This window comes from Bifidobacterium italicum, from assembly GCF_002286915.1.
GTDB lineage: Bacteria > Actinomycetota > Actinomycetes > Actinomycetales > Bifidobacteriaceae > Bifidobacterium > Bifidobacterium italicum.
Map to the genome: position 1 here is coordinate 1 of NZ_MVOG01000017.1, position 57671 is coordinate 57671.

Sequence of the window (57671 nt, forward strand, 5' to 3'; positions counted from 1 at the left end):
CGCGTTGACGCTGTTCGGCCTCGTCATGGTGTTCTCGAGCTCGTCGGTCTCGATGGTCGCCGCCGGCGCATCGCCATGGGCGCAGCTCGTCAGCCAGATGGTCTTCGCGCTCATCGGCTTCGTGTTCATGGCCATAGGCTGGTTCCTGCCGTTGCGCGCCTACGAGCTGCCCAGAATCGTGTACGGGCTGTACGGGGTCTGCATGGTGATGCAGCTGCTCACGTTCTCGCCGCTCGGCGTCGAGGTGTACGGCAACCGCGGTTGGATCAAGCTTGGACCCATCCAGCTGCAGCCGGCCGAATCGCTCAAGCTCATGCTGTGCATCGTGCTGCCGCTCGCGCTGCAGCATGTGCAGGCCGCGCACCGCAGGGGCGGCGCCCGGCCGAACCTGAAGGACTACCGGCTGCCGCTCGCGCTGTTCGTCGCCGCCGTCGGCCTCGTCATCTGCGGCAAGGACCTCGGCACCTGCATGATCCTCGTGTTCATCGGCCTCGTCGCGTTCGCGACGAGCGACTTCCCGAAGAAATGGCTCGCCGGCGGCGGCCTCGCCGCGGTCGTGTTCATCACGGTGTTCGTCGTGACGAGCGGCAACCGCATGAGCCGCATCCTCGCGACCTACCGCGGCTGCGAGGACGGCGCGCAGACCGTGTGCTACCAGTCGACGCACGCGCGCTACGCGATCGCATCCGGCGGCATGTTCGGCGTCGGCATCGGCAACTCGCGCGAGAAATGGAACTACCTGCCGGCCGCGCACAACGATTTCATCTACGCGATCATCTGCGAGGAGCTCGGCTTCGTCGGCGGTCTGCTCGTGCTGTTGCTGTTCGTCGTCATCGGCTGGTGCATGCTCGTCGTGGCCGTGAAGACGCCGAACAGGTTCGCGTCGTCGCTCATCATGTGCATGACGATCTGGATCGTCGGCCAGGCGCTCGTCAACATCGCCGTCGTGCTCGGCCTGCTGCCGGTCATGGGACTGCCGATGCCCTTCGTCTCGGCCGGCGGCACATCGCTGATCATGTGCCTCGCGGCGGCCGGAGTGTGCATGAGCGCGATGCGCAGCCAACCGCAGATCCACGCCGAACGCGCGAAGGCCTGAGCTCGGGCGCGTCGACTACAGTGAAGGCATGAACGAAGGCAAGGACGAAGGCAAGATGAGCAGCACGAAGAGCGCGGCGACGCCGCATCGCATCATCCTCGCCGGCGGAGGCACCGCCGGCCATGTCAACCCGTTGCTGGCGGTCGCGGACGCGATCCGCCGCAGGGAGCCCGACGCGGACATCATCGCGCTCGGCACCGCCGTCGGGCTCGAGGCCGACCTCGTGCCGGCCGCCGGCTACCGCCTCGAGACGATCGAGAAGGTGCCGTTCCCGCGCCGCCCCGGCGTGTACATGGTCAAGTTCCCGGCGAAATGGCGCCGCGAGACGGCGAAGGTCAGGCAGCTCATCGGCGCGCAGGGCACGCAGGTCGTCGTCGGCTTCGGCGGCTATGCGTCGGCGCCGGCGTACGCGGCCGCGCACAAGCTCGGCGTCCCCGTCGTCATCCACGAGCAGAACGCGCGCGCCGGCATGGCGAACAAGCTCGGTGCGCGCTGGGCGCGGTTCATCGGCACCGCCTACGACGGCGCGGGCCTAGCGCCGGCCAGGGGCGGCGCCGTCGAACGCGTCGGGCTGCCGCTGCGGCCGGCGATCGCCGCACTCGCCGAACGACTGCAGCAGGACCGCGCCGGCGCCCGCGAGCGCAACGCGCGCGAACTCGGCCTCGACCCGGAGCGTCCGGTCATCGTCGTCACCGGCGGATCGCTCGGCGCCGCAAGCCTCAACCGCGCCGTCTCCGGCACCGCCGGCACGCTCGTGCGCCACGCGCAGATCGTCCATCTGACCGGCAAGGGCAAGATCGACGAGGTGCGCGACCGCGTCGTGCAGTCGGCCGGCGCGCGGGTGCTCACCGGACTCGGCGACGACGCGCAGCCGGGACGCGACTACCACGTCGCGCAGTACCTCGAACGGATCGACAAGGCCTTCGCCTGCGCCGACCTCGTCATCTGCCGCTCCGGCGCGGGCACCGTGAGCGAACTGACGGCGCTCGGACTGCCCGCCGTCTACGTGCCGCTGCCTATCGGCAACGGCGAGCAGCGTTTCAACGCGCAGCCGGTCGTCGAGGCAGGCGGCGGCCTGCTCGTCGACGACCATGACTTCACGACGACCTGGGTCGAGGAGCACATCCCGGCGTTGCTCTCCGATCCGGCGACGCTGCGCGACTACGGCGAGCGCGCATGGCGCTACGGCATACGCGACGCCGCCGACCGCATGGCGCGCCACGTCCTCGACATCGCCGACGCGCAGGGCGGCGCCGCATAACGGCGGCCGCGCGACGGACGCGCCATCGGCCCGGCACGGCATCATCAGCACAATGACAACAGGAGCGTGTTTCCCAGTGAACGAACAGACACCGCAGCCAATCGACCTCGACCCGACGATCGCGCGCTTCGCATCGGCGGAGCGGACGGCAGACCTCGGACGGACGCATTTCATCGGCATCGGCGGCGCCGGCATGAGCGTCCTCGCCGAGATGCTGCACCAGCAGGGCGTCGACGTCGACGGCTCGGACATGCAGCCGGGCGCGAAGACCGAACGTCTCGTCTCGCTCGGAATCCCGGTGAGCATCGGACAGCATGAGGGAAACGTGCGCGACGCGCAGGTCGTCGTCTACTCGAGCGCGATCAAGGCGGACAACCCGGAGATCGTCGCCGCCGCAGCGCAGGGTTCGCGGATCGTGCACCGCAGCGACATCCTCGCGCTGCTCATGCACGGACGGCGCGCCGTCACCGTCGCCGGCGCGCACGGCAAGACGACGACGAGCTCGATGCTCGCCCACATCCTGACGCACGGCGGCACCGGCGCGCTCTCCGACCCGAGTTACGCGATCGGCGGATCGATCCAGGGCCCCGACGGCGCGATGATCGACGGCGGCCACGCCGGCGCCGGCGACGTGCTCGTCGCCGAGGCCGACGAATCCGACGGCAGCTTCGCGAAGTACGCACCGCAGATCGCGATCGTCACGAACGCCGAACCCGACCACCTCGACCACTACGGGGACGCCGAGGCCTACCGCGCCGCCTTCGTCGACCACCTCGGACACGCGCGCGGCGCGATCGTCGTATGCGCCGACGACGCGAGCGCGCTCGCCGTGCTGCGCCAGCTCGACGCGGCGACGGCGGCGCATGCGATCGCCTACGGTACGACGTCGCGCGAGGACGTCGGCGAACTCAACGGCGCACGCTACGTGCACATCGCCGCCGAAACGGAGCACGCCGGCGACGGCGCCGAGAGCTTCACGCTCGACATGCCCGCGAGCGTCGCCGAAGGACGGATGGACGCCTCCGGGGACGACGAGGGCGTCGTGCATGTGCCGGTGACGCTCGCCGTGCCCGGGCTGCACAACGCGAGGAACGCGACGGCCGCGATCGTCGCCGCGACATTGCTCGGCATGGATCCGCATCAGGCCGCCGAGGCCGTCCCGACCTTCCTCGGCGCCGCGCGCAGGTTCCAGATCCGCGCGCAGGTGAACGGCGTGACCGTCGTCGACGACTACGCGCACCATCCGACCGAGATCGCCGCGCTGCTCGACGCGGCGCGCCGTCGCTACCCGGACGCGACGATCCATGTGCTCTTCCAGCCGCATCTGTTCTCGCGCACGAAGTTCTTCGCGAAGGAGTTCGCCGACGCGCTCGGATCGGCGGACGACGTCATCGTCACCGGCGTGTTCCCGGCGCGCGAACGGCAGCAGGACTTCCCGGACGTGGGCGCTGCGACGATCGCCGACATGGCCGGCGCGGACGCGCCGATCGACGTCGAGGAGCGCATGGAGACGGCGGCGCAGATGATCGCGATGCGCGCGAAGCCCGGCGACGTGGTCTTCACGGTCGGCGCCGGCGACATCACGAAGATGGTGCCGGTCATCGCGCATGTGCTCGAGGCGCACGCCGGCAAGGACGACTGATGGCCGGGCGCAGCGTCAGATCATCGTCGGGCGGCTCGCATGACGGCTCCCGCGACGGCAAGGACGACGGCACGCGACGGATGACGTCCGGCGCGGCCGGCGCCGAAGCTCCTGCGCCGCGCGGAGGTCGTGGACGGACCGTCTCGTCGGGGGCGAACGGCGCGCATGACGGCGCGACGCCTGATGGCGTACGCGACGGTGCCCATGGCGGCCGGCGCGCACGGACGGTCTCGTCGCACCGCGACGGGATGACCGATGCAGCGCAAGGCGCGCGTGTCCGCAGGGCGGCGTCCGATCCGGCGTCGACGCGCGGCGGCGATGCGACACGGTCCAAGGAGCCGAAATCGGCGGCGGCCGCGGGACGACGGCGCGCCAAAGCGGCGTCGTCGCCGATGACGGGGGAGCATCGCTTCCCGCTCGAGACGTCGTCGCGGCCGCGTGTCGCCTCGAACACGGGCGCGCGGCATGACGGCGCGCGCACCGTGTCGTCGGGGAGGTCGCCGGCGCCGTCATCGGTGTCGTCGGGGAAGGACGCGGTCGCGCCGCGCGCGGTCGCGAAGACGCCGGCGAATCGGGAAGGCGGCGGCCGGTCGTTCGCCGCGCGGATGCGCGGCCTGCTGCCGAAACGCGGCAGGAAGGACGCGCAGGTGCGCCGCACGCGCATCGTCGACGAGCCGGTCAGCAGAAGCGAGCCGGGATCCTTCGTCGACGCCAACAATATGCGCAGCGAGGACATCGTCGCGAAGACGCTCAGTCAGACCGCCGGCACCGTCGGCGTCGCGACGCGCCCGAAGGTCGTCGATTTCACGAAACGGCAGAAGGAGCGCCGTCGCGCGAACGTGAGGCAGACGGTGACGCGCGTCGCGGCCGCCGTCGGCGCGATCGCCGTCGTCGCGGCCATCGTCTGGCTGCTGTTCTTCTCGCCGGTGCTGCGGCTTGATCCGGGCAGGATCGCCGTGTCCGGCGCGAACCAGTGGGTGAGCGACCGGCAGATCATGACGATCGCGCGCGGGCAGGCCGGCAAGTCGCTGCTGCTCGTCTCGGACGGGGTCGTCGAGGAACAGCTGTCGCAGATCCCCGGCGTCTCGTCGGCGCGGGCGACGAAGCGGTTCCCGAACGGGCTCGACGTGCACGTCGAGGCGCAGCGTCCCGCGGCGATGCTGCGCGTCAAAGGCGGCGACACGCTCACGGCCGTCGACAACAAGGCGCGCGTGCTCAACGCCGTCGACGCGAAGTCGGCGAAGGGCATCCCCGTCATCGACGTGACCTCGGTCGATGGCGCCGTCAGCAGCCGTGCGCTGCGGTCGGCCGTCGTCATCCTTGATGCGTTCCCCGAAGGGTGGCGCAAGGACGTCACCGCCGTGAGCGCGCCGACGCAGGACTCGATCACGACGACCTTCGCGAACGGCATCACCGTCGTCTGGGGCGACGATACCGACCTCAAGCTCAAGATGGCGATCGCCGACAAAATCATGAACGACCCGAAGGTGATCGGCGACAAGAAGCAGATCAACGTCTCCGCGCCGAAGAGGCCGATCATCAAGTGACCGGACGGCCCTTCCGGCGCCGGCCCCGCGCACCGCGCACGCCGCGGTGCGCGAGGCCGCGCGGTATCGGGCAGCGGGTACGCGCATCACAGCGGATGTGTACGGTCGACGGGGCGGGCTCGCGAGCGCGGACGAACTGCGCCGACGGCGTCGTCAGGCTTGCCGATTCGGGGAGGCCGTGTTATATTGAGAAGTCCGGTTTGATGAGACCGCGAGGTTTCATCGCCGGAGCTTGATAATTCAAGAGGGGCCGATTTGGTTTCGACGGTGATCTGTTCGCTTCGGAGAAGCGTGCCGAGAATGCAGAGTCCGCTCGTGATGTGCTCTGCGATTTAAATTAAGTGCTAAATCTAACCGCACTGAGTTCGCTCTCGCTGCCTGATTTTCAACGTAATCAGATCTAATCCAGCGAGCGTGGCTCCGTCCGCTCTCCCGGGTCTTCGGGGAGAGGTCGGGCGTCGTTAGAGGACTTGCCTACGTCACTGAACCGCAGGGTGACGTAGGGACTTTGACTGTGGCTAGGCCCGCCATCAGTCGTCTGCGACAATGATGGGGGCCGAAAAAACACCCCAGTGGTCAGCAGACTACGCACGTAGAAGTACGAGGGTACGGTCACCGGACCGGGGTTCAATTCCCCGCGGCTCCACCAGCATCTAGCGCCGTCCAGTCATGGGCGGCGCTTTTTCGTTGCGATTCCAACGATTCCAGCCCATTTTATGCGCTGCCACGCCCGCCGCCTCAAATGCGTATTCGGGCGTTTCACGGACGTTTTTCGGCGTTTTCATAGGACGATCCATAGGACGACGACGCGCGGGGACCGAACATCGTCCGGCGATGGTCGCGCATCGCGGATCGTCATCGCGGATCGTCATCGCGGATCGTCATCGCGCATGGGGCGCGATAGACGCCATGCGGACGGCGTGGGGGAGCGGTCTCAGCATGTGACCCTGTTCGCGTGAGCGTTCGATCGTTGGAATCGCAACGGTTTTAAGACCGGTCGGCCTATGTCTGCGGCGGCCGGATGTTGGTACGAAACGTGTAGGTAATGCATGGAACTGACAATGTGCTGTGAACGACGCCCCCGAAGAGAGTAGGGGCGTAGCCCACAGAGAGAAGGTTCACAGTGAACGCAAAGAAGATCATCGCCGCCGCGGCCGCGGCGGCGGCGCTCGCATCGGTCAGCGCATGCGGGGGCGTGAAGGAAGGGGTGGCGGACGCCGCCGACGAGAACACGGTGCTGGTGGGCACCACCGACAAGGTGACGTCGCTCGATCCCGCCGGTTCGTACGACAACGGCTCCTACGCGGTGCAGATCCAGGTGTTCCCGTTCCTGTACGCGCAGGACTACAACACGTCGGAGCTGTCCCCGGACATCGCCACGGACGACGGCACCTGGAGCGACGACGGCAAGCAGTTCACCGTCAAGATCAAGGAAGGCCTCAAGTTCGCGAACGGCCACACGCTCGACTCGAAGGACGTGAAGTTCTCCTACGACCGCATCAACACGATCAACGATCCGAACGGACCGAGCTCGCTGCTCGCCAACATCGACTCCATCGAGACGCCGGATGAGACTACCGTCGTCTTCAACTCGAGGGTGCCCTTCGACGTCACGCTCAAGCAGGTCATGAGCTCCCCGGCGGGCCCGATCGTCGACGATGAGGTGTTCGACGCGGACAAGGTCACCGACGCGGACACGATCGTCAACGGCAAGGCCTTCGCCGGCCCGTACCAGATCGACTCGTTCAAGCTCAACGAGGCCGTCAGCTATTCGAAGAACGCGAACTACCAGGGTCTGACGCCGGTGAAGAACTCCGGCGTGCAGGTGAAGTACTTCGCCGACGCCTCGAACCTCAAGATGGCCGTCGAGCAGGGACAGGTCGATGTCGCGTACCGTTCGCTGTCGCCGACCGACATCGAGGACCTCGGCAAGAACAGCAAGGTGAAGGTCGTCAAGGGCCCGGGCGGCGAAGTGCGCATGCTCGCCTTCAACTTCAAGCTGCAGCCCTACGGCGAATCGCAGAAGGACGCCGACGCCGCCAAGGCGAAGGCCGTGCGTCAGGCGGTCGCGAGCCTCATCGACCGCGACGAGCTCTCCGAGAAGGTGTACAAGGGCACGTACACGCCGCTGTACTCGTTCATCCCGGACGGACTCGCAGGCCATGAGGACACGCTCAAGGCCTACACGAAGGACGGCAAGCCGGATGCGGCCAAGGCCAAGAAGACGCTCGAGGACGCCGGCGTGAGCACTCCGGTCGACCTCAAGCTCCAGTACAACGGCGACCACTACGGTTCGAGCTCCGCCGACGAATACGCGGCGATCAAGAGCCAGCTCGAATCCGACGGCCTGTTCAAGGTGGACCTGCAGCAGACCGAATGGACGCAGTACAACAAGGAACGCGTCGTCACCGACGATTCCGACGGCAGCTACCCGGTCTACCAGCTCGGCTGGTTCCCGGACTACTCGGATCCGGACAACTACCTGTCCCCGTTCTTCCGCGACGGCAACTTCGTGAACAACGGCTACGCCAACAAGGCGGTCAACGACGCCATCGTGGCGCAGGCCGGCGAAAAGGACGAGGCCAAGCGCGAGCAGATGCTCAAGGACATCCAGAAGACCGAGACGGACGACCTCTCGACGCTGCCGATGCTGCAGGGCAACCAGGTGGCCGTCACCGGCGACAACATCTCCGGCGTCGTGCTCGACCCGTCGTTCCGCTTCCGCTACGCCTCGGTCGTGAAGAGCTGAGGCAACGCGCCGCCGTCAAGCTGATGCGTCCTTGCAAGGACGCATCAGCTTGACCGTTTGCGTTCCCGCACGGCCCGGGCCGTGCATTCCCGTAATTCATATGTCCCAAGGAGATCCGGTGTCCCAGGCAACAGCATCGCCGGCCGATCGCGCACCATCGAAGCCGACCGCCAACGCGCACAAGAACAGGCTTTCCGCAGGATTCTTCCGTTTCATTCTCGGACGCTTCCTGCTCATCATCCCCACCGTATTCATTCTCGTCACGATCGTCTTCTTCGTCATGCGCGCGACCGGCGACCCGATCTCGGCCGCCATGGGCGGACGTCTCACGCCCGAGGAACTGCAGCGCCGCATCCACGAGGCCGGCTACGACCGTCCCCTGCTCGTGCAGTACTTCGATTACCTCGGAGGCCTGCTGCACGGCGACCTCGGCCGCACGCTCACCGACAACCAGCCGGCCGTCTCGGTGCTGACACGCTACGGCGCCGCCACGCTCGAGCTCGCGCTGCTCTCGCTCGTCGTCGCGCTGCTCGTCGGCATCGGCTTCGGCCGCATCGCCGCCCGGCACCGCGACCGCGCACAGGACGCAGGCATCCGCCTGTTCGCGATCCTGTGCTATGCGACGCCGGTGTTCTTCCTCGGCCTCGTGCTCAAGCTCGTGTTCTCCGTCGGCCTCGGCATCCTGCCGAGCTCGGGCCGTTCGTCGCTGCAGTCGGAGATGCAGTTCTCCCGACTCGTCTCGCCCACCGGCCTGTACATCGTCGACGCGCTGCAGCTCGGCGACATGAAGGTGCTCGGCGACGTCCTTCGGCATGCGGTGCTGCCGGCGCTCGCGCTTGGCCTGCTGACCGCGGGCGTCTTCATCCGCCTTGTGCGCACGAACGTCATCTCCACCTTCAACGCCGGCTACATCGATGCGGCCCGCTCCCGCGGAGTCAGCGAGAAGCGGCTGATGTCCAAGCACGCGTGGCGTCCGGCGCTCATCCCGATCATCACGGTCATGGGCATGCAGATCGCGCTGCTGCTCGCCGGCGCCGTGCTCACCGAGACGACCTTCGAATGGAAGGGATTGGGCTTCATGCTCTCCAACTATCTCAAGGCGCGCGATTTCGTCGCGGTGCAGGGCATCGTCATCCTGATCGCGATCATCGTCTCCGTCGTCAATTTCATCGTCGATGTGATCAGCGCATTGATCGATCCGCGAGTGAGGTACTGAACATGAGCGAAAGCACGGAACTGAAAGTCGGCGTGCCGGGGGACACGCGCCTGGAGAAACTCAACGTCGAACCCCCGAAATCCTGGTTATCGAGACTGCCGGTCGTGCGCGACCTGAAGATCGCCGTCGGCTGGCAGAAGGGCATGCTCGTCACCGGCCTCGTCCTGACAGCCTTCTTCCTGATCGTGGCCGTGTTCGCTCCGTGGATCGCACCGTACGGATACGCGCAGATCAAGGGTGCCGATGGCGTCGCCTTCCCGACGCAGGCGCCCCCGTCGAAGGCACATATCTGGGGCACGACGGTCGGCGGTTTCGATGTGTTCAGCCGTACCGTCTGGGGTGCGCGCACCGCGGTCATCGCCATCGTCGTGGCGGTGCTGCTGTCGATCTTCGCCGGCGTGTTCCTGGGCCTCGTCTCGGGTTATTTCGGCGGCTGGGTTGATCGCGTGTTCGTCGTCATCGCCGACGCCGTCTATTCGTTCCCGTCGCTGCTGCTGGCCATCCTGATGGCGATCATGATCTCCGGCGGCCAGTCGAGCCTGTGGGGAGGCATCCTCGCGTCCGGCATATCGATCACCGTCGTCTACATCCCGCAGTACTTCCGCACGATCCGCGCCGAGGTCATCCGCATCAAGGATTGTGCCTACGTCGAATCGGCGAAGGTCGTCGGCGCCTCCACCTGGCGCATCATGGGCAGGCATCTGCTCAGGAACTCGACACGCACGCTGCCGGTCATCCTCACGCTGAACTCGTCGGAGGCGATCCTCACGCTCGCCGGCCTGGGCTTCCTCGGGTTCGGCATCGAACCGACCGCCGCGGCCGAATGGGGCTACGACCTCAACCGTTCGGTGGCCGACGTCACGTCCGGCATCTGGTGGACGGCCGTGTTCCCGGGCCTGGCGATCGTGCTCATCGTGCTCGGCATCACGCTCATCGGCGAATCGCTCAACGATCTGGCCGATCCGCGCCTGCGCGCACGCAAGTCAGCGGGCGAGGTGATCGGCTCGATCGAGGACACGTCGGTGGATTCCCCGAACCCGGACGAATCGCTCGCCGCCGTGGCCGAGGAGCAGGCGTTGGAGGCCGCCGAGACCGATCCGACCGAACGCGGCGGCGACACGCGCACTGTCGCCGACGAATACATGGTGACGCAGGACCCGGAGATCGCCGTGGTCGTACGGGACGTGCCCGATGAATCCGAGGGAGTGATCAAACGATGAGCGAACATGGCGGACGGAACGCACAGTCCACGCAATCAACGCAGTCCACGCAATCAACGCAGGCAGGGGACGCTCTCGTCGACGTCAAGGACCTGAGCGTGTCGTTCATGACGGACGCGGGTCCCATCAAGGCGATCGACGGCGTAGACTTCGTCATCCCGCGCAAAACCGTCGTCGGCGTCGTCGGCGAGTCGGGATCGGGAAAATCGGTGACGGCGCGCTCGATCATCCGGCTGCTGCCCGAGACGGCGACGACCGGCGGCGCGATCTATCTGCGCGCGGATGACGACGGCGACGGCGTCGACGTGCTCACGATGAGCGTCCGCGACCTGCAGCGGATGCGCGGCGATGCCGCGGCGATGGTGTTCCAGGAGCCCAACTCGGTGCTCAACCCGGTCTACACGATCGGATGGCAGATCGAGGAGGGCCTGCGCGCCCACGGTCTCACCGACAAGAAGCAGTTGCGCGCGAAGTCGATCGAGATCCTCGACAAGGTCGGCATCCCGGACGCCGCGACGCGCGTCGACTACTATCCGCACCAGTTCTCCGGCGGACAGAAGCAGCGCATCGTCATCGCGATGGCGCTCGTGCTCAACCCGGGCCTCATCCTCGCCGACGAGCCGACGACGGCGCTCGACGTGACGGTGCAGGCCGAGATCCTCGACCTGCTGCGTCTGGCGCGGGACGAGTTCGGTGCGTCGGTGCTCATCATCACGCACAACATGGGCGTCGTCGCCGACATCGCCGATCAGGTCGTCGTCATGTACCGCGGTCACGTCGTCGAACAGGGCAGCGTCGACCAGATCTTCTACGACCCGCAGGCGGACTACACGAAACGCCTGCTCGCGGCGGTGCCGCGCATCGGGCAGCGGCTCGTCGTGCGCGACGCGGCCGGCGACGTCATCGAGCGCAAGGTCGATTGGCGCGCCGAGCCGGTCGTCGTGAAGGCCGAGCACATGGACATCACCTATCCGGGCCGGTTCATGCAGCCCGATTTCAAGGCCGTGGATGATGTGAGCTTCGAGATCCACCGCAGCGAGGTGCTCGGCCTCGTGGGCGAGTCCGGTTCCGGCAAATCGACGACCGGCCGCGCCATCGCGGGCCTGCAACGCATCTCCGGAGGTTCGCTCGACGTGCTCGGCATGGAGATGAAAGGGTTCAAGGAGCGCCGGTTCAAGCCGTTGCGCGAGCAGATCGGCTTCGTCTTCCAGGATCCGGGCAGTTCCTTCGACCCGTTGATGACGATTCTCGAGAACGTGGCCGAGCCGCTCATCGTGCATGGGCGCTACCGGACCGCGGCCCAGGCGAGGCAGTACGTCGGCGAGCTGCTCGAGATGGTGCAGCTGCCGCGCACCTACATGAACCGATTCCCGCACGAGCTCTCCGGCGGCCAGCGCCAGCGTGCGTCGCTTGCGCGTGCGCTGGCGCTCAAGCCGAGTCTGCTCATCGCCGACGAGCCCACTTCCGCGCTCGACGTGTCGGTGCAGGCGAAGGTGCTTGAGCTGTTCAAGACGCTGCAAGCGGAGATCGGCTTCGCATGCCTGTTCATCACCCATGACCTCGCCGTCGTCGACATGCTCGCCGACCGCATCATGGTCATGCACAAGGGACGCATCGTCGAACACGGTGACTCCTCGCAGATCATGCGACACCCGTCCGACCCGTACACGAAGAAGCTGCTGGCGTCGCTTCCGGTGCCCGATCCGCGTGAACAGGCCGCGCACCGCGAGGAGCTGCACGAACTGCTCGCCAAGGAGGCGTGAGCCGCGTCGCGCGGCATGGACGGCGGACCCGAGGGGACCCGTCCATGCCGCGCGACGCGGCCTCCTTCACTTCGCGTTGATGCGCTGCCGGTTCGCCATCGCCAGTTCGCCCAGATAGCGGTAGATCGGTGCGACGTCGAACTTGCGCGGGAACTCGAGCGTGATTTCGTCGAGTGTTTCCGCGCCGGTCTTGCGCTGATAGACGTCCTTGAGATATGTGATGTTGATTTCGCTGTCGTCGGCGATCGCACCGGCGGTCTCCACCTCGACGTCGACGATCGCGTCGAGATGGATCGTCCGGTACCGCGCCTTCGCGCCGGTCGCACCCTGCTTGTCGATGAAGATGATGCGCATGTTCGTGAACACGACGGCGTCACGGATCAGCTGATACCCGTTCGTGATCTGCTCGCCGTTGAACAGGAACGGCCCGTACTGCTGCATGAGCTGGTCGTTGCTGACCTGCTGCAGGTTGCCGGCGAATGCGTTGAATAATCCCATGGTCACCTCGATGATGGTCGGTCGGTCGGTGGTCCGCGACGGCGCCGACGCGGGGGGCGTCTGCGCGTCCGTCGGTCGGTAAGGAGGGGAACGTGGCGTCCTCATGTCCGCGGACGCCGCATGGCACGCCCCCGTCGCGGCGGCTCAGAGCCGGTAGCCGTTCGTCTCGTAGTACTGCGGCGAATAGCCGAAGGTCGCGTAGAGCAGCCCGGGCAGCGTGACGGCGGCCGCGCGCTGCACGGCCTCGTCCTTGACGTCGCCGCCGTCGGAGCCGACGACGTCCCAGCGGAAGACGCTCGTGGCGCTCGCGTAGCGTGTGCGCATATACGCCTTGAGCCAAGGCTTCGAGACGAACATGACGAGGTAGGGGACCTCGCGCTCGAGCAGCGTCTGCACATCGGCGTCGGGCATCTCGTCGCCCTTCTGCGTGAAGACGATCGTGCCTCCGCCGTCATATGCCCTGATCGAGACGTTGAGCTTGACGAGGTCCCATGCGCGTGCGCCCGCGTACGCCAGCGACGTCAGACAGTCGTCCTTCTTGAATGCGTCGAGCATATCCGTCAGTTGCGTCATATCGATCCTTCCTCGCTGCCGCTGCGCGCCGGGAGCGCGTCTGCGCTCAACGATACACCGTTTCCGCGCCGCGCCATGTCCTGCCGCGCGGCCGTGCACGATACCATCACCGATGTTTCCGAACGATGTGCGCCCGCAAATGGTCGGCACATGTCGAAATCGTTTCGTAATCGCGGGGGAGCGAGCCGGAAACCCGACGTTCGGCTGTGCGAAACCCGGCGTTCCTAGCGTGGTTGCTTGTCCGCAGCTCACCCATGGCCGTTTCCGGCACGTCGTAGATGGGATTCGTTGAGTGAAGTCGTTTCGGTGCGGACGAGAAGAGAGAGGCAACCATATGCTCGTGCATGGCAGGTCCCTTATTCCAATGCATTCCGGCGACGGCGCCCGTCGCGCGCCGATATGGCGCCGTCTGACGGCGGGCGTCGGCGCGCTGGCGATGTGCGCGTCGCTCGGCGCGTTCGGCGCCCACACCGCGTTCGCCGACACCGTCTACAGCGCGGCCGTGGCCACGGCGCCGGGCGTCGTGACGAACGGCGTCATCCCGGCCGGCGCGCTGAGCGTCGTCAACTTCCACCCGGTGTGGGGGGACAAGGAGGCGAACAAGGCGAGCATGCTCAAGTACATCGACGAGGCGCACGCCGCCGGCGTCAGGATGATCGTGTTCCCGGAGATGGCGCTCACCGGCTACGTCTCGTCGAGCGATCCCGACTCCGCCGCATACAGGATGGCCGTGTCCCAGGCCGAGACGATCTCCAGCCCGATCACCCGCGAGCTCGCCGACAAGGCGGCCGCATACGGCATGTGGGTCGTCTTCGGCACCTCGGAGCGCATCCCGGGGGACTCCGACCATGCGTACAATTCCGCGTTCGCCGCGTCCCCGGACGGCAAGGTCGTCAGCTATCAGAAGATCGCCCCGGTGGAAGGCTCGTGGGCGACGCCCGGCACGACGCCGGTGCTGCTGCAGACCGAATGGGGCCTCGCCGGCCTGAGCATCTGCTACGACACCTATGCGAATCCGGAGATCGAACGCTACTACGCCGCGCAGGGCGCGGGCATCCTCATCAATCCGACCGCGACCTCCCGCAGCTACCGCGACATCGACGGCGATGGCGTCAAGGACGGCAAGGGATGGGAATGGTACTACCGCAACCGTCTCGAATCGATCGCGTCGCGCGACGGCCTCGTCATCGCCTCCGCCGATCTCGTCGGCGCCGACGGCTGCTCGGACGGCGACGGCAAGCAGCCCTACGATTTCCCGGGCGGCAGCGTCATCGTGCGCGGTTCCGCCGACTACTCCGCCGGCCAGAACGCCGAGGGCGCGCTCATCGTCGGCATGGAAGGCGCATTGGCGAACGCGAAGGACCTGCGGGTGAGCTACCCGTCGACGACGCGCGTCGCCAACGATTTCCATCCCGACTACTACGCCAGGTGGTACGCCGAACTCGCGGACAGGCAGGAATCGGGCACGTCGCTGAGCAACTACTACGGTTCCGCGGACGGTCCGCGCGTCGCCGTCGCCAACGTCGCCGGCGTATGGGCGGACAAGCAGGCGAACGTCGACATGATGGTCCGATACGCCGAACAGGCCGCGGCCGACGACGTCGACCTGCTCGTGTTCCCGGAGACCGTGCTCACCGGCTACGACAGCACCGATCCGAAGGGCGACGCGGACGCGCACAGCGTGAACGCCGACGTCAACCGTGCGCTGGCGGCGAGCGACGACTACATGCAGGTGCTGCTCGCCGAAAAGGTCAAGGGCGCCGACGGCGACGACACGCGCGGCGCGTCGGTCAGGACGATGGCGGACACGGCGAAGCGGCTCGGCATGTACATCGTGTTCGGACTGCCGGAAATGCCCGACGGCGGCCCGATCGTCGACGCCGACGGCGTCAAGAAGGTCTACAATTCGGCCGCCGTCGCGTTCCCCGACGGCCACACCGAATCGTTCCAGAAGATGCACCGCGCCGGACAGGAGGAGAAGGTCTGGTCGGTGCCGGGCGACACGCCGCTCATTTTCGAGATGCCGGAATTCACCGGCTCCGACGGCGGTGCGCTCAAGGCAGGCGTCAACATCTGCCGCGACGGCCACTTCTATCCCGAACTCGGCCGTTACTATGCGGCGAGCGGCGCCGAACTGCTCATCCACCCGACCGCCACGACCGGCAACCCCTGGTACCGCGAATCGCGCATCGGCAGCTACACCGACCGCGACGGCCTCGCCGCCGTCACCGCGAACCTGTGGGGACAGGACGGCTATCCGCTCGATGAGGACGGCAAGCCGATCTATTCGGTGGACGAGAACGGCGACACGGTCAGCTCCGGCAACGAGATCAAGGGATACAACTACATGGGCGTCGGACGTGACGCGTTCCGTTCGACGAGCCTGATCATCACCGCATGGAACGGCAAGGACGGCACGCCGTTCGACTACGCGACCGGTTCGGCGCTCGACACCTCCGGCACCGGCGGCGGCGCGACTCCGCAGATCACGAAGGACTGGGCGTTCGGCGAAGGCCTCTACGATCCCGATAACCTCGAAACGCGCACGATGAACCTCAAGAGCGCCGGCTTCCGCATCACGAACTTCCAGGCGAGGCTGTATTCGAAGATGTACGACGCTCTCGCGGCGCGCACGATCGACGGTTACACGCCGATGTATGCGAGCGGTGGCGCGCTCGATGTCAGCACGCTCGCCGAACCGATCGCGAAGGCCCGGCAGGTCGTGGACGCAGCCGACGGGGCAAACCCCTCCTACACCGAGGCATCGGTGGCCGCGCTCGCCGACGCATTGCTCACGGCGCAGGCGCTCGCGGACAACACGACGTTCAGCGCCGAACAGCAGCCGCTCGTGACGGCGGCGAAGGACGCGCTCGACGCGGCCTACGCCGGGCTGACACCGGTGCCTGCGCAGCCGGAACCGGGCGACGAGCCGACAGACGGCACGGATGACGCTCCCGGCAACGATACGGGCGGCAACGGTGGCGCGGCGACATCTGACGAGCCGCTCTCGTCCGATAAGCCCGGCGCCGGCGGTGCGGCCGCAGGCGATGCCGGCATGATGCAGACGCCGTTGTCCACCACCGGTTCATCGGTCATGGCCGTCGTGGCGCTCGCGCTCGCCGTCTCCGGCGCCGGCGTGACGCTGCTGGTGGTCCGGCGTCGTGCGGATCGATGCTGAACGGCGTCCCGATGGCATGAGGGGCGGATGACGCGCTCGCGCATAACGACAGGGCCGGTTCACGGGACGGTGTTCCTGAAGAACCGGCCCTTGTCGTCCGTGTGCGCGTCATCGGCATATTCGGGAAGAATCAGGGGCATATCTGCGATTTTGGGGTGGACGTCCTTGGAGAGTACCCGATGATCCGTGAGGTTCTTATCGGTTTTGTGTGAAAACCGCACATAGTGGAGTCTTCAGTGATGGGGGGCTTGGGGGAGACCAACCCCAAAATCGCAGATACGGTCTCAAGGCGGCTGTGCATCCGGGGCGGATAGTTTCGGAGCCGTTGGCAATCGGTCGCAAGGTGCGGCGATGGGCGCTCTCCGGAATTGGGCGGAATGCCAATCGCGGTGACGAATGCGCTGATCCGGGAAAGCGGAACCGGCGCGTCCCTGACTGCAACGGTTACCTCCAGCCGGCAGATGGAGCCGGCCGTCGCCGACGCAAACATCCACTATCTCGTCGACTGACCGCCGCTCCGTCCCATTCCCGTGAAGATTCGCCGCCAACGGTTGCCTGCCGCGGTGAAACGACTACGCTTGGGGACCTATGGGACATGACATGCCGGTTGAGGGGACGACGCCCGAACCCGTCGAGGAGCCGCAATGGGTCGCATGGACGTTGCAACGGCTGTCCGGCTCGCCGTTCCGCGCGAAGTTCCGGCTGACCGACGCCGACCGCGCCTATGCACGCGCGAAGGGAAGAGCGATGATCGACCGCCACGCCCATGAGATGCTGCGCGCCCGCGTCGGCGCCGCACTTCCGATCAAGGACGGCAAGCAGACGCCGTGGAAAGGCCATCCGGTGTTCACGGCGCAGCATGCAACGGCCACCTGCTGCCGCGGCTGCATCATGCGTTGGCACCACATCCCCAAGGGCCGCGCGCTCACCGACACGGAGGTGAACCGTCTCGCAGCGCTCGTCATGGAGTGGATCGACCGCGATCTGCGCGACCATCCGACGCAACCGGGACCGCCGGTCGAGGTCGTGAAGAGCGCCGCGCCGTCGCAACCGAAGGCGGCGCCGACCGCGACGATGGAGCCGTTGTTCTGATTCGTGCCCGCCGTGCCGCTGCTACGATGGCGGTTGTGTCCAATGAATCCTTCGAATCCCAGCGCAGTGGACCGTCGGTCACCGCCGTCGTCCTCGACTATTTCGGCGCGCTCGTCGACTGGCGTCCCGAGCGCATCGTCGGCATGTTCTATCCGGCCGGCGTGACCGCGATGTTCTTCGACGCCGACGACCCGCACGGCTACGACCACTATCGCCGCCGTGCCATCGAAGGCTGGGACGACGAGCGGATCATCGATGACTATTCCCGTGAGCATGGCCCCGCCGTCGGCTGGATCATGCGGCTGCTGCTCGAGAACCGCACGCTGGGCTTCTACGACATGCCCGAGGGCGTCCCGACGCGGCTTCGTGAACTGCACCGCGCCGGCGTCCGCCTGTACGGCTTCGCGAACTGCTCGAGCCGCGCCGTCGCCCTCATGCATGCGAAATACTCTTGGCTGGGCCTGCTCGACGGCACGATCGACGGCCGTCTGACGCCCGAGGAAGCCATCGCCGCCTACAACCTCGACCCCGCCTCCACGACATTCGTCACGACCGACCCCGATCGTGCCCGCTACTCCGCGGCCATGCGCTCCTCGAGGTAGTCGCGCAGCAGGCGGGCATGGTTGACGTCGGGGTCACGTGCGCCGTAGACGAGCGTGACCTTCGGATGGTCGCGGATGATGCGCTCGAGCTCCTCGACCGCCGGGTTCGCGTCGAGTTCACGCCGGTAGCTTTCGGCGAATTCGAGAATGCGGTTCGGATCGTGGCCCCACGCCTTGCGCAGTTCGGTGCTCGGCGCGATCTGCTTCATCCACAGGTCGAGGTGTTCGCGTTCCTTGGACATGCCGCGCGGCCACAGCCGGTCCACGAGGATCCGGTAGCCGTCGCCCTCATCCGCCGGCGCATAGGCGCGCTTGATCGTCAACTCAGTCATACCCATTCAGTCTAGGATCCTCATCCGGCCATGCAACCGATGTTCGCGCGCCACGCAACGGACCCATGCGGGCGTCCGGATCGGCCGGCTGCCATGCGGTCCGTGCGCCGTCTTTTCGCTACAATGGAATGCGGTATGCCCGCGGGCGAAGAGCGTGCTGGACGATATGAGAAAGGCGGCCGATGGCGGATGTGAGGACCGAGCTCGCGCAGCTGCGGCCGGTGTACGAGACCGGCGTGCTGCGCATGCTGCTGCACAAGTACGCGGACGTCTACATCGCGATGCTGCGCTCATGCTTCGACCCGCTGACCGCCGAGGTGCCGCAGGAGCGGCTGCTGTCGCGGATGCGCGAGGCGATCGGCGAACTGGCTGCCGCCGGCGAGTACACGCCGCGCGAAGGCGAGGACGACATGATGGCCGCCCGCCGCATCCTCAAGGAGCTCAAATCCGAGGACGCCGGCGACTACGCGTGGATCGCCGATTCGATGGACCGGCGCCAGCACCGCGTCATGTGCCGCCTCACGCAGCGCGCGCACCGCGCGATCGAGGCGCTTGCGACGCTGCAGCGGCGCACCGTATCGCTCTCCGGCGCGCAGGTCAACTCGATCATCATGGAGATCGAGAACGCGCGCAAACAGCTCACCGTGAACGTCGGCGAGCGCATCGGGCTGCTGGAGGACGAGATCGCGCAACGTCAACGGCAGATCGACGAGCTCAAGGCGCACGGCATCGAGGACCGTCCGACGCGCGAGCAGGTCTCCGACATCATCAACGTCGTCTACAACACGCTGCGAGGCGTGCCGGTGGACCTGCGCGAACTCGTCATCGCCGAGCGCGACAACGGCGACGCGCTGCGCCGGCGCATCGACGATGGCACGATGAGCGGCGACGAAATGCTCACGTTCTACCATGAGCAGTTCGACCGCGTCTACAACCTCAGCGACGAGGGGCGCCGTTTCAACGACGCGTTCCAGGTGATGTACGCGCCCGAGAGCCGCGCCGAGCTCAACGAGGCGCTGCAGGACATCTCGAACAGCGAATGGCTGCATGGCGAGGCCGACGACCTGATGAGCGTCGTCAACCGCGAGTTCGACGACATCTACCGCGGCATCGACGACGTGCGCCGCCAGATCCGCGTCACCGACGAAAGCATCCGCCTGATCGTGCGCCAGCAGACCGACATGCAGTTCCGCACGATGTCGCGCAGCCTCGCGCGGCTGTTCACCCGGTTGAGCGATGAGGCGCGCACGAAGTCGAAGCGTCATTTCGACGCCGGCGTCGCCGAGGCGTCGCTGCCGACGCTGCGCCGACGCCCAAGGAGGACGCCGGCGCGGGCCGTCGCGCCGGCGATCGCGGAGACGGCGGACTCGGCGATCGCCGATCTGACCGCGATCGTCGCGGCCGGCGGCCCGCGCGTGCGCCACATGGTCGGTCTCATCGCGGCGAACCCGGTGCGGATCGGCGCCGATGTGGACATGGCGGCGAGCTTCAACGCGCTGCCCGCCGACGAGCGCAGGGAAAGCGAGGTCGTCGGCTTCCTCAGCTATTTCGGCGGCGACGGCGATGCGGGGACGCACGATGACGACGGCGAACATGTCTGGCGCTGCGTCGGCGCCGACGGCCGGGAACGCCGCTGGCGCACGCGTGCGCTGCTCGTACCGCAGCGGGCGCTCGACGACTTCCTCGAGGAGACCGATGCGGCGCCGATGGCGGCCGCCGCGCATCGCGCCGGGGAGGCGGCATGACGGACGACATGACGAGTACGACGGGCCGGGCGACCGGGCCGATGACGACGGATGGAAAGGTGGCAGAGGCGATGACGAAGCACAACGATGCCGACATGGACGCCGGCGTTGTCTCCGTGGCGAGCGGCGGCGACTGGCGGGAGGGCGTCGACGACGGGGCCGGCGTCGCCGACCTCGCGAATGCGCACGCGCTGTTCGACGGCGACATCGGCGACATGCCGGCGCCGGCGCGCGAGGCGGCGATCGCGCTCAAGCGCAACCGCGCGATCAGCGGCGATCTGTACCGGCAGGCGTGCGACTACATGGACGACGTGCGCCGTTCGCTCAACAACGACATGCTCGTGCCGGTCGTCGACGAATACTACGGGGTCATGTACGCCGAGCCGATCCGCGCCGACGAGTACGCCATCCGTTCGCTCAAGACGCGCGTGACGCTCAGCGCCGAGGAGGCGGCCGTCGTCGCGATGCTGCGCCGCAAGGTGCTCGAATACGAGAACGTGGGCGTCGACGCCGCCTCGTGGATCGTCTCGCGCGAGGAGATCGTGCAGGCGCTGAGCGTCGGCGGAGGCCCGTTCGCCGGCCGTAACAGCGAGGAGGCGGTCGTACAGCGCGCAGACCGGCTTATCGGCGCGATGCGCACCTACGGGTTCCTCGACGACGGCGACGACATGATGTACGTGATCACGAAGCTCGTGCCGGTCGTGCTCAACGCCGACCGCATCAACCGCTGGCTCGGCTTGGACGACGGACATGGCGGCGCGGATGACGATGCCGCCGATGACGACGCCAACCGCGACGCCGCAGCCGTCGGCGACGACGACGGGCACGCCGAAACGGAAGCCGCGACGCCGGACATGGACGCCGACATGGCCGCAACGCGCGCGCCGCGGGCGTCGGCGCACGCGGACTACGTGGACGCCGACGGCAACTTCGGTGACATCCTCGGCATCATCGGCGCCTCCGACGCCGCACTCGACGAGCGCGACGAGGACGACGACGCGACCGTTGCGACCGTTGCGACCGGCGGCACTGCAACCGACGCGACCGCAGCCGATGATGCTGCAGCCGACGCTGAAACGGCTGCGGAAGCCACTGCGGACGACGGCGACGCGGACGATGCGGACGACGGGAGCGAAACGGCGGAGGAGGTGCTGTTTTGAGCGGGACGACCGATGACCTGTATGCGCCGATCGAGCTGCTGCCGAAGCATTGGATGCTCAAGGAACGCCAGCTCGTCAACTGGGGTTCGTACGACGGCCGCCACATCTTCCGGCCGTCGACGGCCGAGGACGGCACGGTGACATTGCTGACCGGACAGAGCGAATCGGGCAAGTCGACGCTCGTCGACGCCCAGGTCTCGCTGCTGTACCCGGCGAACGCGGCGTTCAACAAGGCGTCGAACGCCGGCCGCTCCGACCGTTCCGACTACTCGTACCTGCTCGGCCTGCGCGGCATCCGCAACAACAACGGCCACGACGAGCCGCTGTACCTGCGCGGCCACGACGCGAACGGCGACCCCTACGCCGTCTGGGGCGCGATCGTCGACGAATACGAGGACACGGCGAACAGCGGCTCGCTGTGGATCGCGAAGCTCATGTGGCTGCCGGCGGACGGCGCGTCCGAGTCGATGACGAAGCTGTACGCCGTGTCCGAGCGCCCGATCGACCCCGTCCTGCTGGACGAGCGGCGCGACGAGAAGTTCACGATCCCGATGCTCAAACAGCTCTATCCGGGCGTCGTCGTCTACAACTCGGCCAAGCAGTTCCACGAGGACGTCTGGAAACGCTTCGGGCTGACCGAGGCCGCGTGCAGGCTGTTGCACCGCATGCAGGCGTCGGACGCGCCGTCGCAGCTCGACGACATCTTCCGCAGGGGCGTGCTCGACGAGCCTCGCGCGATCAGGTCCGGCCGGGACGCCGTCGAGGACTACGAGCGGTACGCGCAGAACTTCTCGAGCATGGAGCGCAACCGCATGCGCGTGCGCCAGCTCGAGGCGATCATCGACGAATACGACCAGTACGAGTCCGCCGACCGCGGCGTGCGCGCCCTGCGCGCAATCGATCCGGAACGTGACGGCTCCGCCGAACTGCGTGCGCAATGGCTCGACATGCGTCTGACGCAGGACGTCGTCGGCGTGCTGCCGGAACACGAGACCCTCGCCGAACGCGGCGCCGAAGCCGCCGACGAGGCGCATGCGCGCGTCGGGCGTCTCGAGAACGAGGTCGCCTCGCTCACCCGTCAGCTCAGCGGTTCCGGCGGCGACGAGATCGAAGGGCTCGAACGTGACCTCGCGCAGGCGAAACAGGACATGGGGCATGTCGTCGAACGCGCCGAGAGGCTCGCGCCGTACTTCACGAAGGCCGGCGAGGAGCTGCCGCGGACAGGCGAGGAATGGCGGCGGCTCGCCGATGACTACGCGGCGCGCGAGCGCGGATACGACGCGCGGCGCGAGACGCTCAAACGTCGACAGTACGAGGCCTTCGCCGCGCACAAGCAGGCGCAGGAGCGGCTCGACGAGCTCAACAGGGACTACGCGCGCAAGGAGCGTTCGCGCACGCGCATTACCAAGGAGATGGACGAGACGCGTGCGATGATCGCGCGCGCCACCGGATTGCAGGCCGCCGAACTGCCGTATGTGGCCGAGCTGATGGACGTCGCCGGCGACGCCGAGGACTGGCGCGCCGCGATGAACGTCGTCTACGCGTCGATCGCGCCGATCCTGCTCGTCGACCGCCGCCATGAGGACGGCTTCGCGGCGAAGGTCTCGACGATCCCGCACGAGGCGATACCGCGACGCAACTGGCAGTTCGTCGACGTCGACGACGACGCGGACGCCGCGCCGCGCGAAGGATGGCTCTCCGGCAGGCTCGCGTTCAACGACGAGTCGCCGTTCGCCGCATGGGTGCGGCGCCGCGTCGCCGACCCGCGCACCGACGCGCGCTGCGTCGAGGCGATCGACGACCTCGACGAGGACGGCCGCCAGGTGCAGCGCGACGGCCAGATCAAGGACGGCCGGCGCGGCAGCCATGGAACGAAGGGCGTGGCGGCCGTCATCGGCTTCGTCACCGAGCGCTACCTCGCCGAACTGCGCCGCGAGATCGGACAGGCCGGCGATGCGCTCGCGCATGCGCAAGCCATGGTCAAGAAGATCGACGCCGAGGCGCGCGGGCTCGAGGACGCCCACGCGCTCGCCGAACGGCTGCACGATTACAGCTGGCGCGACGTCGACGCGAACGGCGTGCAGCTGCGGATCGAGGCGCTGCTGACGAGGATCGACGAACTGAAACGCGATCCGCAGATCGCGCAGATCAGCGCCGCGCTCGAAGCCGCCCGCAAGGAACTCGCGAAGGCGCGCGCCGCCGCATACGGCGCCGAGGACGACCAGCGGCGCGCACAGGCGGCGCTCGCCGCATCACGCAAGTGGATCGCCGACCGCGAACAGCAGGTCCGGGACGGCGTCCCGGTCGTCGATGAGGCGTGCGCGGCGCTGCTCGAACGCTGCTACCTCGCCTATTTCGGCGACGGCACGAAGGAGGCCGGCGAACGCGTCCGCCGCCTGCTCGCCCTCGACGATCAGGCGAACGGCTCGCACGGCGGCCACGCGCGCGCGAACGCGACGTCGGCGCGTCGATTCATGGAGCTCAAGACGTCGGTCACCGACGGCGTGCGCGCCAGGATCGGCGAACTCGCCGCGCAGCGTGACGCCAGACGCCGCTCGTGCGAGGCGAGCATGCGCGCCTACCTCGACCAGTACGCGGCGGCCGACGCACGCATCAGCGCCGACGTCGAGAACGCGCGGTACTTCATGCACGACCTCGAGGAGCTCAGGCCGAACATGATCGGCGACGAGGCGGTGCACGGCGAGTACTTCCGTTCGCTCGGCAACATCTACCAGGACCTCGCCGAGCTGCAGCAGATGCTCAAGGTCGACACGCAGCGCATCCGCGAGCAGATCGACAAGATCAACCGGCTGCTCGAACGCTATCCCTTCGGCGCGCGGCGCGGCCGCCTGTCGATCGTCGTGCAGGTGGACAGGCCCGATCCGGCGTTCCTCGCCGCGCTGGGCAGGCAGGTCGAGCAGATGAGCGCGTTCCGTGAAAGCGGCAGCCGCGACGTCGAGCGCTGCCGGACGCTGTTCGCCCGGTGCGCGCCGTTCATCGCGCAGCTCAAGGAAAGCTTCGACGACTTCGCCGGCAACGGGCACGGCAACGCGAACCTCGATCCGCGCAGACGTTCGCGCTTCTACGGCTCGGTCGCGCATGCGGACGGTCTGACCGAACACATCAACTCGACCGGCGGAGGATCCGGCGGCTATCTGCAGGAGCTCACGTCCTTCGCCTACGGCGCGGCGCTGATGTACCTGCTCGCCAACGACAACGCGACGCGGCCGTCCTATGCGACCGTCTTCCTCGACGAGGCGCTCATCAAGGCCGACGGGCAGTACACGCGCCGCGCGCTGAGCGTATTGCCGGGACTGGGCTTCCAGGTCATCGTCTCGGCGCCCGAATCGAAGACGAACGAGATCATGGGATCGGCGTCGAAGACGGTCATCGCGAGGAAGGACCCGGACAGCGGGCGCACGGTGCTCGAGATCGCGCTCGTCGACGGCGACGGACGGTCGCCGGACGGCGCCGACGACTCCGCGCACGACGGGGACGACGCGTCATGAGCGGCGCGCACGACGCGCGTCCACAGGGCACGGCGACGCCCGACGACCTGCGCGCCTGGGTCGCGCGGACCGTCGAGTGCGAGATGTTCGCCGTCGACGATCCGTGGCCGCGCACGAAGGCGGTGCGTTGGCCGAGGGAATCGACGCTCATCGCCGACGTCAACGCCGTGCACGATGCGAACAACGCGCTCAAGGACTTCGCTGCGCGCCACGGCTGCGACGTGACGTGCACGGCGCGCAGGCTCGGCGCGCGCGTCATGCTCGTCGATCACGTCACCGTGCCGGACGAGCGGACCGCACTCACGATCGCCGGCGATCGTCTGCGCCGTGAGCGTGAACGGGCGCTCACGCGCATGGCGCAGGTCGAGGAGGCCTGCGGCGTGGCGCCGGAAGTCGCGATGCAGGCGGTGCAGCGGCTTCGTGACGAGACGGACGTCGATTTCGCGCTGTTCGCGACGGCGGCCGCATGGTTCGGCGCGCATCGCGACGGGATCGCGTCGATGACGGCGCGCGAGGTGCCGCTTGAGGGGTTTTCGGCGAAATGGCTCGGCGGTGCGCGCTCGCGGCGGCGTTCGGCGATCTGCATGGTGCTCGGCGTCGACGCGCTGCCGCTGCGCGAACGTCCCGAGGAACTGCGGTACCGCTACCTCGATCCGGCGGCCGCCGGCGAGCCCGACCGCGTCGCCGTGACGCCGCAGCATGCGCCGGAACGGCCGGTGCGCCGCGCGGTCATCGTCGAGAACAAGGACACCTATCAGGCGATGCCGGCGTTCGCCGACGCGGTGTGCGTGTTCGGTTCCGGTTTCGCGGCCGTGCGCGCCGCACGGCTGCTGCCGTTCCTCGCCGGTTGCGACGTCGTGTACTGGGGCGACCTCGACGCGGCGGGCTTCGAGATCCTTTCGGCCGTGCGCACCTCCGGCATCGACTGCGCGAGCATGCTGATGGATCAGGGGACCTATGCGCGCTTCATGCGCTTCGGCGCAAGGCTCGACGCGCGCAGCCGCATGATCGGCGCGCGTGAGCCGATCGCGCGCACAACGATGCGGCTCAACGACGACGAATACGCGTTGTACCGCACGCTGTGCGAGCCGGGGGAGCAGGGGGTGCCGCGCATCGAGCAGGAACGCATCCCGATCGCGCACGCCGTCGCGGCGTTGCGGTCGATGGGATGGTGAGGGCGGCCCAACGCGATGGGCGGGGCGTGAAGGACCCGGGCCGTGGCGACGCGTGGCGCGGGAAAACGGATTGTGCGGGTCATGCGCGCGATTCGCGATCGACGCGCGGGATTCTCGTCGGTCCTCTAGGATGGAAGGCATGGCAAACGAGAACGGACCCACGCCGATGGACGCTGCGGGCGGCGACGCCCAGGTCCCGTACGGCGATGCGGCGAACGGACAGGACAACACGGCCGCCGGCGCCGGCATGGCGCAGACGCAGCCGGAATACGGCGCCTACGCCGATCCCGGGATGAGCGACGACGAACGCTATCCCTTCGGCAAACCGGAGGTGCCGGCGGCGGATGCGGCGGCGCAGGCGGGACAGCCCGGGCAGCCGGGATCGTATCCGCAGGCGCCGTATCCGGGCGTGCAATACCCGGGCGGCACCGACCCCTACGGACAGCAGCCGGGTGCGCCGTACGGAGCCCCCTACGGGCAACAGTCCGGTGGCTACTACGGCCAGCCGAACCCCTACGGCACGAACCGCCAACGCTACCAGAGCTACGAGCGGCGCACCGGGACGCCGGAAGGCAACGGCTATGACGGCATGTGCATCGCCGGATTCGTGATGTCGCTGATCATCCCGCTGTTCGGCCTCATCTTCTCGGTCGTCGGACTTGTGAACGTGCGGCGCACCGGCAGGCGCGGACGCGGATTCGCGATCGCCGGGATCATCATCAGCGCGCTGTCGATGTTCATGTCGTTTCTGATGCTGAGCACCGGCATGCTGCAGCACATGATGAGCATCCTGATGTGACGTCGCTCGCGGCGTCGCATGGCCGGGCGCGACGGCGCCCTGCGCCGGGGGCGGTGTATAGTGGTGTGCATCCGCGTTCCCGCGGGCGACCGCGGGAAGAAGTACGGGGATTCGGGCGGCGGCCGGCGACGGTCGCCGCCCGAATTGCGTCAGATGCCGAGCTCCTCGGTGTCGAAGAGGATCGTGACGGGTCCGTCGTTCGTCAGCGAGACGTCCATATGCGCGCCGAAGCGGCCGGCCTTCACGTCGAGTCCCTGCGCGCGCAGCGCGTCGTTGAGCCCGAGCCAGACCTCCTCGGCGTGCGCGGGCGCGCCGGCGGCGACGAAGCTCGGACGGTTGCCCTTGCGCACGTCGCCGTAGAGCGTGAACTGCGAGATCGACAGGATCGCGCCGCCGACCTCGTGGATCGAGCGGTTCATCCTGCCGTCGCCGTCCTCGAAGACGCGCAGGTTCGCGATCTTGCGTGCGAGCCATGCGATCTGCCGCTCGCCGTCGGCGTCGCTCACGCCGACGAGCAGCATGTAGCCGACGCCGATCCGCTGCTCGGGGAAGGCCGGGTCGGTCCCGCCGGTCGTCTCGTCGGCCACGGTCACGGACGCCCGACTCACTTTCTGCAATACAACGCGCATGCCTGCACTGTAGCGCGGACGCCGGAACGGCGATGGCGCCCCGCGGCGGGTTGCCACGGGGCGCCATCGTTGCGCGGGACGCGGCGGCTCACTGTCCGAGGATGTCCTTGAGGTAGTCGGGCATCGTCTGCGGATAGGTGGGCCATGCGCCCTCCTGCGTGCACACGAACGCGGCCGTGTTGACGGCGGCGCGGTGCGCCAGGCCGAGGGAGTCGCCCGAGAGGATGCGGCCGGTGAAGGTGCCGGAGAACGAGTCGCCTGCGCCGACCGTGTCGACGACGGTCACGCGGGGCGTGCTCAGCGTCGAGATCTCGCCGTCGTTCGACATGATCGTCGAGAACGTCGCGCCGCCGGTGAGGATCAGGTAGCGCAGGTCGTACTGCTCGATGAACCACTTGCAGGCCTCCTCGTCGGAGGTGTCTTCGATGCCGAACATGCCGCGCAGCAGCAGCAGCTCCTCGTCGTTGATCTTGAACACGTTCGCGTATCCGAGCATCTCCTCGATGAGCTTCTTCGAATACATGTCGCCGCGCAGGTTGATGTCGAAGAACCTGAGCGCGCCCTCCTTCGTATGCTTGAGCAGCTCGATGATCGTGTCATGCGATTCGGGGGAGCGCAGCGCGAGCGTGCCGAAGCACACGGCGTCGGCCTGCTCGACGATGTCGATGAGCTGACGGGTGTAGGAGATGTGGTCCCAGGCGACGTTCTCGACGATCGTGTACTCGGGGATGCCGTTCTTGAGCGCGACCTCGACGGTGCCGGTCGGCCATGCGTTGCGCTGCAGGACGGCGTGGATGCCGGACTTCTCGGCTGCGATCGCGAGCTCGTCGCCGAGGTCGTCCTCGCCGACCGCGCTGATCGAGTACGCCTCGGCGCCGTTCATCATCGCATGGTAGGCGAAGTTGACCGGCGCGCCGCCCGCGCGCTTGCCGGTGGGGAGCATGTCCCACAGGAGCTCACCGAGGGAGACGACGATTGGCTTGGCCATGATGACCCTTCTTTCTTCTGTTGGTTGTGATTGGTTGTGGTTGGTCGTTGCGGGATCCGCCGGACGGGTCCGGCGTCCGTGGGGGATCATCCGGATGGATCAGTCGCCGCGTCGCCGCCGCGCAAGGTCGGCGAAGCGTGACGGCTGTTCCAGGAACGCGCTGATCGCGACGGCCGCCGCGCCTGTGACGGCCGCGTCGGTCGGCAGGTCGGAGAGCGTGACCGCCGTCGTCTCCGTCAGCTCGGGCAGCACGCGCTCGCCGACGACATGCATCGCCGCTTCGAGCAGCGGCGCGCCGGCGTGCGAGACGATGTCGCCGATGATGATGCGCCGCGGGTTGAAGGCGTTGATGATCGTGACGAGGCCGTAGCCGACGTATGTGCCGACGCGGCGCACGAGTTCGAGGGCGCGCGCGTCGCCCGCCGAGGCGAGCGAGAACAGCGCCTCGCAGGCCTCGATGTGCGTCATCCGGTCGGAGCCGGCGACGACGCCTCCGTCCTCGTCGAGCGTCGCGTCGAGCGCCTCGTGGATCGCGACGGCCGAGCAGTAGCGTTCGAGGCAGCCGTAGTTGCCGCAGTCGCAGCGTCTGCCGTTGACGTCGATGCTCACATGGCCGATCTCGGTGGCGGTGCCGCGCGCGCCGTCGATCGTATGGCCACGTTCGACGACGCCGAGGCCGACGCCTTCGCCGATCAGATAGTACGCGAGGTCGTCGCGCGCGTCGTCGGTGCCGAACAGCTGCTGCGCGAGCGCGCCGGCGCGCGCGTCCTGCTCGATGAACACCGGCACGTCGAAGGCGTCAGCGAACTCGGCGGGGAAGTTGACGTCGCGCCACTGCCTCATCGACGAGACGACGGCCGTGTGGCCGCAGTCGCGCAGATAGGGGCCGGGAACGGCCATGCCGATCGCGACGACGGTGCTGAAGCGCGCCATGATCCGGCCGATGAGCGCTTTGAGCGACGCGATCATATCCGCGATCGACGGATGGTCGGCCGTCATGTCCACCCAGATCCGCCGCGCGTTGCCGGCCAGGTCGAACAGGCCGACCTGGATGAGGCTGCGTGCGAACTTGACGCCGATGACGTGGAAGCGCTCCGGATCGAGCAGGAGTCCGATCGAGCGGCGGTTGCGCGCGCCTTCGATCTCGCCGGTCTCGACGATGAGGCCCTCGTCGATGAGCTTCGCCGTGATCTTCGTGATCGCGGCCGGCGTCAGGTCGAGCGCCTTCGCGATCTGCGCGCGCGAGGAGACGCCGTTGTTGTACAGGAAGCGCATGACGCGCGCGCGGTTGTACTCCGACTGGTTGGGTTGCTCGGCCGCCATCGCACCTCCCTGTGTCCGCCGCCGCATCCGCGGCTTCCGTAGTCGCGGATGTTGTTTGATTAACTGCGTTAAATGTTAACGGCGTTAATCCATGATGACAAGTCGACACGCCGGGGCGGGGGGGGGGGGGGAGGGATACGACGACGGCCGGCGCCGCGTCTGCTGTATGCGTGCAGACGGGGCGCCGGCCGTCACGGTCGGAGGGGATCGGCGGACGGGCCGCCTATGTCACTCGGACAGGTGCTCGGTCGAATTCGACAGCATCCACGACGGACGGTCGCCTTCGGTGCCCGGCTTGTCGAGGCCGATCGACGCGCGGAGCTCCTCGCCCGGGTTGAGCAGCAGCGTGACGACTTCGCTCGCGACGGACTTGCGCGACACCTCGGTGCCCCGGAACAGCTCGCCCTTCTCGGTGGTCTCGAAGTCGACCTCGTCCTTGTCGGTCAGCCATGCCGGACGGATGATCGTGTACTCGAGGTCGCTCGCCTCGATGACGTCGGCGGCCTTGCGGTAGTTGGTCAGGTAGTCGCCGAGGATGCGCGCGTTCCATGCGCCGAACTCGCCGGGCACCTCGCCGTGGATGCCGAGCGACGAGATCCAGATCAGGCGCTTGACGCCGGCCTTGTCCATCGCGGACACGGTCGCTTTCGCCATCGGGATGATGTCCTCGCTGCTGTCGCGGCCGCCGGCCAGATTCGCGTAGACGGCGTCGGCGCCTTCGATCGCCGGCAGCACGTCGGCTTCGGACTTCGCGTCGCCGGTGACGACGGTCACATGGTCGTTGTCGAGCACTGCGGCGCCGAGTTCGTTGTCGCGGTGGATGAACAGCGTCAGCTCGATGTCGTCATGCTCGAGCAGCATCTGCTCGGCGATGCGCGCGATGCGTCCGTTCGCTCCGAGAATCGTAATCTTCATGGGTATCACCTCGTATGATCCGGGCGCCCGTCGGGGCGTCGATGGTGGCGGAGGGGGCATGTCCCAGCCCTCGACCGCATTGCTGCCGTTCATCTTAGGACGGTTCGGGTGGGGATGCGCCGTGCTTGCTCTCAGCTCATTTTTGCGAAAACTGGGTCGGCGCGCGCGCCGTGTCGAGCCGGGGCGCGATGTTGTGCGCGAACGGATGAATCGGGAATACGTCATGCGCATCGCCGATCCACCCGTTCGGCGGCGGCCGGGTGATGGCGGCCGCCGCCGAAAACGCCGACATGGGTCAGCGGCGGATCGTCGTGCCTCGGAACGTGAACTGCGCACGGGCGTCGCCGTCCTCGCGGCGACGCAGGAAGTCGCGCGCGGCCGCGATGCGCTCGCGCGAGCTCGCCGTCATCGGCTCGGGCAGCTCGTCGGGGTCGAACCAGCCGACCGACAGCGACTCGTCGTCGGCGACATGCGGCTCGCTGCAGCCGCCGGGGGCGACCTCGGCGACGAACAGATGGTCGAGGTACTGCGTGCGGTCGCCGTTGGCGTAGGCGGTGACATGGTCGTCGGCTTCGACGGCGACGAGGTCGGTGACGATGACGTCGACGCCGGTCTCCTCCTTCGCTTCGCGCGCGACCGTGTCCGCGGGCTGCTCGCCGGGTTCGATGATGCCGGAGACGAGCGCCCACTTGCCGGTGTCCGAACGCTGTTCGAGCAGCAGCAGCCCGTTGTCGTCGACGATGTAGGCGGAGACGCCCGTCAGCCACAGCGGCGCATGGCCGATATGCTCGCGCAGTTCGAGGATGAACGCCGGCGTCGTCATCGTGCGTCCTTCGCGCCGTCGGCGGCCATCTGCGCCATCCAGGCCTCGACGTCGTCGATCTGCTTGGGGATGCCGGCGGAGATCCATTCGGGGCCGTCCTCGGTCATCAGCACGTCGTCCTCGATGCGGATGCCGATGCCGCGGTATTCCGGCGGGATCATCAGGTCGTCCTCGCGGAAGTAGAGTCCCGGCTCGATCGTGAACACCATGCCCGGCGTGATCTTCGCGCCCTGATACGACTCGTAGCGGGCCTGCGCGCAGTCGTGCACGTCGAGGCCGAGGTGGTGCGCGACGCCGCAGGCGAGCCAACGGCGATGCTGCTGGCCTTCGGGGGACAGGCTCTCCTCGACGTCCACCGGCAGGATGCCCCAGTCGTGCAGGCGCTCGGCGATGACGCGCATGCAGGCGTGGTGGATGTCCGAGTAGGTCGCGCCCGGCTTCGCGGCTTCGAACCCGGCCTGCTGAGAGTCGAGCACGGCCTGGTACAGCTTCTTCTGGAAGTCGGTGAACCTGCCGTTCGTCGGGAACGTGCGCGTGATGTCGGCCGTGTACAGGGAGTCGACCTCCACGCCGGCGTCGATGAGCAGCAGCTCGCCGGCGTTGACGGTGCCGGTGTTGCGGATCCAGTGCAGGATCGGCGCATGGGCGCCGGAGGCGATGATCGTGTCATAGCCGACCTCGTTGCCCTCCTCGCGCGAGACCGAGTTGAACGCGCCTTCGAGGATGCGCTCGGAGCGCGGCTTGCCGAGCGCATCCGGCAGCTTTCTGAGGATGTTGTCGAAGCCGTGCTTCGTCGCGTCGACGGCGCAGCGGATCTCGCGCACCTCGAAGTCGTCCTTCGCCATGCGCGCCTCGGAGGCGAACTCGTGCAGCTTGTCGTCGCGCACCGTGTTGTCGGCCTCGTCGGGGAACCCGTGCCCCTCGCGCAGCTCGTTCACCGCCGCCGTGACCTGCGGGTCGGTCTCGCGGATCACGCGCAGCCGCACGGCGCCGGCCTCGGCGCCGACGTCCTTGCCGAGCATGTCGGCCAGCTGGGCGATGTCATGCGTCTCGATGCCGGTCATCGCCTCGAGCTCCTTGAGTCCCGCGCGAGGCCCGACCCAGTACTCGCCGTAGTGCGGGTCCTTGAAGAAGTCCTGCGTGTAGTGGTCGGCGCGGGGGGCCACGAACAGCATCGGCGTGTGCGTGCCGTCGGCGTCCGGGTCGAGCACGAGGACGGCGCCCGCCTCGTAGTCCTGGCCGAGGCCGGTGTAGTAGGAGAACGCAGAATCCGGACGGAACGCGTAGTCGCAATCGTTGTTGCGCACCTTCGGCTGGCCGGCGGGGATGACGAGCCGTTCGCCGGGGAAGGCCTCGCTCAGCGCCTGCAGTCGCGCCGGGATGTACGCGGCGGACTCAAGTCGTTCGATCGTCGGCTCGTTGTCGTCCCAGCCGCTGCTCATGAACTCGACGAAGGCGTCGGAACGCGGACGCAGCGACCGGTTGTTGACGCGGTCGCCCATCGGCTGGTCGTCGCCGGGTGCCGCCGCCTGTTCGCGCGCCTCGTATTCCTTGTCCTGCTCGGTGATCACTTCGCTCATGCACTGCTCTTTTCTCGTTGATCGTGACGTATGCGATATCTGTCGCGCAACATCGTAGTCGCCGGCGGAAACCTGTTTCGCCGGGCGGCGAGAATGCAATATGCGCCTGTGCGGGCGGGCGCGGGGTGAGGAGCCGTAGGCGCAATCTCACACATCTTGAAAACGCCGATATCGCCGTTCCCTTGCGCGCGAACTCGGCGTCGACGAACTGTATCCGTTCTGCTCGGCTGCTTGTGAGGGGATGCCCGACGCGCCCGACGTTGATTTCATTTACAAGCCTCCGTGCTCGCCGGACCGGTATCACAAGTTCATCGATTTTCGTTGGCGCCTCAGCGGCTCGCTCTGACAGCCAGTGGATCTAATCCGCAAGGAATATGTGGATGAGACAAAGGTCGATAGGGGCTCCGAACGCATCAGGCGTGCGCTCATGCATAATCTCCAGCGGCATCCGATATGCTGGATCCTATGAGCGATGAGTTGCAAGCACGCGCTGGTATTGCTATGCTCATTACCGATGTACTGCACATTTTCCGAGGGGAACTCCGGGTATGAAAAATACGGTTGGGGAGATGCCGACATTACCTGACGTCGGCAGTGTTGTCGAAGTACGTGGTGCTACGTGGGCCGTTACCGATGTCACAGCGCAGCGCATATTGCGAAGCCCGGCGGATGAGTACATTCAAGGAACGCAACATGTGGTGTCGTTGCAGTCCATTGAAGAGGACCATATGGGCGACGAACTGTCTGTCGTGTGGGAGCTAGAGGTCGGACAGACGGTGCTTCCGGATCAGGGATTGCCCAATCTCATTGACGTCGATTCGTTCGATGATCCGAATCGGCTGGGTGCGTTCGTTGATGCCATGCGATGGGGAGCGGTGACAAACGCCGACGCAAAACGATTCCAGGCCCCGTTCCGCACGGGCGCCAATTTTGAGCCGTACCAGCTTGAACCATTGCGGCGTGCTCTTGCTGCGCCGCGCGCCAATCTGCTTCTTGCAGATGATGTAGGCCTCGGTAAAACGATTGAAGCCGGCATGGTTATCGAAGAGCTCTTGCTGCGTCATCGCGCTCGTACCGTCATCATTGTGTGTCCGCCGTCATTGTGCATCAAGTGGCATGATGAAATGCTCGAGAAGTTCGGTCTTGACTTCACCATCGTCAACGCCGAAACCCTTGCTGACGCACGGCGTCGTTATGGTTTGGGATCCAACCCCTTGCGTTTGTATCCCCGCGTCATCATGTCTATGGCGTGGATCTCCTCGATCACCGCACAGCGCATGCTCAATGAAGTGTACGCACAGGCGGATTCGAGCTCCGTGGCGAACCGCTATGCATTTGACATCCTCGTGGTGGATGAAGCGCATCATGTGGCACCCGCAGCACCTGCAACGGGTCGTATACGCGGCTATGCTGTGGATTCGAACCGCACGCGTAGTGTTCGCCGGCTCGCTGAGCATTGCGAGCATCGTCTATTCTTGTCGGCCACTCCGCACAATGGCTATACGGAATCGTTTACGGCGCTTCTCGAAATGATCGATGCCAGACGTTTTGCGCGTGGAGCGTCCATTGATGAAAAAGCATTGTCGGAAGTGGCTGTACGCCGTCTCAAAACAAGCATCACGAGCCTCAACTTCAAGGAACGGCATATTGAAAGCCTGACCTTTACGCCATCAGAAGATGAGGTAAAGCATTACTCGCTGCTCGACACGATTTTCAAGCGTACGCAACGTGAGCGGGGGGGGGGCGTAGCCCGTAATAGCGCATTAGGCATAACAGCACTGATTCTTCGTAAGCGTTTGCTTTCTAGCCCGTGGGCGTTTGGTTGCACGCTATCACGGTACGCGGATGCGGATCTTGGTGAGGATGCGTACCAAGAGGATGATGGATACTACGCCGAAGTCATGGGTTCCGGACAGTCCGATGAGGAGGAAGGCGCCGAAACCCAGCCGGAGTTCGTAGCATTGACGCACAGCAGCAATGACAATCCGCTTGCCGCTGCTACGCCACAAGAAATTGCCGCATTGAGCGATTGGACGAATACGTACGGAGGAAAGCCCAACGCACGTTTGGAAAAGCTCATTGAATGGCTGGACTCCATATGCCGACCAGACGGTAAGCACCAATGGAATAACGAACGTGTCGTCATCTTCACCGAATATGCCGACACGCTCGAATGGATGCGTGGCATTCTTGAATCACGGGGGTACACGAAGGAGCGGCTCGCCACGATCAGTGGTAGTACCAGCTCGCAGGATCGCGAGCAGATTCGCGCCCAGTTCAATGCCGATCCTACCGAACAGCCGTTGCGCGTATTGCTGGCTACCGATGCAGCTGGCGAAGGCATTGATTTGCAGGCATATTGCCATCGTCTCGTGAACTTTGACATACCGTTCAATCCATCGCGACTCGAACAACGCGTAGGGCGCATTGATCGGTATGGACAACGGCATACACCGGAGATCTTCTATTTCACTACCGACAATACATCTAGTTTGGGTGGAGATAGTGACTTCATGAAGCGCATCGCGCAGAAAATCGCTATCGAGCAGCAGGACCTGAAAATGGTCAATCCACTCATTGATGCGCAGATTTACCAGCGATTCTGCGCATCTGATGCAGTTGCTGCACAGGCATCCCGTGCCGATGATGACAAAGTCGCACAAGAGATCAATCGTGTGCTCGCGAAAGGCATGGAGCTCAACCGGAGCCTTACCGCGTTGGAACGTGACTATGACGTCAGTCGTGCGGGCATGCACTTGAGTGAGCGTGCAGAGCGGCGCGTAGTGGATGAAGCCCTTGAGCTCACGAACCAGCCGCCTCTCATTCCGACTGAACAGGCAGGCGTCTACGAGCTTCCTTCGCTCAATCCTGGATGGCGACCGATCTCCGATGCGTTACGTCCGCTGCTTGACCCATCACACATTCGTCCCATCACCTTCGATGAGTCCATTGCCAAAGCCAATCCGGATGTAGCCTACATGCATCTCGGCAGCACGCTCATGGATAAGGCCGCACGTACCTTACGCAGCAACCTTTACGGACAGGAGTCCAAACTGCATCGCGTCACCGCGGTCGTTGTGTCAGGACTGGAGTACACATGTGCGGCTGCCGTGGCGCGTCTTGTGCTCGTTGGTCGTTCAGGTTTACGCGTCCATGAGGAGATGTTCGTGACCGGCATACGTTTCGGCGCGCAGAACATGGCTGAAGAAAAAGCGCTGGAACTGCTGGACGACACGCTGGATGCTGAGCGTCCGTTGCGATTGGCCGATAGAGCCATTCTCAAGCACTTGGAAACAGCATGGGATGAGCACCATGGATGGATGAAGCAGCGTCTCGAAGATGCTGTCATGCGACGTGCTGAGATACGGCAACAGGCGGTGGAAACCAGTCTGCACAAGCGGGAGGAAGACGATAAGCAGCGCGTACACGGCATCTTCTCGCAGTTCCGCGCCAACCTGCAGACTTCTCTTCAGCGATTGAAGGAAGAGGAAGCCCGTGAACAAGAGCAGTTGACGCTGTGGACTGACGAGGCGCAGCGACAGCGTTTGCATGACATAGCGAACATGACGGAGCGCCTCGGCGCGTTGGACGAAGAGGAGCGAAAAGAGATCGAACTGGTCGATTTACGCTACCGCGATATTCGCCCGTACGTGTCGATTGCGGCGCTTGTCTTTGCCGTGAATGAGCACGATGCACAACAATGGAGGAAGCAATGAGGACAGGACAACATGTGCCGACCAAAACCGGGGCGCAGGCGCATCGTAATTGGCTTGCCCTCGTTGACACGGCGGGACCGTTCCTCGCCGTTCCCGAACTGCTCCGCGTATGGCCGCAAGGCATGCCGTCGCTGCGTGTCCAAAAGGCGGGGGCGGAACGACTCAGGCAACTGCATACGCGTAAAGAGCGCTTCGAGCAGGAATGGGATCGTTGGAAGCGTGTATCCCTACGGCTTGACGATGCGCAGGCGCTCGCCGATGCGTTGACGAAATACCGTGAACAGCGTGACGTCTGGGTCCGTTTTGTGTTGGAGACCTTGTTGGATTGGCGGGATGACTATCAGGAGCTTGACGCGACGAATGCCGAAGCATATCTTGTTAGCTCGCCTAATGGATTGGTGAGCGCTGCTCCCAACGGGCGTCTGCGGATGGGCGATGCCACGGGTGCGCTTGTGCTCATTACCGATCCCGTAGCGTCCGATTTGACGGATATGCCGGATGATGGGTGGAATGCGAATCCGTTGGATCGCATGGAGATGATGCTGCGTCAGCGGATGTCTGATTGTTCGATTGGCATCGTTACCGACGGACGCTGGTGGGCAATCGTGAGCGCGCCGAAGGACGGTCCAGCTGCATGGGGACAGTTCGATGCGCAAATGTGGATTGATACGCCGAACGTGCGTGATGCGTTCATCAACCTTCTCGGTGTGCGGCAACTGATCACTAGTGCCCCCGCGGATCGGCTACCTGCTTTGTTCGCTGGATCGGTGACGGCAGCGGAAGAAATTACGGAGACTCTTGGCGCGCAGGTGCGGCAGTCGGTCGAGCTTATCGTAGCTGCGTTCGGCGAATCCGCTGCGAGGAATCATGCCGATGTTCTGCCTGACGGCGATGAGGTATATCAGGCGGCCGTCACCGTCATGATGCGTATCATCTTCTTGCTGTTCGCTCAGGAACGCGGCCTTCTGCCACAGGGTGGCCTCTTTGACGCATCGTATGGAATGGCGGGCGTATTCGATGAACTTGAGACACGTGCGCTCAGCGAAGGCGAGGAGGGCATGGACGGAACAAGCCTGTCGTGGCATCGCCTGCTCGCAACATCCCGTGCGCTGTACAACGGCGCCAATTTTGAAGACATGCGCCTTCCCGCGTATGGCGGTTCAGTATTTGACCCGGAGCGTTATTCGTTCCTCACGGATATGGATGAGCAGGGCGAACTTGTCATCACAGTGACTGACCGGGTCATGCTTCATGTTTTGCGATCCATTCAAATTGCTCATGTGCATGGTGAAGCACGCCGCGTGTCCTTCCGAGACATGGACGTGGAACAGATTGGCTATATTTACGAAGGACTTCTGGGATATACGTGTAAAAGAGCCGACACAATCATGGTGGGCTTGGACGGCAAAGCCGGATGTGAGCCAGAGATCCCTCTAGAGGATCTTGAACATATCGCGCGCGCATGCGGTGAGGATCCAGATGGCACGAAGCGTGCCAAAGCGATACAGGCATGGGTGAAAAAGCATGAACCCGGCGCGCGAGCTGTTTCCGGGAAGAAACTCAGCGCGCAGCTGACCGCTACGTCAACGGAGGAAGACGAACGCGCACTGTTGACGGTGGCCGATGACGCAGCGCTGCGTGACCGTCTGCGTCCTTGGATTGCTTTGACTCGGCGCGATATGCGCGGCAAACCGTTCATCTTGTTGGATGGCATGATGTATGTGGAAGAGACGTCCTCACGCAAGGATGCGGGTGCGCATTACACGCCACGCGCGTTGGCGGAGGAGGTCGTGGAGCAAGCGCTGGAACCGCTTGTCTACAACCCCGGGCCATTGCAGACAAGCGATCGAAGCAAGTGGAGGCACGTCGATTCGGATACGTTGCTCAATTTGCATGTCGCTGATATCGCCTGTGGCTCTGGCGCGTTCCTTGTTGCCGCCGCCCGATACCTTGCGCGTGAGCTTGTGGAAGCATGGCGGCAAGAAGGCACGTTGCCCGCCCTGGAGCCCGAACGGATTCTGCTGAGTGCAACGCGCAAGGTCGTGTCTTCATGCCTATATGGCGTGGATATCAATGACATGGCCGTCGAGATGTGCAAACTGTCACTCTGGCTCATTTCTCTCGATAAGTCGAAGCCGTTCAGCTTTGTGGATAACAAGATCCTGCATGGCAACACATTGCTTGGCGTGACCAATTTGGCGCAGGTGGAACGCAGGCGTATCGATGCCGATGAAACGCCGCCGCTGCTGTTGGAGATGAATGCGGCAGGCCAATATGCAATCGCCGAAGATACGAATGAAACGATGCGCACCGTACGTCGGTTGCGTCGACAGCTTGCCGAAGAAATCAACAATGGCGATCCACAGCGCTCGGCAAAAGCGAAGCAGCGGCAAATGCGCGATATCGACAAAGCGCTGGCACATTCACGTACAATCGCAGATGGCGTCATCGCCGCTGGATTGCTCGCAGGTGGCAAACCCGGCAAGGATTGGGACAGCTGCTATGAAGACCTGACGATTGCCGTTGGGAGGGCGTATCCCGTTGTAGGCGAAGGGGATACCTCAATGCTCGACGATCTCGTTGATCGCGGTCTGACGCCAACCGTTCCCACTGATTACGAACGATGGGAATGCGTGCATTGGCCATTGGAAATCCCTGAAGTCATGGAGAACGGCGGCTTCGATGCCATTGTCGGCAACCCTCCATTCCTTGGTGGCCAGAAGCTGACGGGGGCCATGGGGACGAATGTGCGCGAATGGATCGTCAGCACGATCGGCGGCGGTAACCGCGGGAGCGCCGACTTATGCGCTTACTTCTTCCTCCGCGCATTTACCATCATGCGTCCCGGTGGCACCTTAGGGTTGTTGGCTACGAATACGATCGCGCAAGGTGCCACACGAGAAGTCGGACTTGACCGCATGATGGCTGAACGCTTCACCATCTACCGCTCCATCCGTTCTCAGTCGTGGCCTGTGAAAAGCGCCAACTTGGAGTACGCGACCATTTGGGGCGTCAAAGGTGTGATCCCAGATGCCGTCCAACGCAACTGCGATGGCATGAACGTCGCACGGATCTCGTCGCTGCTGGAGTCGCAGGGGCGTGTCGAAGGACGGCCGAAGCCTTTGGAAGAGAACGCCAATATCAGCTTCCAAGGCTGCATTGTGCTGGGTCAGGGATTCGTCATCTCAAAAGAACAGGCGGATGAATGGATTGCGGCGGACTCGCGCAACCGGGAGGTGCTGCATCCGTACTTAAACGGCAAGGATCTTAACTCTCGACCCGACTGCAGTGCATCGCGCTGGGTCATTGATTTCAATGACTGGCCTGAGGAGCGGGCCAAGACGTACGTGTTGCCGTACAAGTATATTCTCGAATCAGTTAAGTATGAACGGAAAGAAAAGAAAGACAAGGCGGTGAAAGACGCATCATGGTGGCTTTTCTTGAGGTCTAGACCTGCGTTGCGAAACGCTATTGCGTCTTTGGAGCATGTTCTTGTAATTACGCTTGTTAGTAAGACAGTGATGCCAATGCGTGTTATTACTGGTCAGATTTTTAGTAATGCGCTTGGTGTGTTCGCGACTGATTCCTATGCTGATCAGGCAGTACTATCTTCGTCGTTGCACCAGTACTGGGCTATCGCACATGGTTCCTCTATGCGTGACGATTTGCGATACGTGCCTTCCAATGTTTTTGAAACATTCCCGCGCCCGCGATCCACTGAGGCGTTATGCCGTATTGGCAAGATTCTCGATGAGGAACGACGCGAGATCATGCTACGACGGCAGCTCGGATTGACCGCCTTGTACAACCTTGTCAACAGTCCGGACGTTGCAGATGATGACGATGCCGATATCGCGCGCATGCGTGCCATTCATCGGGAACTTGATGAAACGGTCATGGCAGCCTATGGCTGGTCTGATGTCGATTTGCGGCACGGATTCTATGAATACCGCGACGTGACGCGGTGGACCGTATGTCCGCAGGCGCGCGTTGAAATCCTCGATCGTTTGTTGGAAGAAAATCATCGGCGTGCCAACGCCGAACGTGAGTAGGGAGCACCATTATGGTTCAACACACACCCCCGTTCGACCTGACTGAACCATTGGATGGTTCGTCATATATGTGTCGGGAAAATCTGCAAGACATCCTCGAACGCGAATTGCTTGGCCCCGCCCAAGGGGATACGGAATTGCTCGAAACGCGTCCGCAGAACAAATACATCCTTGGCCGTATCGCCCCTGCGCGCGTGGAGCTTGATGAACAAGACGCCGGCAATCAGGATTCCGAAGATGGCGATAACACGCAGACCGCGGGATCGGATGGCGAAGATGACGACGCATCGCCACGGCGGGGTCTGATGATTCCGTCTTCGATGGGTCTGCGCTTCCAAGTTCCGGATAATCTGGATGCGTTTACGGTGCATTGCTCGTGGGCGCGGTATGAGGATGAAAAAGTTGAGGTAGAAGATGGGGGAGGAAAGAAAACCACCACGCGCTATCGACGAGTGCCGCTGGAAGCGTCGGTGAAGATCCCGCTGAAAGACTTGCGTGATGGCGTCACCGCCCCATTCCCTGTACGTGACCATGTGGTGTTGCGCATTGACCGGTATGATGACCCCGAGCACAAGCGTTGCCTCATTGAGATCGCGCTATGCAATGACATGGAGTCCGAAAAGCCGGTGCCTACGTCAAAGTGGATGTTCCAAACTCAGTTGAACGTGGACGCCGATGGTCGGGCGATGTTCCTGCCTGTCCATGATTGGAATGAGGATGCCTCATTCGAAGACGAGCCGGATTATGAGCAGCGCTGTCTGCGGTTGCAGTATCGCGATCGACTTGAATTCGCCGTAGGGCGCACGTGCTCCGTTGATTGGACGGTTTCATCAGAGCATCCACGTCGTGCGACGAATGTGCGGACAACATGGATGCCTACCGCTGATATTCCTCAGACTGAAGCGCGCATGGTCGACGGCGTCGAACTGGATATGACTAAACTGGCCACGATGGATGGTGAGCAATTGCACGCCGTCTTGTCTTCAATCGAAGAGGAATATACCGCATGGCTCCAAAAGCAGGAAGAATCCATCGATGCGTTGCCGGCGCATTTGCGGGCCACGGCTCGCGATGTGGTGGGCACAGCGCGTCTTGTGTCTGAACAATTGCGCGACGGCATCGAATTCCTGTGCGGAGATGCCGAAGCGCAGCATTGTTTCCGTTTCATGAATGCGGTTATGGCCGAACAGCGTGTGCATACGCAGATCAGCGCACTTCGCGCCAATGATGAGACGCTCTCCGTTGACGAGGCGCGCGCGCGGGTGCTCGCATGTTCATATCCGCATCATTGGCGCATGTTCCAGCTTGCCTTCATTCTCATGCAGATTCATGCGCTTACCGAGCCGCATATCGCACAACGCTCAGGTGAAGGTGTAGCGGCGCAAGCGCAGCTGCTCTTCTTCCCGACTGGCGGCGGTAAGACCGAAGCATATCTCGGCCTTGCCGCATACTCATTTGTCATTCGCCGCCGTCAAGGCGTGATCGGTGAAGGTGCCGATAAACTCGATGGATCCGAAGGCGTGACCGTTCTTATGCGCTACACGCTGCGATTGCTGACCTCGCAACAGTTCCAACGTGCTTCTACGCTCGTGTGTGCAGCCGAACTTGAACGTTGCAAAGATCCCAAAACATGGGGCGAAGAGCCTTTCCGCATTGGCTTGTGGGTCGGTACGAGCGTGACGCCAAAACGCGTCGAAGAGGCTGCTGAAGAGATACGCAAATCGTATGAACGCGCGAATGTGAATCCTTCCGTGCTGCAGATCATGACATGCCCGTGGTGCGGCAACGCGTTGACGGGCGCCGACGTGAAAGCGGACCGGACGCTGGGACGCGTCTATATCCGCTGCTCGGATACACGAGGAACGTGTCCCTTTGCAGAGGGTGGCGCTGTGAAAGAGGGCATTCCTGTCCTCATGACCGATGAGGAGATCTATCGACTCGTACCCGCGTTCGTGATCGCGACAGTCGATAAGTTCGCTCGTCTTGCGCGCGAGGGAATGGCGTCAAGCCTCTTCGGCTATGTTGGGCGTAAGTGTGACCGTCACGGGTATGTTTCCAAGCTGAATAGGCTTGGTAAATCTGATTTCCGGAACTGTGATCTCCAAGACGGTTCATGCCACAAAGCGACTAAGGATTATCCGGTCGCCCGGATTCATCCGGCGACGCGGCTGCGGCCGCCGGATCTCATCATCCAAGATGAATTGCATCTCATCACCGGCGCGTTGGGGACATCAGTTGGCCTCTTCGAAGCTGCCATCGATGTGATGTGCACATGGAAGGATGGCGAGGATCGTGAGATTCGCCCGCTGATTATTGCGTCGTCGGCGACGGTGCGCAATGCGCCGGATCAGGTGCACAAACTGTATGCGCGTAGCACCACGATGTTCCCTCCGCAGGTGCTTGACGCGTCCGATACGTTCTTCTCCCATGAGAAGCCATGCGGGCGCGCTACGCCAGGGCGACGCTACATTGGACTCTCTACGACCGGCGTGCGGTTGAGCGCAGCGGAAATTCATACCGCGGAGACCTTGCTGAAGGGTGCCCAACTCCTCATGGACAGCCCGGGTGGCGGTAATGCGGCGGATCCGTACATGACGCTTGTCGCTTACTTCTCGACAGTACGTGAATTGGCTGGCATGGCTCGATTCATGCAAGATGATATCAGCCTGCACACCAGACAGGGGCGCATCGGCAGTCATCTACCTCATCGTTCTGGCATCGACGCAGGCAATCTGCGCGTTGGTGAGCTGACCTCGCGCATCTCGTCGGGAGACATCGTGCGTACGCTCAATGAGATGTCCGCATCCTTCGATGTGGAATATGACGCGAATCTTGCCGGCGCGCCGAACAAGGAACTTGATGTCAAGGAACCATCGAGGAAACGGCGAACGTCCAAGGATATGCACCCCTTCGACGCCGTGCTTGCGACGTCCATGCTGCAAGTCGGTGTTGATGTGCCTCGTTTGGGCCTCATGATGGTCGTGGGGCAGCCGAAGAACACGGCCGAATACATTCAGGCGTCGTCGCGCGTGGGGCGAGATGCGTCACATCCTGGACTTGTAGTCACCGTAGGCAACTGGGCGCGGCCACGAGATCTTGCGCACTACGAGCAATTCAAGGCCTACCATGAGTCCTTCTACGCTCGCGTGGAGCCTCTCTCGGTCACGCCGTTCTCGGCCACTTCGTTGGATCGTGGACTTGACGGATTGCTGGTGAGCGCCGCACGCGTTATGGACGCCACCAGCCAAGACGGCCTCAATCCGGAGATGAACGCGAGGTGTGTGCTCGAGAAGGAGGGGGCTAAGTGCCTTGAGAACGTTGTTGAACGACTGAGTAAACGCATTTGTGATGCCGGCGGTGAGGAGGCGTCGCAAGAGGCCGAAAGGTATCTTCGTGACAGCGTCGACAGGTGGAAGCTCTTGGCGCAGGAAGATGCCAAGAAAAAAGTGGTACTTGCGTATGATCGCGTCCCCGAAGACGACGACAAGTATGACCGCCTCATCCGTTCCGCCGAACAACTCGCTGAATCGGATGACGGGACGACGGGCCAGCGCTTCGTCGTCGCCAATTCGATGCGCGAAGTACAGCCGGAAATCAACATCCTCGTATCCCCTGATCCCAATCGTCTGAAGTTTGACGATTCCGGCGATGATCTGCAATGGCAATACCAGACAGCACCCGCACACGACAAGAAAGATAAGGATAAGAAGGAGTCGAACCATGAGTGAGCAGGAAAATGCCGGTGAGGTGAAGGCGCCTGAAGCATGGATCTATGATTCGACGAATGCCGTCAACCCACTTGACGATGAGGAACGACTGCGGGGCATAGGGAAAAACTATGCTAAGGTCGGCGGTGCTCGTGGCACAACGCTGCTGTATACCTATGGTCCCGGTGCCATCATGGATATGCCGCATTTCACCGTCATGCCCATGGGTCTTGATGATTGGCAGCGCATCTGGGCGCGTCGCAATGGCGTCCCGACGGTCGAAGCACAGCGTTTGTTGGAAAACGTGCAGCTCATGCTGGGACCCCACGTTACCGAGTTGCGTCCATTCCCGTGGCAACCCAATCCGGATGGCAAAGCTCGTCAAGGCGATGATCTGGGTGTACCTGCACGCATATTCCCGCAATGGCTGCGTTGCACGGGCTGTGATTTGCTTGCGCCGGTCTCGACCTTTGCTGACGGATATACCAACACCAATCCATACCGGCCGGATCGTGCTGAATTCGTGCATAAAAATTGCCGAGGGCGGTCTGGTCGCAAGAAGCTCAAAAATCAAGTTTGCGTGTCGGCTCGTTATTTACTCGTATGTGAAAATGGTCATATGGACGAATTCCCGTATGACTGGTGGGTGCATAAGGGTGAGCCGTGCCCTGAGGCCGAGCATCCTCAGCTTCGCATGCGAGAAAGCAGCAGGAGTGAGGTAGGTGCTCGCATCGACTGCGTGAGCTGCGGTGCGCGCCGTTCTATGAGGGAAGCGCAAGGTTCGGAGAATCGGGCCAAGTTGCCGAGGTGCCGAGGCCGTATGCCCCATCTCAACGCGTTCGCGCCCAACGGATGCGACAGAATGCCGCGGCTTATGCTCATCGGTGCGTCCAATTTGTGGTTCCCTGTTGTGCAAAGCATCATCGATATGCCTCAGCTGGACAAGAAGTCGATGATGAGAGAGCACTATAACGCGTTATTGTCTGTATGTCATGGCTCGGCGGAGATGCTCACGAAGGCTGCAACTGATGTGCACATGTTTAGTGCACTCTCTTTGATGGTGAGTTCTTTTGTGGAGCAGGGCGACAAGAATGCCGACAAGAATATCGCGCGGGTATTGCGCGGCGTAGCGGAGTCGGAGTCGGAGCTTCGCTCGCTCGTCGTCGAAGTGCAGAAGCTCCGCGAGCCCACGGAAGAGGAGTTGCGCAAAGCGAAGGCAGCGTGGGAACCGGTCGATTTGCTCGTCCCGGAATGGGAGTACCTCAATCACAACGATTTCAAAGATGGTCGAGTATCTGATGATCAAAGTGGTCTTACCATACGCAATCAGCAGGTCACGCGGACGCTACGAGATATGGGGGTGCAACGTTTGCTGGCTGTGGATCGGCTCAGGAAGGTCAATGCGCTCATTGGCTTTACCCGTGTCGATGACTTCGACCGTGCGAATGATCCCGGCTCGCGCTTTGTCCATCTCAATCGTGAATCCACCGTCAACTGGGTTCCTGCTACCGAGGACTTTGGAGAGGGCGTCTTCATTCAGTTTGATGAAGGCAGGATTGCCGAGTGGCAAGAGCGTATTCTCGGCACTCCGCTATGGAATGCGTATGTTAAAGCACATCGACGTAATTTCTATAACCGCTTCTCGGAGACGGCCAGGGACGTCGATCCGGATACGCGTCTTCCTCGTCCGCGGTATTGGCTGCTGCACACGCTTTCGCATGCGCTCATCAAACGCATGGCGCTTTCGTCGGGCTATGGTATGGCAAGCTTGACGGAACGTTTGTACGCGTGGGATGCGAAAGATGAACGTCCGGCTGCGGCCGGCATCCTCATCTCCACGACGGCTTCGGATTCCGACGGCACGTTAGGAGGTTTGGTGGCGTTGGGCGAGCCTGAAACGTTCGAGCAAATCATGGAGGAGGCGCTATGGGAAATGCGTCGTTGCTCGTCCGATCCGATTTGCGCTCAACGTGTTCCTCAGGATCCGGAGGACTTCCTTCACGGGGCTTCCTGTCATTGCTGCTGCATGCTGTCGGAGACCTCGTGCGAGCGGGCAAATCGTTTCCTTGACCGCAGATTCATTGTGCCATTGCCTGGTGAGTATGAGCATGGATCGTACAAGGATTGTGCCTTCTTCCTCGTTGATAAGGATATGGGATGATGAATATGCAAAAGGCGTGCATACAACTCGGTCAGTATCTTACCGGTACGGAAGCGCGTGATCTTGCCAATTTGCTAAAAAAGGGTTACCCATTGTCGGCAGCATTACAAAGTGCTATTGACAAGTCCTCTCGCCGCATGGAGATTGCCGAGTTGCTTACTGCTATTGAGGAGTGCAGCAGCGAGAATTCAGGCATTGCCTCCACGACGCTGGAGAATGTTGCGCTGCTGCGCGTCATCGAAGGTGCCCGTGCTGATCATTGTGAAGTGACTCCGGTATGGACTGCTCCGCAAGGGTTGGCACGGGAGGGAGAACTCAATGCCTTACGCGGCAAACTCTTGTTAGATGCAAAAACTTCCATTATGTGTTCGACATATAACTTTCAACGTTCAAGCGTTTTATGGGAAGCGCTTGAACAAATGTCAAAGAAACTGAATTTAGTGATTACGATTTATATAGATGGGAGTGTTAATCGACGGGAGAGTGATAGTGACGGTTCGTCGGCTGAGGATATCGCGCGCGCGTTTCCGCAAGCTAAAGTGTTTCGTACCAAGGTTTGCATAGACGATAACGGGAAAGAGGTGCGGTATCGTAATCACGCGAAGTTTTTGTGTGTTGATCACCATCAATTGCTCGTGACGAGCGCGAACTTCTCCTATAGTGCGGAAGCACGCAATATCGAGTTGGGGCTGCGCATCGACGATCCTCGAATTGCAAAATCCGTTGAAGCTCAGATGCTTCGCCTCGAATCCATGCTCTATGAGCTTGTGTGAGCGTAGTGCGGTGACGGTCACCGCGTCCTTGGTGTGCGCCTATGGCTCTTCCTGCGCTGTGGGCACACTCTTCACCATGTCGGAGTCTGGCCTAAGCATTTCGCTCACGCTTGCTCTTTCTCCCCTGTCTGCACTGTTCTCAATGTGAGCATATCCGGCTCTTCTCAAGTTAGTGTATAAGGAAATGGGGGGTGGTGCAGAAATGTTGGACTGCGTTGTCGTTGGTCTGATTATGCCATGAGGCCTAGTTCTTTTCGATGCTTCGTGATGCTGGTGCCGAACTCGGTCTTGACACGTTTGTCGCGGTACCAGCGCATGTAGGCGTCGAGCGCGTCCATGAATTCGTCCACCGTCTCGCCGCTGTGGTCGCGGTTGTAGTAGAACTCCTGCTTGAGCCGGCCGAAGAATCCCTCGGCCGCCGCGTTGTCCGGCGAGCAGCCCTTGGCGCTCATGGACCGCGTCAGACCATGCCTGTCGCAGATCGAGATCCATCCGGGCCACTGGTAGTGGCAGCCCCGGTCCGAATGGACGACCGGTCGCTCGCCTTCCGCGAGTGTGGCGCAGGCCTGTTCGAGCATGGTGTCGGCGAGTTCCGCGTTGGGGCTCGTGCCGATCGTCCACGCGACCGGAAGTCCGTCGAAGCAGTCGATGACGGGACTGAGATAGACCTTGCGGCCTGCGACGTGGAACTCGGTGATGTCGGTGACCCACAGCATGTTGGGTCGTGGCGCGTGGAAGTCGCGCGCCACGAGATTGGCAGGGGCGTTGCCCGACTCGCCCTTGTAGGAGCTGTAGCATTTGCGCGCCCGGAGGCTGGGACGGATGCCGTGCTCGGCCATCAGCCGCATGACGCGCCTGGCGCACACGCGGATGCCATTGGCGCGCAGCACCTGCCAGATGCGTCGGTAGCCGTAGGTCCCGTGGCTTTGCTCGAACGCGTCCAGCACGGGCGCGAGGAGCCATTCGTCCCTGGGCGGACGGCGCAGCCGTTCCTTGTTGTGGAAGAACGTGCTCCCCGCCATTTCGAACCGGTCGAGCAGCGAAGTCTCGCGCAGGCCGAGCGTGTCGGCCAGATGGATGACGAGCCGGGTCTTGTCGGCGTTAGGCAGTTTGACCGGGTCTGCGCCCGGGTCTTTTCCCAGTTCGTCGCGCATGAACCGCAAGGTCTCCACCTGGATCTCGAGCTCGTCACGTTCGGCGCGCAGCTGCGCCAGGCGCTCCTCGAGGGCCGCCTGTTGGTTGTCCGGTGGTGTCCCGTGCCGCCGCCTCGCATCAATGTCGGGCCTGGGGTTCTTCGGGTTCATCGTGCGCTCCTTGTTGGTTTCGGGAAGCATGGTGCGCTTCCAGTTTCGCACGACCGATGCGTCGACGCCGATCTCGCGCGCCACCTGCGCGCTCGTCGCGTCCGTGGTCGTCACCTCGACCACGGCCTTCATGCGCGTCCCGGCATCCACGGGAGCGCGGCGCAGCCGCCGTTCGCCGGGCGCGAGCTCGTCGACCCAGTTCGCGAGCACCTCGTGGCTGGGATATCCCAACGCCCGCAGGGTGCGCCGCAGGCAGCGGCCGTGCTCGATGTAGTGATCGACCGCCGCCTGCTTCTGCTCCAGGTTGTAGCGGCCGCCGACGCGCCGGTCGACGAACGCCTCCGTTCCCGTCTTCTGCTCGTCCATCCATTGCGCGTGCCAGCGCGCCAGCATCGTGCGCGACGGGTATCCCAGCTCGTGGATCACCGCCATCGGGCTATGATCGTACCGCTCGTAGAGCTCCACGGCCCGGATCTTCTGCTCCCTCGTATACGTCACCATCCAAGGGGCTCCTTTCCCAATCAGGAGTCCAAGATTTCGGCACCATCCCCCAATGCGGAACGCAAATTGCTAAAACACAGCTCAAGGACGGCGAGCGGCCGGTCATCCACTCGGACCGGGGCTGCCACTACCGCTGGCCCGGATGGATCCGCATCTGCGAACGCCACGGGCTGACCCGATCCATGAGCGCCAAGGGCTGCTCGCCGGACAACGCGGCCGCCGAGGACTTCTTCGGCCGGCTCAAACAGGAGTTCTACCACAACCAGAACCATCAGGACCAGAGCGTCGACGAGTTCATCGACGCCCTCGACGCCTACATGGTCTGGTACAGGGACGAACGCATCAAGACCGCATACGGCACCAGCATCACCAAACGACGACGCAGACTGGGCCTCATGGCATAATCAGACCAGCGACAACGCAGTCCAAGATTTATGCACCACCCCCGATCGAACGCGCTAAACTCGGGTTCAGGCCGTGCTTCCTCATTTTCTTTTTTGATCACACAACCAATGATGAAGCACGGCCCTTACACACTAACTTGAGAAGAGCCGCATATCCGTTGCGTGAAGGGGTGGCTACGGATTGGAACTGTTCTCGTGGCGGTAGAATTAGGGGCATGAGTATCTATGACAGCTGCCCGGAACTGTGTGACGACGCCTACCGCATCCGGCTGATCGAACCCGACGACGCCGACGATCTGCTCGCCGTGTACGGCGACAGGCTCGCGCTGCCGTTCTTCAACTCCGACAATTGCCATGGCGCGAACTTCTACTGCCGCGACGTGCACGACGTGCGCGCGAGCATCGCCGCATGGCTCGACGAATACGCGCGGCGCGGCTTCGTGCGCTTCGCCGTCGAATCGTTGGCGACGGGAACCGTGATCGGCACGCTGGAGATGTTCCGTCGCGAAGCCGACGACTATTACGACGACTGCGGCATCCTGCGCGTCGATCTGGCCGTCGATTACGAACGCGAGGACGTCATCCGCGACCTCCTCGACCTCGTCTCCGCGCCGTTCATGACATTGTTCGGCTGCGCGAGGATTGCGACGAAGGCGCCGCTGTACGCGGTCGAACGCCGCGCCGCGCTTGCCGGCGCCGGCTACACCGCGCGCCGCCAGCCGCTGATCGGCCACGACGGCACGCACTACTACGACTACTGGGTGATGGAACGCGCGTAGGACGCATGTAATCATCGATGATGCGAAAACCGGCTGCATCGGCGTGTCGATGCCGTCGATATCGCCAGCGAGAGGGACAATCAAGGCACGACAAAAATCGAACGATACGGAAAAACGGGGGGGGATTGCGATGGGGAGATCGATGCGAGTAAGCGTGGCGGCGGCGTTGCTGACGGCGGCCGTCATGACGGCCGGAGGATGCGGGACAAGCGAAGCGCAGCGGAACGACGCCACACCGCCGGCTGCCTCCGCCACAGCGACGCAGGGTGCGGACGAGGAATACCATGTGCTGCCCGATTATCAGGTCAATCGGCTCAAAGACGAACTGCGGGACTTCCCGATGGAGGGCAAGACGATTGAGTTCGCCGGACCTGTGCCGAGCTACACGGAAACGAACGGCGCCCGCGCGCCGCAGACGATGCAGAACAGGACCGAGCTGGAGTTCAGCGCGAACAAGTCATACACGCTCGTCGCCATGTGCGCGGGCGAAGGTGGCGCGAACGTGGAATGGCAGCTCGGCGTGCAGTTCAACAGACAGCATCTCGAATGCAGGCCGTACAGCGGCACGCAGTACATGAACGCCGGCGTGGCGGACATGGGCGTGACCGGCATCGGCGCCGACTCGAGCACCGTCACGATCACGCCGGACGAGGGGACGAAGGCGGAGTTCGCCTACCGCATCGACGAATCGGATGCGCCGGTGCCGATCGTCGACGACGACGCCACGGCGAAGGACGCGACGCCGCAGTGAGGGAAAACGACGGAAGCGACAGCACGGGGAGAACACGGCACAGTGAGGGAAGGCGCGGCACGGTGAGGGACAAGACATCAACGAATAAGACATCAATGGATACGACGACGGCGGACGAAACGGTGGAACCGACGCCGCCGTGGAAGATCATCACGGTGATGACGGTCATCAGCGCGCTCACGGTGGCCGCGTACTGGCTGTGGCCGAAGCCGCTCGACACGTCGCACACGCAGCTCGAGATCTCCGCATCATCGAAATTCACACGCGCGCAGCTCGACGATCTTGTGCAGGCCGTGTACCGCGAGAGCGTGAGCATGAAGAGCTGCAGCGTCGACAAAGTCAAGTACGACGAGAAACAAAGCGAAGAGATCATCGACATGGAAATCGCAGACTACGACGAAGGACACGGCTCGGCGTTGGGCCGCGCCGCGCGCCAACACGGTCGCGACGGCGCGGCGGTCGTGTTCGTCGACATGACCTGCCGCGAACACGTGGACGACGAAGACCATATGGAGGAGTTCATGCTGCTGCCGCAGGCCGACGGCACACAGGCATGGGAACTGCAGGACCGCGGCAACGGCTGAGCGGACGGCGCGCGGCGTGCGCTCGCGCAGGACGGTCGGGCGCGGGCATAGAATGGACGGTTGTATCACAGCTGACGCAAGCAGCGGGAAGGTCGGAACGCATGGCAGACAAGAGCAGCATCCACGACGTCGAACGCGACATCATGAGCCGTCCGAGTGAGAGGAACACGACGAACCTCGATCTCAGACGGATGACGATGATCCTCGACTTGCTCGGCGATCCGCAGGATTCCTTCCGCGTCATCCACATCACCGGCACGAACGGCAAGGGCTCGACGGCGCGCATGGCCGAGGCGATCTGCCGTGCGTACGGCATGCGCACCGGCCTGTACACATCGCCGCACCTCGAACACGTCAACGAACGCATCGCGATCGACGGGCAGCGTCTGTCCGACGACGACTTCGTCGAGCTGTGGGACCAGGTCAAGGACTTCGTCGCGCTCGTCGACAGGAAGATGGATGAGGAAGGCGCGCCGCGCATGAGCTTCTTCGAAGTGCTCACGGCGATGGCGATCTGGAAGTTCGCGGACGCGCCGGTCGACGTCGCGATCGTCGAGGTCGGCATGGGCGGACGCTGGGACGCGACGAACGTGCTCGACGCGGACGCGGCGGTGATCGGGCCGATCGATATGGACCACATGGCATGGCTCGGCGACACCGTCGAGCAGATCGCCGAGGAGAAGGTCGGCATCATCAAGCCAGGCTGCACGGCGATCATCGGACGGCAACCGCATGAGGACGAGGTCATGCCGATCATCGAGCAGGCGGCCGCGGAGAACCATGCGACGCTCGTGCGTGACGGCGTGGAGGCGGAAGTCGTCTCTCGCATGGCCGCCGTCGGCGGACAGGTGGTCACATTACGCACGCCGAACGGCACCTACGCAGACGTGCCGCTCGACAAGTTCGGCGAACATCAGGCGCATAACGCGCTCGCGGCGCTGTGCGCGGCCGAGGTCGTCATCCCCGTCACCGGCGCGCTCGACGGTGATCTGGTGGCCGAGGCGCTGAGCTCGGTCAAGGTTCCGGGGCGCATCGAACAGGTGAGGAACTCACCGACGATCATCATCGACGGCGGCCACAACGTCAACGCAGCCGAGGCGTTGCGCGCGGCGATCGAGGAGAACTACGACCTCACGCAGCTCGTCGCCGTCGTCGCGATGATGGAGGACAAGCAGGTCGAGGAGTATCTCGGCGTGCTCGAGCCGATCGTCAGCGAGATCATCGTCACCGAGAACTCGTGGAAGGACCGTGTGATGCCGGCGGACAAGCTCGCCGAGATCGCGCGCGACGTGTTCGGGCCGGAACGCGTCACCTGCATCCCGTCGCTGCCGGACGCCATCCAGGAGGCCGTCAACCGTGTGGACGCCGACGACGAACTCGGCGTCGGCTACGGGCATGGCGTGCTCATCTGCGGCAGCTTCGTCACGGCCGGCGACGCGCGCATGCTGCTCAAGGAATCGATCCATCCGGATCTGCAGAAGCCGAAGGAGGAGCGCGTGCATCAGGTCGCGGTGACGCCGCAGGCGTGCGATGCGGACACCTCGCGGCAGAATGCGGCTGCCGCGACTGCGGCGGAGGGCGATGCCGAGATGGACGCCGCCGAGCGCGAATACGAGTCCGATGCGGACACCGACTTCGACGTCTTCGACGTGCGCGGCATCATCGGCGCGGACGATGACGGTGATGATGAGGATGGCGAAGGCGGCGAGGATAGCGCAGCCGGCGACGGAAGTGGCGCGGCCGGCAACTGATCCAGTCGCCGTGGAACGCCGTTGGCGGCGTGTATGACGGCGTTCCGTTGGTGAGCTTACCCACAGCATGCCGTTGCGAGGCACCGTGGACAGGGTGACGAACGGCATTCTGTAGGTGTGCTTACGCATAGAATGCCGTCAGACGGATAAATAAAAACGGTGGAGGTCGGCGACTATGGGCAGTCGCCGACCTCCACCGTTCGCAAATACGAGTAGGGTGGCCGCACTACTCGGCGGAGTCCTCATTCTGCGCGATGTCGGGCTTTTCGGCCTGTGACGCCTGCCTCACATCCGGCTGCGCCGTTGTCGCGTCTGCCGCCTGCGTGTGGGTCTGTGCCTGCTGCGTCGTCGGCTGCGGTTGGGCAGACGCATCCTGCTGTTTCGCATCAGCCCGTACCGCCCTCACCTCTTCCGTCGGCGCCTGAGGCTGTTTCGCATCAGCCTTCGCCGGCGCCGTCTGCTGCGGCTTCGCCGATTGCCTCTGCGTCTGCTGCCCCTTCGTCGGTTGCGCCTGCTTCTGCTGCGCCTGCGCTTCAGCCTGCGCCTTCCTGGCGGCCTCACGCTGCTCGGCCTTCTCCGCGTTGCCGTGCTTCTTCGGGCGCAGTGCGCGCCGCACGTCCTGCAGCAGCCGCAGCGACCGGTAGAGCAGCTTCTTGATCGGGACGTCGCGTCCGGCGGCGATCGTCGTCGTATCGTCGGCGAACTTCGTCTTGAACTCGTTGAGGGATTTGAGCGACGGTGCGAAATCGTTGCCGATGCCCATCAGATCGAGCTTCTCATAGCCCATCTGGCCGAGGGTGCACGCGACCGTGTACAGCAGCTTGTCCGGCACATGCTGCCGCTTGACGGACGTGAGCATCGACGCGTAGTAGTAGACGCCGGTCTTGCCCTGCAGCGTGACGATCGTCCATGCGACGACCTTTCCGTCGATACGTGCGCCGAACACGCGGCAGTGATCGGGGCCGAGCGCCTTGATCATGTCCGTGTAGTCGCTCATCGGCGCCGGTGTGAAGCCGTCGCGCCGCGCCGTCTCCACCATGACCGCGTAGTAGTCGGCGAAATCCTTCGTCGCGATCTCGGTCTCGTCCGCGCACACCGCCGGCGACTCGCGCAGCGCCTTGCGCACGTCGCGCCGGCCGCGCTTCTTCATGCGTGCGAGGAGCGCCTCGTCGCCGCCGGTGATGTCGAGCACGACCGTTTCGTTGTACGGCACCGTCGACAGCACCGGATAGGTTCCCTTGTCCGACCATGTGTCGATGCGCAGGAACGCGACGTGCTTGTCATGCGTCCTGACGAAGTCGACGAGTTCGGCGATGACCGCCTGTTCGAGCCGCTCGTCCGGCTTGCTCTTCCAGACCGGACCGTGCACCGAACGCAGGTAGTGGTAGCCGTGCGTCTCCATGTCGATCAGCGAGACGACGGCGACGATGGCGTTGCCGTCGCGGATGATCAGGCATCCCCATGGCGTGCGGCCCTCGACGCCGGTCTGGAAATCAGCCCATACCGACGTCTGCTCGATCGGCAGTTCGATGCCGTTGGCGTCGGCCTCGCGTTCCATCGCCTGCGGGCTGACGCGTTCGATCGTGATCATGATGTCCTTTCGTTCCTTGGCGTCCCTTATTCTATGCGTTCGATGCGCGCGTCCTGCGCGTTCAGCCGAACAGACGCCTGATGATGCTCGAATCGCCCTCGTACGGCACATGCCTGTTGTGCATCTTGATCCAGCGTTCGTCGCCCTTGCCGATGAGCAGCAGCACGTCGAAGCCGTCATGCTCGCGCGCCTCGGCGACGACGTCCTCGACGGCGGCCGCGCGGTCGATGATGATCGACGCGTCGACGTCCGGATTCGCCACATGGCCGAGCATCTGCTCGGCGATCGCCATCGGATCCTCGGTGTTCGTGTCCTCGGTGGTGAGCACGATGCGCTGCACGCGGTCCTGCGCGGCCTCGATGATCTCCTTGCGCCGGTCGATCGCCTTGTCGCCGGCCGATCCGGTGAGCAGCGTGATCCGCGGGCGCCGCGCGCCGTATTTGCGCGTCACGAAGTCGAGCAGCGCGTTGACGGAGGCGTAGTTGTGCGCGTAGTCGACGATGGCGACCGTGTCCGAGCGCGGATCGACCGTCTCCTCCATCCTTCCGGCGATGCGTACGTTGGCCATCGATTGCAGGGCGCGCGGATCGTGGATGTCGATGCCGACGATTTGCGCGAGCGCGAGCGCCGCGCAGGCGTTCGCGTAGTTGAAGTCGCCTTCGAGCGCGAGGCTCAGTTCGCCGATCGGCTGACCTTGCGTGAACATGAAGGTCGTATGCGTGTCGTCGATCGGCCGCGCGGTGATGTCGGCGGTCGCCTCGTCGATCGAGAACGTCGTGACCGGCACGTTCGCGATCGACGCGTCCTCGGCGACGAGCCCCGCGTAGTCGCCGGGGACGCCGAGCACGAGCGCGCGCGTGTTGCGCACGATCTGGCGCTTGCAGTGCAGGTAGTCCTCGAAGGAGGGGTGTTCGATCGGGCTGATGTGGTCGGGGGAGATGTTGAGGAACGCGGCCGCGTCGAAGGTCAGGCCGTAGACGCGGTTGACCTTGTACGCCTGCGAGGAGACCTCCATGACGAGGTAGCGCATGCCGTTGTCGACCGCCTCGCGCATCATGCGGGCCGCATCGAGCGATTCCGGCGTCGTCAGGTCGGATTCGACGTAGTGCATGCCGTCGACGCAGTTGTCGACCGATGAGAACAACGCGCATTTGTTGCCGCTCATCGCGTTGATGATCGCGTGCGTGAAATACGAGGTCGTCGTCTTGCCTTTCGTGCCGGTGATGCCGATGAGCCTGAGCTCGCGTTCCGGATAGTCGTAGAAGGCCTGCGCGAGCAGGCTGAGCGCCTTGGTCGCGTCGTTGACGATGAGGCCGGGGGCGCGGGTCATGCCGCTGTAGTCGTGTTCGGCGACGTAGGCGGCCATGCCGTGCTCGTCGGCGTCGGCGAGGTATTCGGCCTTGAAGTTGCCCTTGCAGCACATGAGCGTGCGCGGCTTGATCTGCTTGGAATCGTAGGTGATATGCGCGAAGGGGACGTCGGAATCGGGCACCGTGGACGCGAAGTCGGTCCAGCGGTCCGGTGTGATGATCTCCCGCAGCAGGTCGTGCTCGCCCAGCAGTGCGGCTGCGGATTGCAATGTCAACGTCATGGCTCATGCGCTCCTTGAGGTACCCGGTGATGTCGTCCAAGCATTCTACCGCGCGGCTTGCATCGACCCGGCGGCGCGTGTGGCCGGCATGTAACGCCGTGGGCTTGAGCGCGTGCGATTGCGTACAATGGGAGGCGTGAGCGAACAAGAGACGAAAGCCGAGACGATGGAGGCCAAGCGCGCGCGCTTCGAGAAGCTCGCGATGCCCGCCGTCAACGCGCTCTACCGTCAGGCGATGAAATTCACCAACAATCCGGAGGATGCGCAGGATCTCGTCCAGGACACCTTCGAACGCGGCTTCAAGGCCTTCGACTCGTTCAAGCCGGGATCGAACTTCGAGGCGTGGATGACGACGATCGAGCGCAACGCCTTCTTCAACCAGTATGCGAAGGCGAAGCGCCGTCCGCAGCGGGCGAACGACTCGACCGGCGAATACGACGACTGGGACATCTACGCCGCGTCGGAACACGCCTCGCAGGGGCTGCGCTCGGCGGAGCAGGAGTATCTCGAGGCCTTCGCGCCCGAGGAGATCATGGCGGCGCTCAACAAGCTGCCCGAGGAACGCCGGCAGGTGTTCATCGATGCGGCGAT

Annotated in this window: 39 protein-coding genes, 1 other RNA gene and 2 pseudogenes (1 of these 42 running past the window's edge); 28 read left to right on the forward strand and 14 right to left on the reverse strand. The window is 64.1% G+C overall.

Annotated features, from left to right (window positions below):
* The first annotated feature begins 4 nt into the window (after positions 1-4).
* From B1400_RS05070 to ssrA, 5 genes are all read left to right on the forward strand, one after another.
* Complete coding sequence (locus B1400_RS05070; RefSeq protein WP_235607337.1) at positions 5-1096, forward strand: FtsW/RodA/SpoVE family cell cycle protein; 1092 nt, start codon at positions 5-7, stop codon at positions 1094-1096.
* 55 nt (positions 1097-1151) lie between these two features.
* Positions 1152-2357, forward strand: a complete 1206-nt coding sequence (murG, locus tag B1400_RS05075) for an undecaprenyldiphospho-muramoylpentapeptide beta-N-acetylglucosaminyltransferase (RefSeq protein WP_095613390.1) — start codon at positions 1152-1154, stop codon at positions 2355-2357.
* Between the two features lie 52 nt (positions 2358-2409).
* Positions 2410-3999: a UDP-N-acetylmuramate--L-alanine ligase gene (gene murC / locus B1400_RS05080; protein WP_095613355.1), complete on the forward strand. Its 1590-nt coding sequence runs from the start codon at positions 2410-2412 to the stop codon at positions 3997-3999.
* Positions 3999-5546 carry a cell division protein FtsQ/DivIB gene (locus B1400_RS05085; RefSeq protein ID WP_235607334.1) on the forward strand — a complete coding sequence of 516 codons (1548 nt, stop codon included), beginning with the start codon at positions 3999-4001 and terminating at the stop codon, positions 5544-5546. Before murC ends, B1400_RS05085 begins: the two co-directional genes overlap by 1 nt.
* 246 nt (positions 5547-5792) lie before the next feature.
* Positions 5793-6195, forward strand: a transfer-messenger RNA (tmRNA) gene (gene ssrA, locus B1400_RS05090).
* A 4-nt stretch (positions 6196-6199) separates the two neighbouring features.
* Here ssrA and B1400_RS10050 read toward each other — a convergent pair.
* The gene (locus tag B1400_RS10050) at positions 6200-6331 is read right to left on the reverse strand and encodes a hypothetical protein (protein ID WP_268802261.1); all 132 of its coding nucleotides are present in this window, start codon (positions 6329-6331) and stop codon (positions 6200-6202) included.
* Between the two features lie 338 nt (positions 6332-6669).
* Here B1400_RS10050 and B1400_RS05095 point away from each other — a divergent pair, with 338 nt between their 5' ends.
* The 4 genes from B1400_RS05095 to B1400_RS05110 all read left to right on the forward strand — a co-directional run bounded on the left by B1400_RS05095 (position 6670) and on the right by B1400_RS05110 (position 12494).
* Positions 6670-8295 (forward strand): ABC transporter substrate-binding protein, encoded by a 1626-nt coding sequence (locus B1400_RS05095; RefSeq protein WP_095613356.1) that lies wholly within the window; start codon positions 6670-6672, stop codon positions 8293-8295.
* Between the two features lie 100 nt (positions 8296-8395).
* Positions 8396-9511, forward strand: coding sequence for an ABC transporter permease (locus tag B1400_RS05100; protein ID WP_407641068.1), 1116 nt, complete (start codon positions 8396-8398; stop codon positions 9509-9511).
* Between the two features lie 2 nt (positions 9512-9513).
* Positions 9514-10731, forward strand: a complete 1218-nt coding sequence (locus tag B1400_RS05105; protein ID WP_095613358.1) for an ABC transporter permease — start codon at positions 9514-9516, stop codon at positions 10729-10731.
* Complete coding sequence (locus B1400_RS05110; protein WP_095613359.1) at positions 10728-12494, forward strand: dipeptide ABC transporter ATP-binding protein; 1767 nt, start codon at positions 10728-10730, stop codon at positions 12492-12494. The genes B1400_RS05105 and B1400_RS05110 overlap by 4 nt, the downstream gene beginning before the upstream one ends.
* A 66-nt stretch (positions 12495-12560) precedes the next feature.
* On the opposite strand, the gene B1400_RS05115 is transcribed toward B1400_RS05110, so the two are convergent.
* Together B1400_RS05115 and B1400_RS05120 are read right to left on the reverse strand one after the other, a co-directional pair.
* Positions 12561-12992: a PH domain-containing protein gene (locus B1400_RS05115; protein WP_095613360.1), complete on the reverse strand. Its 432-nt coding sequence runs from the start codon at positions 12990-12992 to the stop codon at positions 12561-12563.
* Positions 12993-13136: 144 nt separating this feature from the next.
* Complete coding sequence (locus B1400_RS05120; RefSeq protein WP_095613361.1) at positions 13137-13565, reverse strand: hypothetical protein; 429 nt, start codon at positions 13563-13565, stop codon at positions 13137-13139.
* Between the two features lie 364 nt (positions 13566-13929).
* Between B1400_RS05120 and B1400_RS05125 the strand changes: the two genes are divergently transcribed.
* The 3 genes from B1400_RS05125 (at position 13930) to B1400_RS05135 (ending at position 18437) form a co-directional block, all read left to right on the forward strand.
* Positions 13930-16743, forward strand: a complete 2814-nt coding sequence (locus tag B1400_RS05125) for a carbon-nitrogen hydrolase family protein (protein WP_095613362.1) — start codon at positions 13930-13932, stop codon at positions 16741-16743.
* Between the two features lie 600 nt (positions 16744-17343).
* Complete coding sequence (locus B1400_RS05130; protein ID WP_095613392.1) at positions 17344-17835, forward strand: DUF4186 domain-containing protein; 492 nt, start codon at positions 17344-17346, stop codon at positions 17833-17835.
* 35 nt (positions 17836-17870) lie between these two features.
* The gene (locus B1400_RS05135; RefSeq protein WP_095613363.1) at positions 17871-18437 is read left to right on the forward strand and encodes an HAD family hydrolase; all 567 of its coding nucleotides are present in this window, start codon (positions 17871-17873) and stop codon (positions 18435-18437) included.
* Here B1400_RS05135 and B1400_RS05140 read toward each other — a convergent pair.
* A complete protein-coding gene (locus tag B1400_RS05140; RefSeq protein ID WP_201260195.1) occupies positions 18407-18775 on the reverse strand; it encodes a DUF488 domain-containing protein in 369 nt (122 codons plus the stop codon). The two genes, B1400_RS05135 and B1400_RS05140, sit on opposite strands and share 31 nt — an antisense overlap.
* A gap of 176 nt (positions 18776-18951) precedes the next feature.
* Between B1400_RS05140 and B1400_RS05145 the strand changes: the two genes are divergently transcribed.
* From B1400_RS05145 to B1400_RS05165, 5 genes and pseudogenes are all read left to right on the forward strand, one after another.
* Positions 18952-20514: a DUF3375 domain-containing protein gene (locus tag B1400_RS05145; RefSeq protein WP_095613365.1), complete on the forward strand. Its 1563-nt coding sequence runs from the start codon at positions 18952-18954 to the stop codon at positions 20512-20514.
* Between the two features lie 71 nt (positions 20515-20585).
* Positions 20586-21353, forward strand: a pseudogene (locus tag B1400_RS09940) (DUF4194 domain-containing protein); the annotation flags it as partial.
* A 317-nt stretch (positions 21354-21670) separates the two neighbouring features.
* Positions 21671-25183, forward strand: a complete 3513-nt coding sequence (locus B1400_RS05155) for an ATP-binding protein (protein ID WP_235607335.1) — start codon at positions 21671-21673, stop codon at positions 25181-25183.
* Positions 25180-26358: a DUF3322 and DUF2220 domain-containing protein gene (locus B1400_RS05160; RefSeq protein ID WP_095613366.1), complete on the forward strand. Its 1179-nt coding sequence runs from the start codon at positions 25180-25182 to the stop codon at positions 26356-26358. Before B1400_RS05155 ends, B1400_RS05160 begins: the two co-directional genes overlap by 4 nt.
* 139 nt (positions 26359-26497) lie before the next feature.
* Complete coding sequence (locus tag B1400_RS05165; protein WP_095613367.1) at positions 26498-27157, forward strand: DUF4190 domain-containing protein; 660 nt, start codon at positions 26498-26500, stop codon at positions 27155-27157.
* 149 nt (positions 27158-27306) lie between these two features.
* On the opposite strand, the gene dtd is transcribed toward B1400_RS05165, so the two are convergent.
* The 7 genes from dtd to B1400_RS05195 all read right to left on the reverse strand — a co-directional run bounded on the left by dtd (position 27307) and on the right by B1400_RS05195 (position 33415).
* Complete coding sequence (gene dtd, locus B1400_RS05170) at positions 27307-27786, reverse strand: D-aminoacyl-tRNA deacylase (RefSeq protein ID WP_095613368.1); 480 nt, start codon at positions 27784-27786, stop codon at positions 27307-27309.
* 88 nt (positions 27787-27874) lie between these two features.
* A complete protein-coding gene (locus B1400_RS05175; protein ID WP_095613369.1) occupies positions 27875-28774 on the reverse strand; it encodes a carbohydrate kinase family protein in 900 nt (299 codons plus the stop codon).
* A 99-nt stretch (positions 28775-28873) separates the two neighbouring features.
* Positions 28874-30097 carry an ROK family transcriptional regulator gene (locus tag B1400_RS05180; protein ID WP_095613370.1) on the reverse strand — a complete coding sequence of 408 codons (1224 nt, stop codon included), beginning with the start codon at positions 30095-30097 and terminating at the stop codon, positions 28874-28876.
* A gap of 228 nt (positions 30098-30325) precedes the next feature.
* Complete coding sequence (locus B1400_RS05185; RefSeq protein ID WP_095613371.1) at positions 30326-31012, reverse strand: NAD(P)H-binding protein; 687 nt, start codon at positions 31010-31012, stop codon at positions 30326-30328.
* A gap of 136 nt (positions 31013-31148) precedes the next feature.
* Complete coding sequence (locus tag B1400_RS09680) at positions 31149-31304, reverse strand: hypothetical protein (RefSeq protein WP_157909644.1); 156 nt, start codon at positions 31302-31304, stop codon at positions 31149-31151.
* Between the two features lie 3 nt (positions 31305-31307).
* Positions 31308-31835, reverse strand: a complete 528-nt coding sequence (locus tag B1400_RS05190) for an NUDIX hydrolase (protein WP_095613372.1) — start codon at positions 31833-31835, stop codon at positions 31308-31310.
* Positions 31832-33415, reverse strand: coding sequence for an aminopeptidase P family protein (locus B1400_RS05195; RefSeq protein WP_095613373.1), 1584 nt, complete (start codon positions 33413-33415; stop codon positions 31832-31834). The genes B1400_RS05190 and B1400_RS05195 overlap by 4 nt, the downstream gene beginning before the upstream one ends.
* A gap of 548 nt (positions 33416-33963) precedes the next feature.
* Here B1400_RS05195 and drmD point away from each other — a divergent pair.
* The 5 genes from drmD to drmC are packed head-to-tail and all read left to right on the forward strand — an operon-like array spanning position 33964 to position 47824.
* The gene (gene drmD / locus B1400_RS05200; RefSeq protein WP_095613374.1) at positions 33964-37131 is read left to right on the forward strand and encodes a DISARM system SNF2-like helicase DrmD; all 3168 of its coding nucleotides are present in this window, start codon (positions 33964-33966) and stop codon (positions 37129-37131) included.
* Positions 37116-41183 carry an Eco57I restriction-modification methylase domain-containing protein gene (locus B1400_RS05205; protein ID WP_201260196.1) on the forward strand — a complete coding sequence of 1356 codons (4068 nt, stop codon included), beginning with the start codon at positions 37116-37118 and terminating at the stop codon, positions 41181-41183. Before drmD ends, B1400_RS05205 begins: the two co-directional genes overlap by 16 nt.
* Positions 41184-41194: 11 nt before the next feature.
* Entirely contained in the window at positions 41195-44911 is a 3717-nt protein-coding gene (gene drmA, locus B1400_RS05210) for a DISARM system helicase DrmA (protein ID WP_095613376.1), read from the forward strand.
* Positions 44904-47051: a DUF1998 domain-containing protein gene (drmB, locus tag B1400_RS05215; protein ID WP_201260197.1), complete on the forward strand. Its 2148-nt coding sequence runs from the start codon at positions 44904-44906 to the stop codon at positions 47049-47051. Before drmA ends, drmB begins: the two co-directional genes overlap by 8 nt.
* Complete coding sequence (gene drmC / locus B1400_RS05220; RefSeq protein ID WP_095613377.1) at positions 47048-47824, forward strand: DISARM system phospholipase D-like protein DrmC; 777 nt, start codon at positions 47048-47050, stop codon at positions 47822-47824. Before drmB ends, drmC begins: the two co-directional genes overlap by 4 nt.
* Positions 47825-48054: 230 nt before the next feature.
* On the opposite strand, the gene B1400_RS05225 is transcribed toward drmC, so the two are convergent.
* Positions 48055-49629, reverse strand: coding sequence for an IS3 family transposase (locus B1400_RS05225; protein ID WP_095613378.1), 1575 nt, complete (start codon positions 49627-49629; stop codon positions 48055-48057).
* A 182-nt stretch (positions 49630-49811) separates the two neighbouring features.
* On the opposite strand from B1400_RS05225, the gene B1400_RS05230 reads away from it, so the two are divergent.
* From B1400_RS05230 to B1400_RS05245, 5 genes are all read left to right on the forward strand, one after another.
* Entirely contained in the window at positions 49812-50033 is a 222-nt protein-coding gene (locus B1400_RS05230) for an IS3 family transposase (RefSeq protein ID WP_407641069.1), read from the forward strand.
* 215 nt (positions 50034-50248) lie between these two features.
* Positions 50249-50812 (forward strand): GNAT family N-acetyltransferase, encoded by a 564-nt coding sequence (locus B1400_RS09685; protein ID WP_157909645.1) that lies wholly within the window; start codon positions 50249-50251, stop codon positions 50810-50812.
* Positions 50813-50954: 142 nt separating this feature from the next.
* Positions 50955-51563 (forward strand): hypothetical protein, encoded by a 609-nt coding sequence (locus B1400_RS05235; RefSeq protein ID WP_133064626.1) that lies wholly within the window; start codon positions 50955-50957, stop codon positions 51561-51563.
* 95 nt (positions 51564-51658) lie between these two features.
* A complete protein-coding gene (locus B1400_RS05240; RefSeq protein ID WP_095613380.1) occupies positions 51659-52147 on the forward strand; it encodes a hypothetical protein in 489 nt (162 codons plus the stop codon).
* 101 nt (positions 52148-52248) lie between these two features.
* Positions 52249-53898 (forward strand): bifunctional folylpolyglutamate synthase/dihydrofolate synthase, encoded by a 1650-nt coding sequence (locus B1400_RS05245; protein ID WP_235607336.1) that lies wholly within the window; start codon positions 52249-52251, stop codon positions 53896-53898.
* A gap of 598 nt (positions 53899-54496) precedes the next feature.
* Here the strand turns inward: B1400_RS05245 and B1400_RS05250 are convergent.
* Both B1400_RS05250 and B1400_RS05255 read right to left on the reverse strand, forming a co-directional pair.
* A pseudogene (locus B1400_RS05250) lies at positions 54497-55489 on the reverse strand (lipid II:glycine glycyltransferase FemX); the annotation flags it as partial.
* Between the two features lie 61 nt (positions 55490-55550).
* Positions 55551-57080: a UDP-N-acetylmuramoyl-L-alanyl-D-glutamate--2,6-diaminopimelate ligase gene (locus B1400_RS05255; protein ID WP_095613382.1), complete on the reverse strand. Its 1530-nt coding sequence runs from the start codon at positions 57078-57080 to the stop codon at positions 55551-55553.
* Between the two features lie 166 nt (positions 57081-57246).
* Between B1400_RS05255 and B1400_RS05260 the strand changes: the two genes are divergently transcribed.
* Positions 57247-57671, forward strand: partial view of a sigma-70 family RNA polymerase sigma factor gene (locus B1400_RS05260; RefSeq protein ID WP_162288183.1) — the 5' portion only. It continues 283 nt past the right edge of the window; 425 of the gene's 708 nt are visible here — the first part of the coding sequence; its start codon is at positions 57247-57249; its stop codon lies off the right edge, out of view.

What these genes read in the sequence shown, in the direction of transcription:
- murG (WP_095613390.1), top strand. Translation starts at nt 1,152, where the DNA reads ATGAGCAGCACGAAGAGCGCGGCGACGCCGCATCGCATCATCCTCGCC.
- murC (WP_095613355.1), top strand. Translation starts at nt 2,410, where the DNA reads ATGACAACAGGAGCGTGTTTCCCAGTGAACGAACAGACACCGCAGCCA.
- B1400_RS05085 (WP_235607334.1), top strand. Translation starts at nt 3,999, where the DNA reads ATGGCCGGGCGCAGCGTCAGATCATCGTCGGGCGGCTCGCATGACGGC.
- B1400_RS10050 (WP_268802261.1), bottom strand. Translation starts at nt 6,331, where the DNA reads ATGAAAACGCCGAAAAACGTCCGTGAAACGCCCGAATACGCATTTGAG.
- B1400_RS05100 (WP_407641068.1), top strand. Translation starts at nt 8,396, where the DNA reads ATGTCCCAAGGAGATCCGGTGTCCCAGGCAACAGCATCGCCGGCCGAT.
- B1400_RS05105 (WP_095613358.1), top strand. Translation starts at nt 9,514, where the DNA reads ATGAGCGAAAGCACGGAACTGAAAGTCGGCGTGCCGGGGGACACGCGC.
- B1400_RS05110 (WP_095613359.1), top strand. Translation starts at nt 10,728, where the DNA reads ATGAGCGAACATGGCGGACGGAACGCACAGTCCACGCAATCAACGCAG.
- B1400_RS05115 (WP_095613360.1), bottom strand. Translation starts at nt 12,992, where the DNA reads ATGGGATTATTCAACGCATTCGCCGGCAACCTGCAGCAGGTCAGCAAC.
- B1400_RS05120 (WP_095613361.1), bottom strand. Translation starts at nt 13,565, where the DNA reads ATGACGCAACTGACGGATATGCTCGACGCATTCAAGAAGGACGACTGT.
- B1400_RS05125 (WP_095613362.1), top strand. Translation starts at nt 13,930, where the DNA reads ATGCATTCCGGCGACGGCGCCCGTCGCGCGCCGATATGGCGCCGTCTG.
- B1400_RS05130 (WP_095613392.1), top strand. Translation starts at nt 17,344, where the DNA reads ATGCCGGTTGAGGGGACGACGCCCGAACCCGTCGAGGAGCCGCAATGG.
- B1400_RS05140 (WP_201260195.1), bottom strand. Translation starts at nt 18,775, where the DNA reads ATGGGTATGACTGAGTTGACGATCAAGCGCGCCTATGCGCCGGCGGAT.
- B1400_RS05145 (WP_095613365.1), top strand. Translation starts at nt 18,952, where the DNA reads ATGGCGGATGTGAGGACCGAGCTCGCGCAGCTGCGGCCGGTGTACGAG.
- B1400_RS05160 (WP_095613366.1), top strand. Translation starts at nt 25,180, where the DNA reads ATGAGCGGCGCGCACGACGCGCGTCCACAGGGCACGGCGACGCCCGAC.
- B1400_RS05165 (WP_095613367.1), top strand. Translation starts at nt 26,498, where the DNA reads ATGGCAAACGAGAACGGACCCACGCCGATGGACGCTGCGGGCGGCGAC.
- dtd (WP_095613368.1), bottom strand. Translation starts at nt 27,786, where the DNA reads ATGCGCGTTGTATTGCAGAAAGTGAGTCGGGCGTCCGTGACCGTGGCC.
- B1400_RS05175 (WP_095613369.1), bottom strand. Translation starts at nt 28,774, where the DNA reads ATGGCCAAGCCAATCGTCGTCTCCCTCGGTGAGCTCCTGTGGGACATG.
- B1400_RS05180 (WP_095613370.1), bottom strand. Translation starts at nt 30,097, where the DNA reads ATGGCGGCCGAGCAACCCAACCAGTCGGAGTACAACCGCGCGCGCGTC.
- B1400_RS05185 (WP_095613371.1), bottom strand. Translation starts at nt 31,012, where the DNA reads ATGAAGATTACGATTCTCGGAGCGAACGGACGCATCGCGCGCATCGCC.
- B1400_RS09680 (WP_157909644.1), bottom strand. Translation starts at nt 31,304, where the DNA reads ATGTCGGCGTTTTCGGCGGCGGCCGCCATCACCCGGCCGCCGCCGAAC.
- B1400_RS05190 (WP_095613372.1), bottom strand. Translation starts at nt 31,835, where the DNA reads ATGACGACGCCGGCGTTCATCCTCGAACTGCGCGAGCATATCGGCCAT.
- B1400_RS05195 (WP_095613373.1), bottom strand. Translation starts at nt 33,415, where the DNA reads ATGAGCGAAGTGATCACCGAGCAGGACAAGGAATACGAGGCGCGCGAA.
- drmD (WP_095613374.1), top strand. Translation starts at nt 33,964, where the DNA reads ATGAAAAATACGGTTGGGGAGATGCCGACATTACCTGACGTCGGCAGT.
- B1400_RS05205 (WP_201260196.1), top strand. Translation starts at nt 37,116, where the DNA reads ATGGAGGAAGCAATGAGGACAGGACAACATGTGCCGACCAAAACCGGG.
- drmA (WP_095613376.1), top strand. Translation starts at nt 41,195, where the DNA reads ATGGTTCAACACACACCCCCGTTCGACCTGACTGAACCATTGGATGGT.
- drmB (WP_201260197.1), top strand. Translation starts at nt 44,904, where the DNA reads ATGAGTGAGCAGGAAAATGCCGGTGAGGTGAAGGCGCCTGAAGCATGG.
- drmC (WP_095613377.1), top strand. Translation starts at nt 47,048, where the DNA reads ATGATGAATATGCAAAAGGCGTGCATACAACTCGGTCAGTATCTTACC.
- B1400_RS05225 (WP_095613378.1), bottom strand. Translation starts at nt 49,629, where the DNA reads ATGGTGACGTATACGAGGGAGCAGAAGATCCGGGCCGTGGAGCTCTAC.
- B1400_RS05230 (WP_407641069.1), top strand. Translation starts at nt 49,812, where the DNA reads ATGAGCGCCAAGGGCTGCTCGCCGGACAACGCGGCCGCCGAGGACTTC.
- B1400_RS09685 (WP_157909645.1), top strand. Translation starts at nt 50,249, where the DNA reads ATGAGTATCTATGACAGCTGCCCGGAACTGTGTGACGACGCCTACCGC.
- B1400_RS05235 (WP_133064626.1), top strand. Translation starts at nt 50,955, where the DNA reads ATGCGAGTAAGCGTGGCGGCGGCGTTGCTGACGGCGGCCGTCATGACG.
- B1400_RS05240 (WP_095613380.1), top strand. Translation starts at nt 51,659, where the DNA reads ATGGATACGACGACGGCGGACGAAACGGTGGAACCGACGCCGCCGTGG.
- B1400_RS05245 (WP_235607336.1), top strand. Translation starts at nt 52,249, where the DNA reads ATGGCAGACAAGAGCAGCATCCACGACGTCGAACGCGACATCATGAGC.
- B1400_RS05255 (WP_095613382.1), bottom strand. Translation starts at nt 57,080, where the DNA reads ATGACGTTGACATTGCAATCCGCAGCCGCACTGCTGGGCGAGCACGAC.